Below are 57,671 nucleotides of genomic sequence, written 5' to 3'. Positions count from 1 at the left end.
ATTATTACAAGTGATCACGACGACAGGGTAGTTCCGGCGCATTCATTTAAATTTGGAGCAGAACTTCAGGAAAAACAAGCATGTAAAAATCCTGTATTATTAAGGATAGAAAAAAATGCAGGCCACGGAGCTGGTAGATCCACGGAACAGGTTATAGGTGAAAATGCAGATTTAATTTCTTTTGCTCTTTTTGAAATGGGGATTAAAAATATTAATTAATTATTAATATATATTTATTAAGACGGCTAATTTAAAAATTGGCCGTCTTTTTTATTATATGCATTATATTTTTGTTGTTTTGGTTATAATGTGATAATAGTTCACTATGAAGTATTTCTTATGTATTTCTTTATCTATAAGGATATTATTAAAATTATAAAACTAAAACATAAAAGCGGATATTTCATTGAAATGACTGATTTGATAAAAAATAGTCATTTTTTTTAATTGTTGTATGTTGGAAATTGTTACTTTTGTTGGTAACGTTTTTAATTTATTAATTTTAAATATGACATTATTGAATTTATGAAAAAGAAAATTTTACTCATTTGTGTATTGGCTGCTGGTTTTACTGGAGCTTATGCACAGAGATGGGAACCTGCTTCAAAGGTTTCCCCAACGAGAAAAGAGGTAGATGTTAAATATGCTTACAGAGTAGATTTAGCGTCACTTAGGAATCTTTTAAAAGATGCCGTAGAAACGGGGAATGGTGCGAAACCTGTAGTTATTTCTTTGCCAACCGTAGATGGTAAGATTGAAAAATTTGCGGTTTATAATAATCCCGTTATGGAAAAGTCTCTGGCAGACAGATACCAGTTGGGGTCTTATGTTGGGGTAGGAATTGATGATCCTTCAAAATATCTTAGATTTAGTACTTCTCCTACCGAGATGCAGTCTATGATCATTAAAGACGGGCAATATCAGTTTATAGAACCGGTAACTGCTGATAAGCAGACTTATGGTGTGTTCTATAAAACAAAGAGAACAAGTGGGGGACACGGTTTTGACTGTTCAACAGAGGAAAAAGATCTTAAAGATATACAGTCTTTATTGCAAAACGGAAAAAAAAATCTTTCTAGTGTAGGAATTACCAGCAGACCATCAAGTACAAAGTACAGAACCTATAAGTTAGCATTATCTGTTACAGGAGAATATACTCAGCATTTTGGTGGTACCGTGGCCGGTGCTGTAACGCAAATGAATGCAACAATGACCCGTGTAAACGGAGTATTTGAAAAAGATTTTGGAGTTAAATTAATAGTTCAGGACTTACCGGGAATTATTTATACAAATGCTGCTACGGATCCTTATTCTATTGCTGATGATATGGGAAATTGGAATTTAGAGTTACAAAATACTTTGACTGCCAATGTTGGGAACGCTGCTTATGATATTGGTCATTTGTTTGGAGCTACAGGAGGTGGCGGTAACGCAGGATGCATTGGATGTATCTGTGTGAATCCTACAGCTGCAGATCCTGAAGGAAAAGGATCCGGATATACTTCTCCTGCTGATGGAAATCCAAACGGTGATACTTTTGATATCGATTATGTAGCTCATGAAATGGGGCATCAGATAGGAGGTAATCACACCTATTCTATGAGTACTGAGAGTTCAGGGGTGAATATAGAACCCGGTGGAGGAACAACCATTATGGGATATGCAGGAATTACACAGGATAACGTACAGTTGAATTCTGATGCTTATTTCCATTATGCTTCAATTAATCAGATCCTAACTAATCTTGAGAGTAAACCAGCGGCTTGTGGGGTGTCTCAGGATATTACGACCAACACTCCGCCTGTAATTGCTCCTCTTACGGCATATAGCATTCCTAAAGGAACACCTTATTATCTTGATGCTACGGCGACAGATGCTCAGAGTGATCCTTTAAATTATACCTGGGAACAGTATGACAGTGTTGATAGCTTTGCTTCAATTTCTGGAGACAGCGGATGGGGATATAATACTAAGGGATCTTTAGCAAGATCTTTCTTTGGAACAGCAAGTGGAAGAAGATATTTCCCAAGTATGCCTTTAGTAATGAATGGAGTTCTTACTAATAAAGCTACATGGGAAACAGTTCCTTATGTACCTAGAACATTACATTATGCGGTAACAGTAAGAGATGAGAATAATGCAAGACCAATGTTGTCTTCTTCTGAAACTACTGTGACTGTTGGAAATGACGGACCATTTAAATTCAATGGCCTTACCGCTTCTTCGGTATTGTATAATAATGCAACAAATACCATTCAGTGGGAAGTAGCTAATACAAACGCAGCTCCATATAATGTTACGAATGTCAAAATAGACTATACAACAAACAACGGAACGACATGGACGGACTTGGTAGCTTCTGCTCCTAATACAGGTAGTTATTCTGCGCAAATGCCAAGTAGCTTGACAGGTACTGTTAAATTCAGGATATCTGCAGTTGGAAACATCTTCTATGCAGTATCTCCTCAGGTTACTATAGGAACAGCTCCAACATCAACAACGAATGCTCCAACAGGAGTTGCAACTATTGATACAGAAGTTTTCAAAACAACAGCAAGAGTAGATTGGAACAGTGTGCCTGGTGCTACTTATTCAGTCAATTACAGAAAAGCAGGGACTACAAACTGGTCCAATGCAACAAGTCCAGTAAATTCAGTAGTTCTTAATAACCTTGAAGATGAAACAAATTACGAAGTGCAGGTTGCTGCTGTAGTGAATTCTGTTCCGGGGACATTCTCCAGTAACTATACTTTCAAAACGAAAGGACTGAAGACTGGAGTTGACTACTGCTTAATGACGACAGGAGGAAATAATATGCTTAGTACATTTTATAGTGCACTTCTATCAATGTCTTTATCTAACTTGACGCATTCTGAGGGTGGTACGTTGCCAGATATCTCTAAGACTTATAAAGATTATAGTGAGGATCCTACTAAACTGATCAATTTAACAAAAGGGACTCAGTATACACTATCTTATTCAGATTATGCAAACAGAGCAGGTGGTCAATATAATGACTGGTTCCAGGTTTGGATCGATTATAACAGAAATGGTGTTTTTGAACCATCAGAATTGATAGGAGCAAAAAATGCTATTCCTAATGCTAATGCAAGACACACAGGAACAGTAGTATTTACAGTACCTGCAACGGCATATTCCGGAGATAAAACTTTAAGAATGAGAGTCGCAAGTACTTTCTTTAATGCAGTGAGCGATCCATGTGGTAGCCCATCTGTTCCAGCAGGAGGAGGTCAGTTTGTTTCAGCAGGTTCTTTCAGAGATTTCCCTGTGAAAATTACCGGAGCTTTAGCTGTAGATGAAGTAAAAGGAACAAACTCTGAAATCGAAATTTATCCAAATCCGGCTGATACTTTTGTAGAGGTTAAAAATCTGAAAGGAAAAGCTGATTACAAGATTTACAGTGCTGAAGGAAGACTGGTACAAAGTGGTAAACTGGATGGTCAGAGAATTAATGTTGCTTCATTAATAAAAGGAATGTATGTCATTACTATTACAAGTGAAAGCAAAACATATAATACGAAGTTAATTAAGAAATAAGGCTAAACTTATTATATTGTATTGATCAAGCCGGACAATTGTCCGGCTTTTTTCATGTATGTCTGAATTTCAGTAAATCCCTGGAAAAGCTTAAATTTTATAAATAATAGGATGGGTATTAGATTGTAATATAAATATAAATTTACCTGTTAATCTTTTAAAAAATAGAGTATTTTGATTAGTGGATAGGGTTTTTATAGTTAAAATTATTGTTTCTTAAGACTGTGATTTTGCTTCTTATGTGTATTTATTTCATTAATTTTAGAATTAATATTAAAAAAATTAATCACAAACGATAAAGTTATGCTGATTTGCTGTTTTAGCTGAATTTTTGCTATTTATTTATGTAATTCTTTTCATTAGTTTTTATTTTTGCTTAAATACTTAATGTTTTATTGAAATAAATGTAATTTATGAAAAAGAAAATTTTACTCATTGGTGTATTAGCTACTGGCTTTGTCAGTATTCATGCACAAAGATGGGAATCTGTTTCTCAAAGGTCTTCTCAAATAAGGAAAGACGTTGAGGTAAAAAGTGCTTATCGCGTAGATTTGGCAACTTTGAGAAATCTCTTAAAGGATGCTGTTGAAACAGGAAACAATGCAAAAGCTGTTGTGATATCCTTGCCTACTGTAGAGGGTAAAATAGAAAAATTTGCAGTCTACAGTAATCCTGTTATGGAGAAATCAATAACAGAAAAATACAAACTCGGCTCTTATGTAGGGGTAGGGATTGATGATCCGTCTAAGTATCTACGATTTAGTACATCTCCAACTGATATGGAGTCCATGATCATTAAAGACGGAGTATTCCAGTTTATTGAACCTATTACGACTGATAAACTGATTTATGGTGTATTCTATAAGACAAAAGGAGAAGGTGGAATACACGGCTTTGGATGTGGTACCGATGAGCATGATCTTAAAGATATTGATAAGCTGGTAGAAAATGGGAAAAAACAACTTTCCAGTATTGGGATAACCAACAGACCTACCAATACACGATATAGAACCTTCAGAATGGCAATGGCAGCGACTGGAGAGTATACCCAGTTTCATGGTGGGACACAAGCTGGAGCTCTTACGGCTATCAATAATACAATGACAAGAATCAATGGGGTTTTTGAAAAAGATTTTGGCGCTCATTTTATTGTTCAGGATATACCTGCAATAATTTATACAGATGCGGCAACAGATTTTTATACTCCGCCAGTAGCTCAGGGTGATCCATCACTTAATCTTCAGCTTCAACAAACATTAACAGCACAGGTTGGAAATGCCAATTACGATATCGGACATGTATTTCATCGTAATGTTGGTGGAAGCAGAAACGGAAATGCGGGAGGTATCGGAATTGTTTGTACAAACCCTGCTAATAACACTTCTACAGCTAAGGGTTCTGCTTTTTCGATGAGTCCAGATCCTACAGGAGAAGTTTTTGACCTTATGGCTGCTCATGAAATGGGGCATCAATTGGGGGCAAATCATACTTTTTCAATGAGGACTGAAGGTTCAGGGGCGAACGTTGAGCCTTGGGGAGGAACAACCATTATGGGATATCCGGGTATCACTCAGGATAATATCCAGAATAATATGGATGGGTACTTCCATTATAAATCGATTTCACAGGTGTTAAATAATCTGGAAAGCAAACCTGCATGTGGAACTTCAACAGCTATTGTGACCAACACTGCTCCGGTAATTACTCCGCTTACAGCATATAGCATTCCTAAAGGAACAGCCTATTATCTGGATGCAGTTGCCGTAGATGCTGAAAACAATCCTGTTAATTATACCTGGGAGCAGTATAATAGTGTAAGCGATAGAAACTCAATATCCGGAGACAGTGGTTGGGGATACAATGCAGAAGGTGCATTAGCAAGATCGCTCCCTGGAACTGCAAATAGCAGAAGGTATTTTCCTAAATTGGAGAGTGTTTTAAACGGGGTATTGACGGATAAACAAGGTTGGGAAACAGTTTCTTATATTCCGAGAGAATTGAATTATGCTGTTACCGTAAGAGATCAGGATGCTCAGAGGCCAATGACTTCTACTTCCGAGACAATAGTAACAGTAGGAAATGATGGACCATTTAAGTTCAATGGACTTACAGCTTCTTCGGTATTGTATAATAATGCTTCAAATACAATCCAGTGGGCGGTAGCTAATACAAATGCAGCTCCATATAATGTAGCTAGTGTAAAAATAGATTATACAACAAATAATGGAACGACATGGACAGATTTAGTAGCTTCTACTCCCAATACAGGTAGTTATTCTGCGCAAATGCCAAGTAACCTGACAGGTGCTGTTAAATTCAGGATATCTGCAGTTGGAAATGTGTTCTATGCAGTATCTCCTCAAGTTACTATAGGAACAGCTCCAACTTCAACCACTAATGCTCCAACTGGAGTTGCCACTATTAATACAGAGGTCTTCAAAACTATGGCAAGAGTAGCTTGGAACAGTGTACCTGGTGCTACGTATTCAATTAATTATAGAAAACCAGGAACTGCCAACTGGTCTAATGCAACAAGTCCAGTAAATTCAGTAGTTCTTAATAACCTTGAAGATGAAACAAGCTACGAAGTGCAGGTTGCCGCTGTGGTAAATTCTATTCCAGGGACATTTTCCAACAACTATACTTTCAAAACGAAAGGATTGAAAACAGGGGTTGACTATTGTTTAATGACGACAGGAGGAAATGGAGGCAGCTTTAATAGCGGCCTGATAAGACTGGTTTTATCTAATTTAACGTATGTTTTTTCCGGCATGGATGTTTATAAAACATATCTGGACTTTAGTGAAGATGCAACTAAAGTGGTTAACTTAACAAAAGGGACTCAGTACACGGCTACATTTAGAAACCTGGCCGGTGGAAACTATGATGACTGGCTTGAGATCTGGATAGATTATAACAGAAATGGTGTTTTTGAAGACTCAGAAAAAGTTGCTTCTAGTAGTGATACTCCTTTCTTTGCAGCGGCAGCTCAGGCATACCTTCGTGATGGAAGTGTGACATTTACAGTGCCTGCTACAGCCTATTCGGGAGATAAAACTTTGAGAATGAGAGTGGCCAGTACGTTCTTTAATGCAGCTAACAGTCCTTGTGGCAGCCCAACAGTTCCTACTACGGGAGGAGGAGTTGTTTCAAGTGGTTCATTCAGAGATTTTTCCGTGAAAATAGCAGATAATAATGCTCTTGCTGTGAAAGAAATTACAAATATTAAATCTGAAATAGAAATCTATCCAAACCCGGCTGATACTTTCGTTGAGGTTAAAAACTTAAAAGAAAAAGCTGATTATAAAATTTACAGTGCTGAAGGAAGATTAGTACAAAGCGGTAAATTAGATGGGCAGAGGATTAACGTTGCTTCATTAGTAAAAGGAATGTATATTATTACTATTACTACAGAAACTAAAACATTTAATACTAAACTGATTAAGAGATAATTAATAACTAATCTTGTTGGAAAGGCCGGGCAATTGCCCGGCCTTTTTATTTTGTCAATAATTGTATTGTCAGTGGATTAACTTCAGTTTCATGTTTCGTTCAAAAAAATTAACTTTACAGGGATAAAATTATTGAAATGCGAAAGACAATTTCTGTAAGAAAGTTGGATCTACATATATTACCTAAAGAAGGTGAAATTTATAATTTCGAAAAAGATGGACTGGAGTTAAAATCATCATATACCAATGATGATGTTAAAAATAAATCCCTCACAGAGACATCTCCCGGAATTTCACCCTATTTAAGAGGTCCATATTCTACGATGTATGTTCAAAAACCATGGACAGTCCGTCAGTATGCGGGATTCTCTACAGCGGAGGAATCCAATGCATTTTACAGAAGAAATTTAGCGGCAGGTCAAAAGGGACTTTCAGTAGCATTTGATCTTGCTACCCATAGAGGATATGATTCTAACCACGCAAGAGTGGTTGGTGATGTTGGAAAAGCTGGAGTTGCAATTGATTCAGTTGAAGACATGAAAATATTATTCAATGAAATTCCATTGGATCAGATTTCGGTTTCAATGACGATGAACGGTGCAGTTCTGCCAATCTTATCTTTTTATATTGTTGCCGCTGAAGAACAAGGGGTACAACAAGATCAGCTTTCAGGAACTATTCAGAATGATATCCTGAAAGAGTTCATGGTAAGAAATACCTATATTTATCCGCCAGCACCTTCCATGAAGATCATTGCAGATATTTTTGAATATACTTCTAAAAACATTCCTAAGTTTAACTCAATTTCTATCTCAGGATATCACATGCAGGAAGCGGGTGCAACACCGGTTTTAGAAATGGCTTATACCTTGGCTGATGGATTGGAGTATGTAAGAACAGGTATTAAAGCGGGAATGAATGTCGATGATTTTGCTCCAAGACTCTCTTTTTTCTGGGCGATCGGAATGAATCATTTTATGGAGATCGCTAAAATGCGTGCCGCAAGATATATCTGGGCTAATCTCTTGAAACAATTTAATCCCCAAAATCCAAAATCTTTAGCATTAAGAACTCATTCACAAACATCCGGTTGGTCTTTAACTGAGCAGGAACCTTTTAACAATATTACCAGAACAGCTATTGAAGCGCTATCTTCCGCCTTAGGTGGAACACAGTCTCTCCATACGAATGCATTAGATGAAGCCATTGCTTTACCTACAGATTATTCAGCAAAAATTGCCAGAAATACACAAATTATTTTACAGCAGGAAAGTGGAATCTGTGATGTTGTAGATCCGATGGGTGGAAGTAATTTGGTTGAAAGCCTTACTCAGCAAATGATTGATGAAGCCATGAAATATATTGATGAGGTTGAACAGGAAGGAGGAATGACGAAAGCTATTGAAGCAGGGATTCCTAAAATGAGAATTGAAGAAGCTGCAGCCAAAAAACAGGCAAAGATAGACAGTAGTGAAGAGTTTATTATTGGTGTAAATTCATTTAGATCTTCTTTAAAACAACAGCCAATAGAGATCTTGGATATTGATAATACGGAAGTTCGTAGAAAACAAATTGAAAGATTAGACTCAATAAAAAGTACGAGGAATTCTGAGGCTGTTGATCAGATCCTCAATGAGATCAGAGAAAGTGCAAAAACAGGCAAAGGAAATCTGTTAGCACTCTGTATCGAGGCTGCAAGGAGAAGAGTAACATTAGGTGAGATGAGTGATGCGATGGAAGAAAGCTTCGGTAGATATAAAGCAAATATTAGAACAATTTCAGGAGTATATGCCATGAATGCCGGAAAAAACGAATTTTTTGAAAAAGCCCTTCAATTAACTCAGAAATTTGAAGAAGAAGAAGGACGTCGTCCAAGATTAATGGTTGCCAAAATGGGACAGGATGGTCACGATAGAGGAGCAAAAGTAGTAGCGACGGCATTTGCTGATATGGGATTTGACGTAGATGTAGCACCTTTATTTCAGACTCCCGAAGAGGTCGCAAAACAAGCTGTAGAAAACGATATTCATATTTTAGGAGTATCTTCATTAGCGGCAGGACATAAGACTTTAGTTCCACAGGTGGTAGAAGAATTAAAAAAATTAGGAGCCGAAGATGTTACTATTGTGGTAGGTGGAGTAATCCCTCAGCAGGACTACGAATTCCTGTATGCCAACGGTGCCGATTTTATTTTCGGTCCGGGAACTAATCTTCCAAAATGTGCCGTAGAAATACTCAATATGTTTCTAAATAAAAGTTAGAAACATAGCATTAATTTCCATGTATGTTTTTATACTGTTTTTGATAAATTATTAAAAAAAATTAGCATTTTCAAAAAAATGTATATATTTGCACCTGAAAATAAAGTTTAACCCATTAAAAAACAACGAAGCAATGTTCAAATTTGATCATAATTCTCCAATCGGTTTGCCACTTATGGTGGTAAGGCTTCGTAGTTTGGTACATTCATAGAACAATAGTATATTGAAATATCAAAACCCGAAGTCGTAGAGATTTCGGGTTTTTTATTGCGCAATATTTCAAACTTCAGTTTCCCCGAAATCTTTTTATTGTCATTCTGAACAAAGTGAAAGAATCTTAAATGATTTTCTTCATATAATGTTCACTATTTAAACCCATCAACTATTTTTTTAGTTGATATGAGATCTGATGTGATATGTGGCCTCAAATATCTTGAGTCCTATATCAGAGATCTGTCTCTATGAATAATTAATGGAAAATAATAATCTTCTGTTTCATCGCTTGAGAAGCATCAAAAGCAGAAAAAGGATAATAAAAAAAGACGTAGAAAAACAGATAAGAAAAAAATATAAACGTAGTAAGGAATTATGGGAAATAAGAAGAAATATCCCTTTAGTGCCTCTTGAAAAACCTTATCAAAAAGGATTTGTAAGATCATTTGTTGTTAGAGACGACATAAAAACATCTAATGACGGAAATTTCTTTGAAGGAATTTTGAATAAGATTAATACGTATACCTATTCCGAAAATCGAAAATTTGTAAAAAAGAAAAGAAAATTCGGTCGGAGAATATATATACCAAGGGAGCAAAAGCTCGAGAGAATTTCTTCATTTAGCTGGGCTGATCCAAAGTTCACTCTTACGGAAAGAGAAAGACAATACTTTCTGAAGAAAGAAGAATACAATCCATTTAGAAAAAGATATGATACTTACTACGAATTCATCGAACCCTGGCGATTCACTTTAAGGATAAGACCTTATATGATCACGCATTACAAACCTTTAGACTCGGAATTAGAAAAAGAGTATGAAGCGCTGGAATCCTATTTAGATCAATATAGAATCCTAGGTATTATTTGTAATAAAATCCGCGGAAAATCGCGCAAATGGAGGTGTGAAGATGAAAAAATTAATCTTATCGAAAGTAAAAAATACTTTCACTACAAAATGTCAGCAACGGAGTTTGCAGACTATTTACAGGACTTATAGGTCCAAAAATGTTTAAACAAAAACAATGGGAAATTTAAAACTAAAAGGAAAAGATATATTAAAATTAGGCTATCCAAATAATCAAAGTATCAATATTGCTTTGGAAGTCATGAAAAGAAATTTTGCAACAAAGAATATTCATCATGTGAAAGGTCTTTTAAAAGAAATTCTGGTCAACCCAGAAGATTTTGAAAAAGATTTAACCTTTGGACAGATAGCGGAAGCTCTACTATCATCAAAGAAAACAGAGAAAAGAATGTTGAATACGAACCGTACTTCTTTCCATATTTTCGGAAACAACATTTCTGATGAAGCAAAGAACCAATTGTACACCGCGTTGAAACTTCCAATTTCAATACAGGGAGCTTTAATGCCTGATGCACATAGTGGTTATGGACTTCCAATCGGTGGAGTTCTCGCCGTAGACAATGCCGTAATTCCTTATGGAGTAGGAATGGATATCGGTTGCAGAATGAGTCTCAGTATTTTGGATACCCCAATTTCATATCTGGACGGTGCTAAAGATAAATATGAAAAAGCACTGTCCGAACACACCAAATTCGGAATGTATGAAACGCATAAATCTCATGTAGAACACGAGATTTTTGATAGGGACACATTCGATATGATTCCAATTTTGAGAAGATTAAAAGGGAAGGCTATCAAGCAAATGGGTTCTTCAGGTGGTGGAAATCACTTCGTGGAATTTGGTGAGGTTGAAATTACAGAAGAAGATCAACAGATTGGACTTCCAAAAGGAAAATACCTGGGTATTCTTTCACACAGTGGTTCGCGGGGATTGGGAGCTGAAATTGCTCAATATTATTCCAGAGTAGCAACAGAGCAATGTCCATTACCAAAAGAAGCTCAAAATTTCGCCTGGCTCGATTTGAATACGCATCTGGGATTGGAATATTGGACAGCAATGAATCTGGCGGGAGATTATGCCTCAGCTTGTCATGACGATATTCATAGAAGACTCGTGAAAGCAGTTGGAGGAAGGGTAAAAGCCAGAATTGAAAACCATCACAATTTCGCTTGGAAAGAAATCCATAACGGAAAAGAAGTGATCGTTCACCGAAAAGGTGCAACCCCTGCCAATGAAAATGAGCTGGGAATGATTCCTGGATCAATGACAGCAAAAGGATTTATCGTAAAAGGAAAAGGAAATCCTGATTCTTTAAATTCTGCGTCACATGGAGCAGGAAGAGCATATTCCAGAGGCGAATGCCGTAATCTTTTCACTCAAAATGACATCAAAAAAGAACTAAAACTGAAGAATGTGGTTTTAATGGGTGGGAACGCTGAAGAAGCACCGATGGCTTACAAAGACATCAATGAAGTGATGAACGCACAGAGTGAGCTGGTCGATATTCTAGGAACTTTCCAACCAAGGATTGTGAGAATGGATAAGTAGAATTAGGAGCTTAATCCTGCTTTCCATTGCAATCTTTTGCTTTTCCTTACGTCAAAGAAAAACAAAAGGATTTTCATTACAATCAGGGCTAAAAAAAAGCAGTCATTCGGAATGAAACAGAAGGGAATGAATAGTCTAAGTAATAAAGATTTTTAATGATACTTTGTTTCATTCGAATTGACAACATTTAAAAACAAAAGAAATGGGAGCACCACATAACATAAAAAGATACGGCGAGGTCTGGCCGGAATTTAGAATTCAATACGGACTTGAAATTTTAGAAAAATTAAAAAATAAAATCATTTTATCTGGAGGTTGGGCATGGCATTTTATGTCTGAAATAGAACATACAGAATATAAACATGCTCATGATCATAAGGATATTGATGTTTTTGTAGAAAAAGAAAACGTTGCTGAGGTTGTGATGATCCTCCAAAAGGAAGACTTTCAAAAGGTTTGGACCCGATATGATCATCTCCCAAGTGAGGAGAACTTTCGCAGGTATGAAAAAACAATCGAGTTAGAAAACAATAAGTTTCACAGGATCACCATCGACTTTTTTGAAAGAAACGACTTGGAAACAATAAAGGCCAATGGCTTTACGATAGTAAAACCAGAGTTGTTACTTTCTTTCTACAGAAATATTCATTCCAGCGATAAATGTTGGGCAGTAATTGCCGCAAAAGATCTGCTGCAAAAAGGAATTGATCCTGTCGGTCACCCCAGATTAAGTGAAATACCAAAGTAAAATGGATAAGATAATACAAATTACCTCGGGTAGAGGACCTTTAGAATGCCAATGGGTAGTCGCTAAAGTTCTGAAGATTCTTCTAGAGGAAATAAAACAAGAAAAAATAGAATATGAAATCATCCATCGTGAAAATGGGGATGAAAATCTGACCTTGAAATCTGTAACGCTGCTTTTAAAAGACAAGGAAACTTCAGGATTTTTAAAAAACTGGTTGGGGAGTATTCTGTGGATTGGGAAAAGTACATTCCGAAAACTGCATAAAAGAAGTAACTGGTTTATTGGCATTTTTGAAATTGAAGATGTAGAAAAAATAAGTTTTAATGAAAAAGATATTCAGTTTCAAACAACAAGAAGTCAGGGAAGCGGCGGACAAAATGTAAATAAAGTAAACACGGCTGTTCGGGCAACTTATTTACCGACCGGGCAAAGTGTTTTTGCACAGGATTCCCGTTCGCAATTGGAGAACAAAAAGCTTTCAATTATCAGATTAAAAGAAAAAGTAATGGAATTGCATATTCAACAACTGGAGAAAAGGATGCAGGAAACATGGAGTGACCATCTGCAGGTACAAAGAGGGAATCCAGTACGTACTTTTTCAGGAACAGATTTTAAAAATAATTACGAGGAGAAATCTTTCAAAAAAAAGAGAAATGTTCTAAAAAACGAACTTAAAAATTTAAAAAATGACCTTAACTAAAAATAAATATTACTTTGAGGCTCTGGATAATTATCCATACAGCCTTCCGGATTGCCTGGAAGCATTGAATTATGCGCTGTCCTATGATCCTGAAGATGCAGACAGTTTATGTTTAATGGGGAGAATATACAGCGAAATATTAATGGACTATGAAAAAGCAAAATTGTATTTTGACGAAGCAATGTATCATAATGTTTCAAATCTTAATACTCCTCAATATTATATTAAATGTCTCTTGGATAATGAAGATCTTCATGAGGCAGAAAAGCTCATTCAATTTGCTTTAAAGATCAAAGGAATAGATAAAGCTAGAATATTGATTCATCAATCCTTATTATGTGAAATTAAATTAGAGTATAAGAAAGCTTTAGAGCCATTAAAGGAAGCTAAAAAATACAGCTACAATAAATGCATGACCGATTTTTTAGATGATAGAGTGAAATTTGTAAATGCAAAATTACCTAATAAGTTAAAAAAAAACAAGAAAAAATCAAGATAATACCAAATGTGGTATTGTTTTGATTTTTTAACAAATTATTAAATGTTTTAATATTGATAAAGTATAAATTTAACATTTTTAAAACATATATTATGGGTAAAAGTTTATTTTTAATGCCAATTTCTATTGCTGTTATTTTTGCTTTTGGGAAAGTCAATGCACAAGATTCTAAAACATTAATTCAGGAGTATTATAAGAAAAATGAGCAATTAATTCAAAAGGACAACAATGCCAGTAAGTTTGGTATCATTATTTTAAATGAAGATGTTTCTAAAAGTCTTGGTGTAAATATTGTGAATGTACAGCAGACTTATGATGGACTTAGGATTTATAATGCTTTAGGAAAAGTAGTCATTAAAGAAGATAAGATCATCTCTGAAAAAAATGATTTTAAGAGAAATGTTGTGATTACTAATCAAGGAAGTGCTAAAGAAGAGTTTTCAATAGAAACTCTTAAACAGAAGCTGGAACTAAAAGAAATTTCCAAAGTTGATTACCTGCCTAATATATACTTTGAAATAAATGGAGTTTATATACTTGCGAAAGAATTTTTTGTTTCCGACAAAAATTCTTCAGATGTGTGGCATATTATTGCCAATGCGAATACAGGAGGAATACTTAAAAAAGATAACCTGACCGTTAGTTGTGATTTTGAACATGATTCAGATTTAAACACAAAACAAAATACTTCCACTCATCCATTGCATGTGGACGCTGATGAGACTTCTCTGAATAAATTTGTTGATAATACGATCACTGCATCATATAATGTTTTTGCACTACCTGTAGAAGCTCCTACGTTTGGAGCTCGATCAATCATTAATAACCCTTGGGATATTTTGGCTTCACCAGAAGGATGGCATTCAGACGGAACAAATAATTATACCAATACGCGAGGAAATAATGTTTATGCCTATTCAGATGAGACGAATACCAATAACCCTGGATATTCACCAAATGGAGGAAGTAGTCTGAACTTTAATTTTCCTTTTGGAGATGGAAGGTATGATGACCCTTTTACTCATAGAGATGCTGCTGTCACAAATTTATTTTATATGAATAATAAAGTTCATGATGTATTCTATAAATTTGGATTTACTGAGGCTGCCCGAAATTATCAGACAAATAATTTTGGAAAAGGAGGAATGCAGGGTGATGCTGTAAGAGCTGAAGCATTTGATGGCAGTGGGCTTAATAATGCCAATTTTAACCCAGGATATGAAGCGGTGATTTCCGGACAGACATATCTTGCTGCACCGAGAATGCAAATGTATCTTTATGATAGAGCACAAACAGCTACTGATCCTATTGTAAGATATCAATATAATTCTCCTGCATCAATTGTAAGCAGACCCAAAGTAATTACCGGAGGAGCAGGATTTGGTTCTCTTTTATTTGGAGGGCAAACCGTAACTGGTGATTTGGTTATTTCTGTGCCAGACGATGCCTGCACTGCTGTGGCTAGTATGACAGGGAAAATAGGTGTTGCAAAAAGAGGGGGATGTAGCTTTGCTCTTAAAGTGAAAAATATACAAGCTGCAGGTGCGGTTGGGGTTATTATTTATGATCCTGTAAATTTAGAACCCATTCCAATGGGGAAGGATGATGCTGTTTCTGGGGTTACTATTCCTTCTATTATGATGGGAAAAGATGAGGGAGAATATCTTACGAGTCAAATTACTGGGGGAACAATTATTAATACAACTTTCAATTTTGATTATAGTGGTTTTAAACATTCTAGTTTTGATAATGGTATTATTACTCATGAATATGGGCATGGTATTTCAAATAGATTAACGGGCCAGGGATATAGTTGCCTTTCAACACAAGATACCACTGAGCAGATGGGAGAAGGTTGGTCCGATTATTTTGCTTTAATGCTGACAACAAGACCTGGTGATACATCATCTTTGGCAAGAGGGATGGGGACTTATCCGATGGGACAACCTAATACAGGCGTGGGAATTAGACCGGCTAAATATTCTCCGGATTTTTCGGTAAACAACTATACATACACGAATACTAATACAGCTATAATTCCTCATGGGGTAGGGTTTATCTGGGCTACAATGTTATGGGACCTTACCTGGAAATATATTGAAACCTATGGTTATAATAGTGATGTACTAGCGAGCACAACCTCTGGGAATGCGAAAGCTTTACAAATAGTGGTTGATGGACTTAAACTACAACCTTGTAGTCCGACATTTATCGAGGGAAGGGATGCTATTCTTCAGGCTGATGTAATTGGAAACGGAGGAGTAGATAAATGTATGATCTGGAAAGCATTTGCTAAAAGAGGGTTGGGTGTGAATGCTTCTGCGGGAAATAAAACGATTGCTAATGATCAGGTGGAAGATTTTACAGTTCCTCAGGAATGTAATAATATTTTGGCGACTCAGGATACTAAACTTTCAGATAACAAATTTGTTATGTTTCCTAACCCTACTTATGATGAATTCTTTGTTGGAAATATAGGTCAATCACGTGATGAGGTGCAAATAAGAGTATTTGATATGTCGGGTAAACTTATGATCACGGATTCTAGAATGCCGGAATCTAAAAAGGCCATCTCTACAAAAGGTTTCCCTAAGGGAGTTTATATGGTTCATATCAAGCAAGGTACCAAAAGTCAAAGTGAAAAGTTGATTGTGAAGTAAAACTCAATTATAAATGTAAAAAGGAAACCTTGGGGTTTCCTTTTTTTGTAACTTTAGTATATGGTATTGCGCTATGAACTTAAACAACTTCAATTAAAAGAAACATTTTCAATTGCCTATGGGAATTATAATTCTCGGGATGCTTTACTTATAAAGTTATCCTACCAAAATCAAACAGGATATGGAGAATGTGTTGCCATAGATTATTACCAAATTAATCTAAGGGATTTTATTTTTAAATTAAAAGAGATTCAGTCAAAAATTGAAACTCACAAAATAATACCTCCAAAAGAATTTTATTTATTTTTATTGCGTTTTAATCTACATCCATTTTTACTTTCGGCTTTAGACTGCTCGTATTGGGATCTTTTCGGAAAGCTCGAAAAGAAAAATTTTATTGAACTCAATGACCTTCCTTCTAAAAATTTAATTGAAAGCTCCATTACCATATCAATCGGCGATATTAATGACCAGATTAAGAAAATTCAGGCAAGCGAATGGAGTAGATTCAAAGTGAAGTGTAAGGGTTTAAATAAGCCTGATGTTGAAAAGCTTTTGCAGTTGAATGAGAATATTGCTTTAGATTCGAATGCGAGTTTTACTGATAATGACTGTATTTGGTTCCAGGAAAATGTGGACGTTCAAAAATTTTCATACCTCGAACAGCCAAGACCAATCGATCATTATCAAATTTTGAAAAAGGAAAGCCTTGCCAATTGGATGGCTGATGAAGACTGTCAGAATTTGGAATCTTTGGATGAATTACGACCTTACTATAAAAGTGTCAATATCAAACTAATGAAATGTGGTGGATTAACCCCAGCTCTTGAAATGATTCTAAAAGCCAAAGAACTGAATTATAAAGTCATGATCGGTTGCATGACAGAATCTACCATTGGTATTTCCGCAGGTTGTGTACTTACCGGCCTTGTTGATTATACCGACCTTGATGGTGCAAATCTTATTTCCAATGACTATGCTACTGGAAATTTTGTGGAAAACGGCAAAATAAAACTATCCGAAAAACCAGGTCTAGGGATTGAATTAAAAAAATAAGCTTTCATTTGAAAGCTTATTTTTTATTTACAGAAATGAGATAGTCATAGACCATTTGATGCTGGTCATCATTTAATTTAGCTTTTGGAGCCATTCTGCTTAAGGTCTTTATCCATCCTTGATCATCATGTTTTGCAGGGTCAGGTAATTGGTGACATTTGTTACATGAGTTTTCAAAGACAGTTTTTCCTTGAGCCAGCTGTTCAGATGAAGTGTACTTAGGTCCTGTTACAGCTACACTTTTAGGTCCGCAAGAAACCATAAAAGCTGAACCTGCAATGATACTTAAAACTAACTTTTTCATTGTAATATTTTTTATATGATTTACTTTTTTACAGAAACAATATAATCGTAAACCCATTGATGTTGCTCGTCAGTCAATTTTGCTTTTGGAGCCATAGCATTCATGATTCCTACCCATTGAACAGAATTATGTGCGGTAGGATCAGGTAATTTATGACATCTTGTACAAGAGCTTTCAAAAATTGTTTTACCCTGAGCAATTTGTTCAGCAGTGGATACTGCGGGTCCTATAGCAGAAGTTGCTGTTGAAGATTTTGGTGTACATGAAGCTACCAAAACAGCAGTAAAAGATGCTATAGTGATTATTTTTTTCATTGTTTCTTTTATTTGATTAATAACAAATGTAGCAAATTCCCTATCTCATTGATAAAATCAACCGTAGTTTTAATTTAGAAGAAATAAAATTAAAGGGTATTTATGCTGAGTTTTGGCACTTATTTTTATATTTTTGAATTAATGAAATTTTCTACCGACGAGTTAATAGAGGGAATACGATCAGGGAATAAGCGCCTGATCGCAAAAGCTATTACTTTAGTTGAAAGTAAAAAAGCTGAACATCGCCTTCAGGCCGAGGAATTGCTGAAAGCAATAATGCCCTTTACTGGAAATTCAATAAGAGTTGGGATTACTGGAGTTCCGGGAGCTGGAAAATCTACATTTATTGAGAATTTTGGAAGATTAGCGATTGCTAATAATAAGAAAGTAGCGGTTCTTGCTATTGATCCAAGTTCAGCAATCAATAAGGGAAGTATTCTGGGTGATAAAACGCGAATGGAGGAATTGGCGAAAGAAGAAAATGCATTTATCCGACCTTCTCCAAGTTCTGGATTCTTAGGAGGTGTTGCCAATACAACTTTCGAAACCATGATGATTTGTGAGGCTTCGGGTTTTGATTTCATTCTTATAGAAACTGTAGGAGTAGGACAATCAGAAGTCTTGGTAGCTGATATAACAGACGTCTTTTTATTTCTAAAAATCATAGGCGGGGGAGATGAGCTTCAAGGAATTAAAAGAGGTATAATGGAAATGGTAGATATTATTTTCATTAATAAAGTTGAAGAAAGTAATTTGCAGAAAGCAAAAAATACCAAGCTTGAATTAAAAAGAGCTCTTGATTTTATTCCACCAAAAGAAAAAGGATGGAAAGTCCCTGTTTTATTAGGCTCAGCGCTTAATAATGAAGGATTAGAAGATGTTTACAATACTATAGATGAATTTATAGCTGTAAAAAAGAAGGCGGGAAGCTTTGATGGGATTAGGACTCATCAGGCAGAAAAGCGTTTTGAATACTGGGTTCAGGAATACATTCTCGCAATGATGAAGAAAAGTAATTCAATGGAAGAAGCCTATCAACAGCATAAAAAAAATGCTTCGGCAATGATTTCTAATCCAAGTACCGAAGCTAAATTATTTGTAGAAAAATTCTTATCTAATGAAAGAGATGCAGACTAAGGAGTCGGTTCATTCTTAGAGATAAACCCATCATAAGTTATAGGTTGCCTGTCATTACTTCTTACAGAAGTAAAAGCCTTTCCATTTTTATAAACTTCAATGATGATTTGATCAACGTTATTTACATCGTTAGGCTTGATTTTTACAATCCAGTTTCCTTTTTTATTTTGAGATTTATCTATCGTAAAATCCTTTGAGGTAAATCGGTAACTATTGTTGCTGGTATTGCCATAAGTTGGATTAAATAATCTTCCAAAATAGGGCAAAACAACTTCCAAAATATTATTTTTTACTTCAACTGTATAGTTGCCATTAAGTTGTAAGATCCTCGTCGAAGGTGAATTAGGCATTGAATTCATAACATTGATAACGTCATAATTAGTCGGATTTGCTCTTTCTGCATGAAAAGTAAATTCCTGAGAATTCACGAGTGCATCCACCATTTTAGGATCGCCAGTATTTTGAGAAGCGCAGCTTTGGAAAAAGAAGACAAGTCCCAAAATAAATATAAGTGAAATATATTTTTTCATAACCATAATAATTGTTAATTTTAAGTAGCAAAATGTATGCAAATATATAGTTTGCAAAACTTTTTGGAATAATAATTGTTAAAGTTGAATTATTAACACTCTAAACTATGAAAATAACTTATCTATTAGGAGTAGGAGCAATGGCTTTATCAGTTGCAGCTTGTACCACAAACCCCATTACGGGTAGATCTTCTTTGCAGATTGCAAATAATTCAGAAATATTGACGATGTCCTCACAGGAATATAAAACAACATTATCCAAATCTAAAATAATTTCAGGTACTACAGACGCGAAAAGAGTGGTAAGTGTAGGTAGCAGAATAAAAAGTGCCGCTGAAAGGTATTATCAGAGTATAGGCAGATCAGCAGATCTAGCTAATTACAGCTGGGAGTTTAATCTTCTTCAGAGTAATGAGTTAAACGCCTGGTGTATGCCTGGCGGAAAAGTGGCAGTATATACAGGAATATTACCTGTAACTAAAAATGATAATGGCCTTGCTGTTGTTTTAGGACACGAGGTTTCTCATGCTTTAGCAGGCCATGGAAATGAAAGGATTTCTCAGGCCATGGTTGCTCAGTATGGTGGATCGATCTTGGGAGGAACAATTTCTAATTCACAGTGGGCTGGTATATTCCAGAAGGTATATCCGATAGGCTCGCAAGTGGCATTGCTAAAATATGGAAGAAATCAGGAATCTGAAGCAGATCAGATGGGATTGCAATTAATGTCTATGGCAGGATATGACCCAAGAGAAGCAATTCCTTTCTGGAACAGAATGGAGGCCTCTTCCTCAGGAAGCAGACAACCCGAATTCTTATCTACTCACCCAAATCCTGAGTCTAGAATTTCAGATATTCAGAAAAATTTACCAAAAGCTTTAGAATACTATAAAGCTGCCGGAGGAAAAATATAATCAGAATTTTACATAGTCTTATTCAATTTTTCACTAAATTGAGTAAGACTTTAAATCTCCAAAACACAATATTATGAAAAGTATATCAATTGCAGGACTTATACTGTTAGCAATCTCAGCGTTGCTTTTTTATTTAACTACTGATTTTGCTGTTGAGCAGATCAAACTGTCTCACGTTATAGGAATAATGGCTGGGATTGGTATTGGTCTCATAATCGGTGGTATGATAGGGTATCTAAGTAAAGGAACTGCTATTAAAGAAGAGCAGAAAAGGAAAGAATTTAAGCAGTTACAAAAAGATAAAGAAGAATTGGAAAAGCAAGCTGCCGAAATTGCAAAACGACAGGTTGAATTGGAAAATCAAAATAAAAATCCTCAAATATAATTTGAGGATTTTTTAATGGTTGTTATTTTCGTTCGATTAAAATTTATATCCTAAACCTACCATAAATAAATTTGGGCGGTTATCATATCTGATCTCTTCACCAGATACTCTGTTTACGAAATTTCTTTGATCCTTACTAAATGCACCTTCATATCTTGCATTGATAAGTAGCTTTTTAATTTCAACCTGTGCGCCGAACTGATACCCAACAGTAAAATTGTCTCTTGCATTTTCTTTGAAATCATTAAAGGTATCTTCTTTGCTTAAGTTGTAACTTGCAACAGGTCCAATAAATACACCAAGCATATCTCCTAATACCTTATGCCCTACAAGAACTGGTAAGTCAATACGGTTGTTTTTAATATTGAAAGTCGTATTAGAAACAGGATCTGTAAATTCATTCTTAAATGTTGTGTAATACAATTCTGGCATTAGGAAAAAGGCCATAGGAAGATTGGCTTTTAAGGAAAGCCCAACATTAAATCCTACATTGTTTTTACCTGTGTTGTCTATTGCTGCACTAGCTGTATTAGTGATGTTTTTCCAAGAAGGTGATCCTGTTGGAAAAATTAAGTTTGCCTTAGCAGCAAGTGAAAGCTGTGCAGAAGCAAAAACTGATAAGCCTAATAGTGCGATACTAAATATTTGTTTCATTTTCGTCTAGTTTTGTGATCGTATTTTCAATAGTTTTATTATTCTCGAGTAAATACACTCTCAATTCTTTAAATAGCTCTGAGGAATAAACGAAATCAATAAGATTTTTATTGCCTGCAGTAATCAGGATATCTTTATTTCCCTCCCATTCTTTGATTCCTAACCTTAGATAAACAATCTTTTCACCTATTGTCATTACGGAGTTCATATCATGGGTATTAATGATCGTTGTTGTGTTGTATTCTTTAGTGATTTCAAGCAATAGATCATCAATTACATTCGATGTATATGGATCTAATCCTGAATTAGGCTCATCACAGAATAAATATTTTGGATAGTTCACGATGGCTCTTGCAATAGCCACACGCTTCTGCATACCACCAGAGATCTCGGATGGAAACTTTCTGTTTGCTTTGTCTAAATGTACACGGCCAATAACCTCAAAAACTCTTTTTTTCTTTTCCCTGAAGGTTAAATTCGTAAACATATCCAACGGAAACATGATATTTTCCTCTACCGTTAGTGAGTCAAACAATGCACTTCCCTGAAATAGTGTTCCAATTTCTGATCGTAAATGTTGTTTTTCATCCCTCGACATCGTATTGATGTCCTTACCATCAAAAAGAATTTCTCCCGAAGTCGGCAGATAAACATTTAATAGGCTTTTAAGAAAAACTGTTTTTCCAGATCCACTCTGGCCGATAATTAGATTTACTTTTCCTTTATCAAAAGAAGTTGAAATTCCTTTTAGTACTTCAACATCATCAAAACTTTTTTTAAGATTCTTTACCTCAATCATTAGCTTAATATCAATTGTGTTAATATTAATTCGGAAATAATGATAAATACCATAGTCCAAACCACTGCTTGTGTACTTGCTCTACCTACTTCTAATGAACCCCCCTTTACAAAATAACCGAAATATGAAGGAACTGTTGCAATCACAAAAGCAAAAACAGTTGTTTTTATAAATGCATAGTAAACAAATAAATTCGGCATATACATTTGTATCCCTGTTATATAGTCAGATTCAGTCCAGTTTCCAGTTAACATTCCTGCAATATAACCACCACCAATACCAAATACAATACTAATGGCAATAAGTAGAGGATTGAAAATAACGCAAGCGATTATTTTGGGTAGTATCAGAAAATTAGGAGAATTAACTCCCATAATGTCCAAAGCATCAATTTGCTCTGATACCCTCATTGTTCCAATACTGGAAGCAATATATGAGCCAACTTTACCTGCCAGAATAAGACTGATAATAGTAGGTGAAAACTCTAATACCAATACTGCTTTTGTTGCATATCCCACAAAAGAAGTGGGAATGGGAAAAGAAGAAGCATCAAAATTATTAAACATTTGGATGGCAACTACAGCTCCAACAAATATAGATGTGAATATAACCAACCCGAATGAGTTGACCCCTAAATCATTTATTTCTCTCATGAACAGCTTCCAAAAAACCCTCATTTTCTGAGGTTTTTGCATGGATTTACCAAGAAGGATCATATATTCTCCTACTGCTGTAAAAAACTTTTTTAACATTCTGCTAAATTAGACTTTTTTTATTAAGGATTCTTTATTTTGCGTTTTTATCTCCCCCTAAAACCAACAAAATGGTTTTCAAAATAATGATCAGATCCAATGCAAAGCTCCAGTTTCTAACATAGAAGGCATCAGCAAGAACCCGTTTCTTCATTTCAACCTTTACGTCTCCCGAATCTCCTCTTAATCCATTTACTTGTGCCAGGCCAGTAATCCCTGGATTGACCATGCTTCTAAGACTATACCTTCCAATTTTTGGTTTATAATAATTATCTACTGCAAGCATATGTGGACGTGGACCGACAACAGACATTTCTCCTCTCAATACATTAATGAACTGTGGCATCTCATCCAGACTGGTCTTCCTAAGGAATTTTCCGATTTTTGTAATTCTTGAATCATTCTTTGATGTGGTTTTCGTTGTTGATTCATCATTCACTAACATTGTTCGGAACTTTAGACAACTAAATACCTCCTCATGAAATCCATATCTTTTCTGTATGAAAAAAACAGGCCCTTTTGATGATAATTTGATGAAAATTGCAATTATTGGAAATAACCATGAACAGATGCATACAATTATCAGAAGAGAGAAGATAATATCAAATAGTCTTTTTACAAGATAATTTGAGTAATAATCTAAAGGGTATTTTATTTGATTTAAAACAGGTTGTGTCTCAATATATGCCAAATCATAAGAGAATAGATCAGTTTGCGATATATTTGGGATCAGTGAAATGTGTACTTTATTTGCTTCTGCTAATCTAAAAATCTCATCTTCTGTTTTAAAATCAAATGAATTCTCCAGAGGTAAAAATAATGTATGAATACCATTGTCTTTCCAGAAAAACTGAAGTTCATTTTGTTGAATTTTTTCAGTATGATAATCAAAAATTTTGTATCCGTAATCTTTCCTTTCCTTTAATATATTTTTGAGTATTTTAGTGGAGCTATTTTCACTGAGAAACATCACATTTCTGTTGTTGATACCTAAGGATCTAAGATATTTTATTGCAAAATAAATAAAAGATTTTGTAATAAATATAAAAGAAAACAGATACAGCGAAAGCCATGACAATTCTGAACTGAAAAATTTATTGTTGCTCACCTTTCTTATTAATAACAAACCAATCACAAATAAAAGGAAATGGGTGACAATACGTTCTACAAAAATAATGTAGGTGAGATTCCTTCGGATATTATAAATTTTAGTCCTACCACTCAATAAAATCCAAAAAGATATAAGTAAAAGCAAAGGAAAAGAATTCTCATACCAAATTTCCCTATCATGTATCAGATCCAGATTTCTGCTCAGAAAAAAGAATATAAAGACAAATGCAATAACCAGAAGGTCAAGCAAAAGGATAATCGATTTTAAATACCTAGAGTATCGAATTCTCTGCATCTATCACAGTATAAGGGAAATGCTAAAATACATAATTTTATGGGATATTAAGATATTTATGGGTCTGAACTGACGCCTGCCACTCAGGATGTGCCAAAATAAAATCCGTAATTTTAGGATACATTTCGTCACGTTTACTCCACTCACTCTGAAGATAAAGCCTGCAGTCTTTTGAAACTTTTGCAGCTTGTTCTTCCGCAAATGCAAAATCGTGATTATTGAAAATAATTACTTTCAGTTCGTTGGCTTTTTCATAAACATCTTCTTTTGGAAGCCCTGTTTTTTTAGGAGAAAGTGTGATCCAATCCAATTGACCACTTGTTGGGTATGCACCTGAAGTTTCAATGTGAATAGTACATCCTAATTCTTTTAACCTAGAGGTTAAAATATCTAAATTCCACATCAGAGGTTCCCCACCTGTTAATACAATAGTTTTAGAATGTTTTGCTGCAGTTTCTGCTATTTCTTCTGCATTCATTAATGGATGAAGATCTGGATTCCAGCTTTCTTTTACATCGCACCAATGACATCCCACATCACAACCTCCTAGTCTTATAAAATAGGCTGCTTTTCCTGTGTGTGCTCCTTCTCCCTGTAAAGTGTAAAAATGCTCCATCACAGGGAGCATTTTACCTTCATTTAATAAAATATCTTCTTCTTTGTTCATTTTAATTAGTCATTATAGACCGAAGTTTTATAAGCTATGATGGTATTTTTCATCAACATAGCTCTGGTCATTGGCCCAACTCCCCCAGGTACAGGTGTAATCCAGCTTGCTTTTGCAGCACAACTGTCAAAATCTACATCACCTGCAAGGTAATATCCCTTTGGAGAGTCGTCATCTACTCTTGTAATTCCTACATCTACGATTACTGCTCCATCTTTAATCATGTCTCCTTTTAAAAAATGAGGATCTCCTAAAGCTGTAATTACGATATCTGCACTTTTAGTATATTCTTCAATATCTTTTGTGTAAGAGTGTGTAAGCGTAACAGTAGAATTTCCAGGGAAATCTTTTCTTCCCATTAAGATACTCATAGGTCTTCCTACGATTTTACTTCTTCCGATGATTACACAGTCTTTTCCTTTTGTTTCGATATTATACCTCTCTAATAATGTTAAAATTCCAAAAGGAGTTGCTGGAAGGAATGTATCCATTTCCAAAGCCATTTTTCCAAAATTTTCAGGATGGAAACCATCAACATCTTTTCTTGGATCAATTGCCATAATGATTTTTTCCTGATCGATCTGGTCTGGCAAAGGCAATTGTACGATAAACCCATCAACAGCTTTAGATTTGTTTAATTCGTCAATTTTCTCCAATAATTCGGATTCTGAGACCGTACTCGGAAATTTTATGAGAGTAGAACGGAAACCCACTTCTTCACAATCCTTTACCTTACTATTTACGTATGCCTTACTAGCGCCATTATTTCCTACAAGAATAGCAACCAAATGTGGTGCTCTTTTCTTACTTTCAAGGATCTTTTCAACTTCAACCTTGATTTCAGCCTTTATTTCTTTGGATACTTTAAGTCCGTCAAGAATTTCTGCCATTTTACTTTTTTATTAGATATTTCAAATTTACTTATTACCCTTATAATAATTGATCAACCCATTGGTAGAACTATCATGAGAATGTATTTCTTCATTGTTTTCAAGCTCAGGTAAAATCTTATTAGCTAAGACTTTTCCTAACTCTACACCAAACTGGTCGAAGCTGAAAATATTCCATATTACTCCTTGTACAAATATTTTGTGCTCGTACATTGCAATTAGTTGGCCTAGTGAAAAAGGAGTTAATTCCTTGAATAGCATTGAGTTAGTTGGAGTATTTCCATGGAAGACCTTGAAGTTTAATAATCTATCAATTTCTTCTTCAGACTTTCCTGCGGTTTGTAATTCTTCTTCCACCTCTTCTTCATTTTTACCAAATGCCAATGCTTCTGTCTGTGCGAAAAAGTTAGCAAGCAGCTTGTCTTGATGATCAGAAACTTTATTACTGCTTTTTGCATAAGCAATAAAGTCAGCAGGAATTAATTCCGTACCCTGATGAATCAATTGATAGAAAGCATGCTGTCCATTTGTTCCGGGTTCACCCCAAATAATTGGGCCTGTTTCATATTCAACAAACTCTCCACTTCTGTCAACACATTTTCCGTTGCTTTCCATATCTCCCTGCTGTAGATAAGCTGCAAATCGGTCAAGATACTGAGAATAAGGCAATATGGCATAACTTGTTGCTGCATAAAAGTTACGGTACCAAATACCCAGTAACCCCATTAAAACAGGAACGTTTTCAGAAAAATCTGTATTTTGAAAATGTTGGTCAGTATCAAAGGCTCCTTTTAATAACTCTTCGAAATTTTCATAACCAACAGCCAGAACAATACTTAATCCAATAGCACTCCAAAGAGAATATCTTCCGCCTACCCAATCCCAGAATTCAAATATATTTTCTTCTGCAATCCCGAAGTCTTTAACAGCTTGAACATTAGTTGATAAAGCTACAAAATGCTTAGCTACATCTTCCTGCTTTCCTGCTTTTAAAAACCAATCCTTTGCAGAATTAGCATTCGTCATAGTTTCTTGAGTCGTGAAAGTTTTAGAAGCAATAATGAATAAAGTCGTTTCTGGATTTAAGTTTTTAACAACTTCTGCTATATGATTTCCATCCACATTAGATACAAAGTGAACATCTAATCTGGTTTTAAAATGCTTTAAAGCTGAAACAACCATCACTGGTCCCAAATCAGAACCTCCTATTCCGATATTTACTATATCTGTAATTTCTTTTCCACTAAAACCTTTATGTTCTCCTGAAATAATACTTTCAGAAAAAGATTTCATATGGTTAAGTACTCTTTTGATCTGAGGTTTTATATTCTCGCCATCAATTAAAATTTCACGGTCAGAAAAGTCCCTGAGAGCTGTATGGAGAACCGCTCTACCTTCTGTTTCATTGATTTTATCTCCAGAAAACATCTTGGAAATAGCATCTTTTAACTGACATTCTTCAGCTAAATTTAATAACAACTGCTTAGTCCTTGTATCAATAAGGTTTTTTGAATAATCAAAAAGAAAGTTTTCTCCTTTCAGAGAAAATTCATTAAAACGATTTTTATTGTACTGGAAAAGAGACCTTAAATCAAAGTCATTTCCTGCAAAGTGTTCGTCCAGTGCTTTCCAGCTGTTAGTTTGTATAGGATTTATTTTTGATAGCATATTTTAGAGTTTAAAGCTCAAGTTTAAAAAAAATAATTTTTAAAGAATCTTGAAATTAAAATGCAAATTTAAGGAAAAATAAAACCTCCGAGAAAAAATTGGATGCTGTAAAATTTAAAATTATGATGATAACGTAAATGTTAGGGTAGTTTAGACATTATTTTAATTTGATATGGATGAGATTATTAATGGAAATGAAATGCTGCTTAGGAAGGTAGCTAGTAAGTCTTATACTCATTTTAGATATTAATACCAATTGGTTTTTAGATAATTAAAAACTTTGTACATTTAGGTGATGTTAAGAAATTTGATAAATGCTTTCTCCTGCATACATTAACAAACCGTTACAAGGTATACCATCACAAAATATACACCGATTAAATTGAATATATAATGAAAAAACTGATTCAAACCACATTGCTGTTGCTTGTATATAGTTTGGGCTTTTCTCAAACCAACTATTATGTCGATAAAGCTTCTGGAAACAATGCAAATAATGGAAGTATTACCGCACCCTGGAAAACAATACAAAAAGCAGCTAGTAGTGCCACCCCAAACAGTATTGTAAATATAAAAGCAGGCACCTATTTTGAGAATATTGTAATAAATGTAAGTGGAACAATTGGAAATTATATCACTTTTAAAAACTATTTAAATGATAATGTTATCATTGATGGGACAGGAACAGCAGGGACTACTTTACTAACGATTACAAATAAAAATTATTTGAAATTTGAAAATTTAACAATTCAGAATAGGACAGTGAATGATGCGCAAGGTCTGCTTGTGCAAACGACAGGCACTAGCTCATCAACTGATCTGACTTTTAAAAATATCACTATTAAGAATATCAATTGGACCCCAATTAAGAGCACACCAGCTACTTCCAACGATAATGCTCAAGGTTTTATTGTTTATGGTAGAAATGGTGGAATTACTAACCTTACCATAGATGGGTGCAAAGTATTTGATAATATTTTGGGTTATAGTGAAGCATTAGCGGTAAATGGAAATGTAGATGGATTTACAGTAAAAAACTGTGTAGTACATGATAATACAAATATCGGGATTGATATATTAGGACATGAGGGGACGGCATCAAATGCATCTTTAGACGAAGCCAGAAATGGAGTGGTCGTTAATAATACATGTTATAATAATGTTTCGGAATATGCGACTTCAGCTGGAATCTATGTAGATGGCGCAAAGAATATCACAGTCGAGAAAAACAAAAGTTATCAAAATGGATGGGGTATTGAAGTAGGCGCAGAGCTTAATGGGATCGTTCAGCAAATTACCGTGAAAAATAATTTGATATACAAAAATAAACAGGCGGGTCTCTCTATTGGAGGGTATGATGTTGGAACTACTGGTCAGGTAATAAACTGTATTATCAGAAACAATACATTTTTACAAAATAATACTTTAAATGATGGAACGGGGGAGATTGCTATGACCAAGGCTTCAAATTGCATATTTGAAAACAACATCTTCTATACCAGTTCTGAAAATGTATTAATGAGTATTGATAACATTAATCCACAAACTAATAATACTTTTAATTATAATTGTTGGTATACTCCAAATAACAATCAAAATGATATAACAGTAAATTGGAGAAACTCAAATTATAGTTCATTCTCAGCATATAAAGCTGCAACCAACCAGGATGCAAATTCTATTTATGCCAATCCAAGTTTGATGTCCATCTCAAATGCAATACCGGATATCCATTTAAATTTAGGAAGTCCATGTGTAAATAAAGGGAAACCAACCACCATAATTTCTTCCGGAGAATTGGATTTTTATGGATATAGTAGAATTTCGAATACGATCATTGATATAGGAGCAAGCGAATATGGATCTACATTAAATACAAAAGAAGTCAATAATTTGAATTATGGGACTATTTCTCCTAATCCGTCAAATGGTATTTTTAATTTTGATTTAGATGCAGGTAAAAAATCACATCTCGTTATCATATATAATACAAATGGACAGGAATTAAAAAAATATAATTTTTTAACCAGTCGGTTTTCGATTGATCTATCAGAATTGACTGAAGGGACTTACCTGGTTAAGATAGATAGTGGAAATTTGAAAGTAGCTAAGAAAATTATCATTAAAAAGTAAAGGAATTGCAGTAAAAATACAACCCCCTAAGAAAACAGGAGGTTGTAAAATCTAAAATTATGATGATAACCGAAAGGTTAGGATAGCGGTATGTTATTCAGAGATATGATGAGTAGGTTTGTGAAATGATTTTCGTCTTCTGATAAAATAAATAATCATTATTGCAATTAACAGAACCGGCCAGATCGTGATCAATCCCAGTATAATTTTTTGAATTAAATAAAACCCTTCTACAAAAGCATTTTTAGCATCATAGATAAAGTTGAACTTATACTTATTATCGATATTCTTAGTATTTGTAATTGCAATTTCAGCAATATGGGCCTTGGGTTCTTTAATGTAAATGTTAATTGTACTGTATTTCAGATTATCTGTGACATCTAAATTCGCAAGTTGCTGCAGGTTTTCTTCAGACATATTAGCATCACTCATATTCACTTTGTCTTTATTTGTTTTGAGTAGAGAAATGTTTTCTCCTGTTTTTTTAATTCTTTTTCCCTCAAGCTCTGCATATTTTATATTAGAGGTTACGTCTTCTGCATTAATAGATCTTGAATTTAGAAAAAGTTTTTTGTCATTGATTGAAGTTAAAAGTTCACCTAGTTTTATTGTAGGAACACGTACCTGCATGGTGTTTTCAGTTTGATATTTTTTGACAAGCATGGCATCTTCTCCGGATGTATTATAGGTGTTTTCTGAAACCACATTACTCTGTAAATTACTATGCGTAACAAATCCACCCAGATCCTGAACAGATTTTTCAATCGAAATTGTAGCCTCATAAACATCTTTCACCTCCATATTTACATCTGCCGTTTTTATGAATTGTTTATCTTCTACTTTCATAGTTGCAACAGAAGAAATACTATCTGAAGTCATAATGGCGGCGGAATCGGCAGCCGCTGAAGTTTCATATTCGGTTGCTGTTGCTTCCCCTTTTTTACAAGAATAAATTCCTAATAGAGTAAGGGCACAAAGTGATAATTTAATGTAAGTAGTTTTCATAAGATTGATTTTTAATGTTTTTGCTTACCTCAAAGTTCAGATGGAATCATTTGTAATGTTTGAAAATTGAAGGTAAAAATTTTGTAAACATAAAAATGAGTTTAACTATTTGTTAGTTAGTGTTTTGTAAAACATGTCTTAGGTGATGATGTAGATTTCGGAGTGATTTTTGTATGTCTTTTACAAATCAAAATCACAACTATAACTATGTCTAATACTTTTTCTAAAATCAGAAACGCGATAGAATTATTCAGATCAATAGACTTTGATCAATTAAGTGCAATATCTCAAAAGGTAGATCTTCCAAAGTTGATGCAGAATTTTTCAAAACTGGATGATAAACAAATGGGAGGGTTAATGAAAATGCTTGATCCAAATAAAAAGAAAAAAGAACTGCCGCCTATAGATGGAGACTTTTATGATATCTATCATACATTAACACCTGAACAGAGAGAAATTCAGCTGAAGGTAAGAGCTTTTATGGAAAAAGAAGTGAAACCTCTGGTAAATCATTATTGGCTAAGAGATGAATTTCCATTTGAATTAATCCCGAAGTTTCAAAAACTGGGTATTTGTGGAGTAACTTATGAAGGGTACGGATGTCCTGGAATGCCATTTTTAATGGAAGGCGTTATTGCAATGGAAATGGCAAGGATAGATGCTTCTATTGCTACATTTTTTGGGGTACAATCAGGACTGGCAATGGGCTCTATTTATATTTGCGGTTCCGAGGAGCAAAAGCAGAAATGGCTTCCACAAATGCAGAAATTTGAAAAAATTGGAGCATTCGGATTAACGGAACCTGAAGTTGGTTCAGGAGCGGCTGGCGGATTAACAGCCACTTGCAAAAAGACTCCCGAAGGCTGGATATTAAATGGTGAAAAAAAATGGATCGGAAATGCTACGTTCGCAGATCTTGTTATTATCTGGGCACGGGATGTAGATAGCGGTGAAGTAAAAGGATTCATTGTGGAAAAAGATAACCCCGGATTTTCAGTAGAGAAGATAAAAGGGAAAATGGCTTTAAGGATTGTACAGAATGGGTTGATAACTTTAAAAGACTGTTTAATAACAGAAGAGAATAGATTACAAAATGCCAATTCATTCAAAGATACCGGTAAAGTTTTAAGAATGACAAGAGCTGGTGTGGCTTGGATGGCAACAGGTTGTGCCAGAGGTGCTTATGAAAGTGCTTTAGATTACACGAGAAAAAGAGAACAGTTTGGAAAGCCTATAGCAGCATTTCAAATGATTCAGGGGCATTTGGTAGAAATGTTATCCAATCTTACCGCAATGCAGACATTGGTTTTTAGATTGTCTGAAATGCAGGATGAAGGAATTTTAAAAGATGAACATGCATCTTTGGCAAAAGTATTCTGTACAATGCGAACAAGAGATGTCGTATCCAGAGCACGAGAGGTTATGGGTGGGAACGGGATTTTACTTGAATATGATGTGGCAAGATTTGTAGCGGATGCTGAAGCGATCTACTCTTATGAAGGAACCAAGGAAATTAACTCGTTGATTGTCGGAAGGTCTATTACCGGCTTTAGTGCATTTGTATAAATAAAAAAGGACTACAATTTTGCAGTCCTTTTTTAGCTTACTAAAGCTTTGTATTTTTTACTATTATCCGCAATGATCCAGATATTAATTAGAAATAGAACAAGTGAGATGGCAATTCCTGTTGTGGAAGGGTCTCTGTATGCATTGTGCAGGACAATTCCTACCATTACCGGTAAGATAACAATGGCTCCAAGAGCTCGTGTTTTAGGGAAAATAAATAATAATCCACCAACAATTTCCACAGTACCTACTAAAGGAAACAGCCAGCCAATTTCACCAAAAGCGGTGTATAATTTTATCTGTACTTCAGTAAGTTTTGGCATGGGCATGTAATGTAAGAACTTATCTAATCCTGCATTAAGAAACATAAGTCCAAAGAGTAAACAAATGATAAATTTTATTGCTTTCATAATTGAAGAATTTTTATCAAATTTAAAACAAAAATATAATTAATGAATATATTTCAATTAAAATGTAAGTATTCGATGTTTTTTTTTGATAAATGATTTCATTCCTGTTATTTGAATTTATATATTTGTTAGGCAAATTAAATAAATAATATTATGTTAAAAAATCTTCAGAAACTAAATCGTAGTGATCTAAAAGAAATTATTGGTGGAGTGGGTATTGGTCCTTGTGACATAGGCCCTATCGGTTGTCCATGTAAAATTCCCCCTGGTGATCCATGTCTTGGAGGTGGTGGTCCTGGCGACCCGGGTCCTGGAACAGACATTGGATATTGTCCGGATAGCCATACTTACATCCCTTGTAACCAATCTTGCCCTAATGGAATGAGCCCACTTTGTGCAATAGGATAAAAATTAAAGCCCTCTGAATATAGAGGGCTTTTTTTTAATAACCTTAATCCATTTCCTTTAAAGTTATATTCTTAGAAATCTTATAGCTCTTTTTCTTTTTGTGGGGTCGGTCTTCTTCGCCTAGTAGTTTGCCCCAAGGTTTCAGTCCATCTACTCTTTCAAAAATTATCTTAATAATTGCTATAGCGGGAATACAAAGGAACATTCCTGAAATTCCCCAAAGATGTTCTCCAACAATAATTCCTATAAAGGAAAATAATGCATTGATTTTAACTTTTGAACCCACCACAAAAGGAAGTATTATATTTCCATCTACTACATGTACAGCTATATAACCGATAATTACGTAAATACATGTGGAAGGAGTGGCGGTTGCAAAGGCAATAAAGCATGAGATCAAAAGAGAGATACATATTCCTAAATATGGAATAACATTCAGTAAGCCTGTTAAAACACCTAAAAGGATAGCATATTTTACGCCTAAGATAGTGAGAACGATTGAGGTAAGGCTGGAAACAATAATCACCTGAATGCAAAGGCCGATGATATATTTTTTTGTCATAAGACGAACTTCGGATACCACCTCCTGCACACTGGCTTTATGTTTTTCACTAAAAACATTTACAATAAAATTGTTTAAAATTCTTCTGTAGTTTAAAATAAAAATGAAAAACAGAATAAAGAATAACAAAAAGCCTAACCCTGTGGAAAATATTCCAAATGTAAATCCTAATATAACACCAGAAGATGAAAGGAGTTTATTTAAAGCCTGATCAATATAATCCAATTGCTCATGTATTTTAACATGAAATGTATGGGATACCCAGTTTTGGAGACCATTGAAAACAGTGTCGAACTGCATCCTCAAATGAGGAATATCTTTGCTGAAGCTTGATAATTGAGATCCAAAGAAAAATATTAGTCCAGCTAATATAACCAACATCGCCGTTACAGATATCATCGTAGAAACTGAACGTGGAAATCTTAATTTTTTTTCTAAAAAGTTAGAAAAAGGTAAAAATAACATGGCCATTAAAAAAGCCAGAAAAAAGGGAGCTAAAATACTTTGTCCTACCTCTAATAGATACCCGAGGCCTATGATAGACATGATAACAAGGGTAAGTTTTAAAAGAAAAGGAAGCTTAAAAAAATTCATAATTCAAAATCTGTAGTATAAAAATAATAAAACCCTTTCAATTGAAGGGCTTTTATTATTTAATTAACTTGAATTCTTTACATTTTTCATTTCATACACCAGATATAGCCTTTAATAAAAAACACGTCTCCACTTTGAAATGTATTTTTTACAGACTTTAGAAGTTGTTACTTTTCAATAGCGATCTCAACAACGTCTTCCATTCTGTTAACATAGTGGACATTCAGATCTTTTAGATAATCTTTCTTGATTTCTTCTACATCTTTTCTGTTGGCCTCACAAAGAATAACATCTTTAATTCCGGCTCTTGTTGCAGCAAGAAGTTTTTCTTTAATTCCGCCAACAGGAAGTACCTTTCCTCTTAGGGTAATTTCGCCTGTCATGGCTAAATGAGGTTTTACTTTCTTATTTTTAAATGAAGAAACCATAGATGTCAGCATAGCAATACCTGCAGACGGTCCATCCTTGGGTGTAGCACCTTCCGGAACGTGAACGTGAATGTTTTTCTTTTCGATATCTTCCTGATCAATTCCCAGCTCTTTATGTCTGGCTTTGATATATTCTAAAGCAATTGTTGCAGACTCTTTCATTACGGTTCCCAAGTTACCAGTCATCGTAAGAGTGCCTTTTCCATTACTTAGAATGCTTTCTATAAATAAAATATCTCCTCCTACGCTTGTCCACGCCAAACCTGTTACTACTCCCGGAACTCCTGTTATTTCAGATAGACTTTTAGGTCTTGGAACTCCAAGTATTTCATCTACCTTTTCAAGAGATATTTTAGAGTCGTATTCCTTAAGTAAGGCTGTTTGTAATGCCACCCATCTTGCAATAGATGCAATTCTTTTTTCTAATGTTCTAACTCCACTTTCTGAAGTATGAGCTTCAATAATATGTTTAAGCTCTGCATTCCCAAGTTTGAAAGATTTGGAATTCAATCCATTTTCTTCCTGCTGTTTTTTGATGAGGTGTCTTTTAGCGATCTCAGTTTTTTCTTCCATCGTATAACCAGCGATCTGGATGATCTCCATTCTGTCAAGAAGGGGAGTTTGTATAGTTGAAAGTGAATTCGCTGTGGCAATAAACATTACTTTAGACAAGTCATAGCCCATTTCCAAGAAATTGTCATAGAATGCTTTATTCTGTTCAGGGTCCAGGACTTCTAATAGTGCGGAACTTGGATCACCATGAATGCCTTGTCCCACCTTATCAATCTCATCAAGTACGATAACTGGATTCGATGTTCCGGATTTTTTGATAGATTGAAGGATTCTTCCGGCCATAGCTCCGATATACGTTTTTCTGTGACCACGGATCTCACTTTCATCATGAAGACCTCCTAATGATAATCTTACATATTTTCTTCCTAAAGCATCAGCAACAGATTTTCCTAAAGAAGTTTTACCAACTCCCGGAGGACCTACCAATAATAAAATTGGAGATTTCATATTATTTTTCAATTTCAAAACAGCCATGTGTTCCAAAATTCTTTTCTTGATATCTTCTAAACCAAAATGAGCTTTATCTAAAACTTTTTCTGCCTTTGCAATATCAAAAATGTCTTTTGTAAAGGTCTCCCAAGGTAAATCTGTGAAGAAATCAAGATAATTTCTCTGAACGTTATAATCTGGTGAGTTTGGATTTTGTCTTTGTAGTCTGTTGATTTCTTTTAGGAAATGTTCTTCAACTTCATCGCTCCATTTTTTTGCTTTCGCTTTATTGATCAAATCTTCAACATCACTTTCAGATCCGCCACCCAACTCTTCCTGAATAGTTCTGATCTGTTGATTTAGAAAGTATTCCCTTTGCTGCTTGTCAAGATCTTTTGAGGTTTTCTGATGGATCTGATTTCTCAGTTCCAGCTTTCTATAATCCTCGTGCATCTTTTCATAGCAGCTGTTGGCTCTTTCCATAAGGCTCTTTTCCTCAAGCAGCTTTTGCTTTTCTACTGAAGGAAAATTAGCATTGGTGCAGATAAAATTTAATAAATCATCATTATTGTTGATGTTTTTTATTGCAAAATTAGCAGCATTAGGAATATTTGGATCTAGTTCAATGATCTTTAAAGCTAAATCTTTAATGTTATCTAATAAAGCATCATATTCGTCTTGCTTCTTTGCTTTCGTATCCTTTAATTTATTGATTTCAGCCTTAAAGTAAGGTTGCGTTTCAATAAATTTTTTAACTTTAAATCTGTGGAAACCTTTAGTAATAGCCGTAATATTTCCTTCAGGAAGTTTTATGACCTTGATAATCTTTGCTAAAGTTCCTGTGTGATATAAATCTTTTTCAGTGGGCTGCTCTAGTTCTGAATTTTTCTGGCTTACAATTCCGATAAAATCTCCGTTTTTCTGAGCTTCTTCGAGAAGTTGTATAGATGCCTTTCTTCCAGCCGTAATAGGAATTACAACGTTGGGAAACATAACCATGTTTCTTACAGGAAGAATAGGAAATATCTTTTGTTCGGAATTTTTATCAGTTTCCGAAAAGTCGGAAAGATTAATCTCTTCTGCAACAATATCAAATCCATCGCTAATCATTTCCTCCAAACTAATATCTTCAAATTCTGTCATAGTAAATCAAATGACAAATTGTCATTATCGTTTTAAATCGTTAAAGTGATTATGCACAATATGCTTAGAAAACACTTAGAATATTATGTGAATGTAAAATGCACAATACCTATGCCATTTGTTTTTCATTAAAAAATATGGTCAAAATTTCCTTTTTTGCAAAATTTAAATTTTAAAAATTAAAAAAAGGGCTGGGATTTCTGTAATTTCTTAAAAATGTGTATTTTCGCAACCTGATAAAAAACTATAATTTATAAAATGGCAATTTTAGGACAGATTAGGAATAGACCTTGGCTTTTGATGGGAGTAATTGCACTGGCGCTTTTAGCGTTTTTAGTAAATCCTGATAGCATTGATAAGGTTTTTGGAAAAAATCCTGATGTTTTAGGAAAAGTAAATGGTGAAAAAATTACCCGCGAAGAGTTTAACGATCAACTTTTCGTGCTACAACAACAAGCAGACCAACAAGGTCAACCAAAAAATGGTCTTGAAGAACAGGCTTGGCAGTTGTTGGTGCAATCAAAGCTTATCAAGCAGCAGTTTGATAAAATGGGTTTTGAAATGACAGACGATTATTTCTGGAATCAGATCCAGTATGATCAAATGTTTGCTCAAAACAAACAATTCTTTGATGAAAAAGGTAATTTTAAAACTCAGGAGCTAAAAAAACAAATCGAAGAGTTAAAAACTTCTAGTGCGGAAGGTTACAACCAATGGTTGAAAACCAGAAAATCTGTTGAGTATAGAATTATGGCAAGACAGGTTTTTGCTAATATTTCGACAGGGATCACTACAGGTAAGAAAGAAGCTGAAGAGTTGATGAGACAGAGAGATCAGATGGCTGATATTGATTTTGTGAAAGTAGACTATACTTCATATCTTCAAAAAAATAATATCAAAGTTAAAACTGAAGATTTAGCTAACTATATTAAGCAGCACCCAGTGATGTTTAAGGCTGAACCAAGCAGAAATATTGGTGTTGTTTTCTTTCCTTCTAAACCAAGTGCAGCTGATGACGCAGCTGCTCAAAAAGAGATTACAAAAATATTCTCAGGAGGTACAGATGCTAGTGGTGGAAAAGAAAACTTCCAAAATACGACTAACGACTCTATGTTTGTAATGGCAAACTCTGATATGCCTTTCAATAATCAGTATTTGAAACCAAATCAATTGCCACAAACACTTCAGTCGCAAATTGCTACTGCAGCAGTTGGACAGACTTTTGGACCATATAAAGAACAGAACTTCTATGTTGTTTCTAAACTTTTGGGTAAAAAGACTTCAGATTCTACATTATCGAGACATATACTTATTGCATTCAAAGGAAGTCCTGCGGGAGAAGGTGTTACAAGATCTAAAGAAGATGCTAAGAAGTTAGCAGACTCTGTTGGAGCCGTTGTAAAAGCAAATCCTGCTAAATTTACAGAATTCCTTAAGCTTTCTAACGATCCTAGTTCAGCTGCTCAAGGTGGTAGCTTAGGATGGACTACTCCGGAAACTCCTTTTGTTCCTGAATTCTTAACATATTTGGCGAATAACCCTAAAGGAGCTACAGGTGTTGTAGAAACTCAGTTTGGATATCATATTATCAATATTGAAGATAAAAAGCCGGGAGCATTAGGATACAAGGTAGCTAATGTTGTTAAAGCAATTAAGCCTTCAGATGCTACAGAAGCAGATGTTGATAAAAAAGCTAGAAGATTCATTCAGCAGGTTCAAGGGAAGTCATTTAATGATTTTGTTAATATTGCTAAAAAAGGAAACTATCAGTTCTCAAACCCTAAATCGGCAAAAAGATTTGATGGTCAATTACAGGGATTAGGAACAGAGAAAGATGGTGAGATCCTTGCTTGGGCTTTTGATAAGAAAAGAACTAAAGGAGATACAGAATTCTTTACAGTAGATGGGACAGGGGATAAAATCGTTGTATACCTGAATGGTAAACAAGAAAAAGGCCTGGCTGATCCTGAATCTGTAAGAGATCAAATCGAGGTTGTCGTTAAAAATAAATTAGCAGCAAAACAAATTGCTGATAAAATTACAGCGGCTAAAGCTTCTAATTTAGATCAGATCGCTAAATTATTTGCAACTACAAAACAATCAGCTCAGGTGAACTTATTAAATCCATCAGTAGCTGGATCAATGGAGCCTAAAGTGGCAGGTGCTGCTTTTGGTGTTGATAAATCTAAACTTTCTAAGCCTGTTGAAGGTGGAACTGGTGTTTATGTTTTAATTAAAAAGAGTGAAACAGTAAATAAGCAGCCAGGTGATCTAAAACAGTTTACAGAGTCAGTTTCTCAGAGAAGTGCTGGAATGTTTGGTCAGGCTTGGTTAAAGAGCTTGCAGGATAATGCAGAGATCGATGATTATAGAATTGAGATCTGGAATAAACTGGGAAATCAGCAACAATAAAAAAATAATCTTATAGATACTAAAAGCGGCATAGAATATGCCGCTTTTTTTGTATTTAACGCAGAGCAATAAACAGGAACATTAATTTAAAATGTGCTATATTTGCTCATTAGAAAAAATTTAGCAAGTGAAGTTCAGTAAAGAATTAAAAGCTGGTGTAATTGCACTTTTAGCTATTGTAGGCTTTGTGTTATTATTTCAGTTTATGAAAGGCAGAAGTCTTTTTACTACCGATAATATATTTTACGCAAAATATGATAACGTTGAAGGATTATCTCAATCTTCACCGGTTTCCATCAATGGTTTGAAAGTAGGGCAGGTTGATAAAATCATCCCTCAGACAAATAAAGAAGGCAAGATCAATTTTGTGGTTAAAATTACAGTTGATAACAAATTTGAGTTTTCAAAGAATTCCACCTTGGAAATTTTTGAACCGGGATTGATGTCTGGCAAGGAAATGAGGGTAAACCTTATGTATGGCGGAGCAACTGCAAAAGACGGCGATACATTACAGGGAGGGTTCAAATTGGGAACATTGGGAAGTCTGTCTTCTCAGGTAGGCCCCGTTAAAGATCAATTGCAATCTGTTCTTCATCGTGTTGATTCTCTAATGGCTAATGCAAATCTAATTGTTGATGGGCAGAATAGAGCTGAAATTAAAGCTTTACTTTCTAACCTTAACAAAACAGTTGGAGCATTGCAAACAACGGCCGGAAGTGTAAACAACTTAGTTGGGCACAATGACCCTAAGCTTCAAAAAGTATTGGATGATGCCAGTTTAACTATGCAAAGTGGAAAAGTTACCTTAGATAAATACGGAAACTTAGCAGAAAGTATTGATACTAAAAAGCTAAATTCTACCATTGCTAATTTAGATGCAACAGTGGGTAAGCTGAATCAGGTTATTGGAGGTATAGATAATGGACAGGGTAGTTTAGGTAAACTGATGAAAGATGAGCAGCTGTATAATAATTTGAATTCTGCATCTACCAATCTTAATTCATTAATTGAAGACATGAAAGCTAATCCTAAGAGATATATCAACTTCTCTGTTTTCGGAAAGAACAATAAAGACTAATAGTACACCTTATGCAGTATATCGATAATGTTATTTTTCTGATCTTATTAGTTGCTGGGTTTGGGTTGTTTGCTAAAAGCCTGTTGAAAATTTACAGAAATATTCAATTGGGTAAGGAAATCAATCGAAGTGATAAAAAGTCAGAACGCTGGGAGACCATGGCACGTGTTGCAATGGGACAAAGTAAAATGGTAAAACGTCCTGTAGCGGGAATTCTACACCTTTTTGTTTACGTAGGTTTTATTATTATTAATATAGAACTTATTGAGATCATTGTTGATGGTATATTCGGTACACACCGATTCCTGTCCTCGATCTTCGGACACGCTTTTTATAGTTTTTTCACAGCAACATTGGAAGTTTTAGCCTTACTGGTAATCATTGGGGTTGTTGTTTTCTTTATCCGTAGAAATTTTTATGGAGTTAAGAGATTAACAATGAAAGAACTCTTTGGCTGGCCAAAACATGATGCTAACTGGATTCTTATCATTGAATTTGCTTTAATGATAGCTTTTCTTAAGATGAACACAGCAGATTGGGCTCTACAACAAAGAGGATTACTTCCTGAACATGGAAGTTTTCCAATCAGCTCAACACTTCTAGGTCCGATATTCAGCAACTTCAGTGATGGTTTCTTATTCTTTACAGAAAAAGCTGCATGGTGGTTTCACTTTGTAGGTATTTTATTCTTTATGAATTACCTTTATTATTCGAAGCATTTGCATATCATTTTAGCATTTCCAAGTACTTGGTTTGCGAACTTGGACAAAAAAGGTAAATTCAATAATTTAGAATCTGTTACTAAAGAGATAAAACTAATGATGGATCCTAATGCCGATCCATATGCTGCACCTGCAGAAGGAGCAGAGTCTGATGTACCTTCTAAATTTGGTGCCGAAGATATTTTTGATTTAAATCAGGTTCAGTTACTTAATGCCTATTCATGTACAGAATGTGGTAGATGTACCTCGGTATGTCCTGCAAATATTACTGGTAAGAAACTTTCTCCAAGATTAATCCTTATGAAAACCAGAGATCGTCTGGAAGAAGTAGGAAAGAATATTGATAAAAACGGGAAATTCGTAGATGATGGCAAAAAGCTATTGAATGATTATATAACAAAAGAAGAACTTTGGGCGTGTACTACTTGTAATGCTTGTACTGAAGCTTGTCCTATATTGTTAGATCCTCTTTCTATTATTTTTGAAATGAGAAGATTCCTGGTGATGGAACAGTCTGCTGCACCACAGGAATTAAATTTAATGATGACGAATGTAGAAAACAATGCTGCTCCTTGGCAGTATAACCAGGCAGATCGTTTAAACTGGGCAAACGATTAATATCTATAGTATAGAATCTTCAAGTGGTATTTAGATGTATAAGCTTAAAAATTTTAAATACTTTACATTAATAAAAAATACATTTTACAACTAAATGGATTTCAATATAAAAACAATGGCAGAATATGCTGCCGAAGGAAAAGCACCAGAAGTTTTATTCTGGGTTGGCTGTGCGGGAAGCTTTGATGACCGCGCGAAAAAGATTACGAAAGCATTTTGCAAGATATTAAATAAAATAGGTGTTGAATTTGGAGTATTAGGTCAGGAAGAAAGCTGTACCGGAGATCCTGCTAAACGTGCTGGAAACGAGTTTGTTTTCCAAATGATGGCATTAACAAATATTGAAGTACTTAATGCATATGAAGTAAAGAAAATTGTGACGGCTTGTCCTCACTGTTTTAATACTCTTAAAAATGAATACCCTAGTTTAGGAGGACACTTTGAAGTTGTACACCATACACAATTCCTTAAAACATTAATGGAAGAAGGAAGGTTGAAGATTGAAGGTGGTGCTTTTAAAGGAAAAAAAATAACGTTCCATGATCCTTGTTATTTAGGAAGAGCAAACAATGAGTATGAGGCACCAAGAATACTTTTGGAAAAGCTTGATGCTGAACTTGTAGAAATGAAACGTTGTAAAACAAATGGGCTTTGTTGCGGAGCTGGAGGAGCACAAATGTTTAAAGAACCTGAAAAGGGAAATAAAGACATCAATATCGAAAGAACAGAAGAAGCTTTATCTTTTGAACCAAAAGTTATTGCCACAGGATGTCCTTTCTGTAATACAATGATGACTGATGGCGTGAAACACTTCAATAAGAATGAAGAGGTTGCTGTAAAAGATATTGTAGAGCTTCTTGCTGAGGCAGACGATTTATAGATAATAAATTGGAAAATAAATTATTAAAACTCAGGAATATTCTTGAGTTTTGTTCTTTACAAAATAAAGTCAATTATAATTCTTAATTTTATACTTTAAATTTACAAAAATGAAGATTGAAGAATCCAACATAGTAGAAACGAGCGATTATAGAGTTATCATATATCCTGCTTCAAGACCTTTTACTACAAAAGAGGCCAAGGTGATCACTGAAAAGTTATATGATTTTTTAGCAGGTTGGGCAGCGCATGGAAAACCACTTTCATCATCATTTAAAATTGAAAAGAATCAATTTATTGTAGTTTGTGTGGATGAAGAGAAAGAAATGGCTTCAGGATGTAGTATTGATGCTCTGGGGAAGATCATGAGAGATATAGATGGAGAATACCAATTGGGATTGTTTGACCGAATGAAAGCCAGTTTTGTTGAAGAAGGAGAGGTTAAAACATTAAAGCTTATCGACTTTAAAACAAAATTAAGAAATGCAGAATTATCAAGAGATATCCAGGTGTTTGATTTTTCAAAAAATACCTATCTTGATTTTTTAAGTCATTTCCTTTTACCATTAGACAAAAGCTGGGCGGCTTCTATAAAATAAGTTTATTGATAACTAAGAGAAAAAGAAAAGTGGATTGTTTCCACTTTTTTCTTTTTAAAGTATATTTGTACAATATCAGGTAGTTTTAATTATTAAACAAAATATACTTCTGCCTGAATATCATTTCAGAAAAGCCATGCCTAAAATACTTTTTCTAACAACTGCACACAAATACAACGATGACAGGATCTTTTATCATCAGGCAAAAGAACTTAAAGGCATTGGGTATGATGTGAAAATTTGCAGTTTAAGTTCAGATTATCGTGGCATTATTGATGGTATTGAGATTGAATCCTATTCTATTTTAGATCAAAGTACCACTAAGAAGATCAAAGTGTTTGAAAGAATTTGTGACAATTTTCAACCGGATTGTATCATAGGCTCTGAGCCGCTTGCTATTATTGCTTCAAAAAAAATAAAAGAAGAGAGAAATATTAGTGTAATATATGATATTACAGAATGGTATCCTTCAAAAAGGATGGTAGAAAAATTTCCATTTTTTTTAAAAGGAATTCATGCTACTAAGTTCTTTCTGATCCAATTGTATGTTGGATGGATAAGTACTCATTTTATTTTTGGGGAGAACACTAAAAAATTTCCATTAGCTTATGTCTTTCCTTGGAAAAAAAGAATTATTCTGCCATATTTTCCAAATGATATTTATATTCATAAGAATATCAAGCAACTAGAGCCTAATAAAATAACTTTATGTTATACAGGGCAAATTTCAAAGGAAAAAGGGATTGAGAATTTTTTTAAAGCAAGTGATAGATTAAGGAAAATGAGACCGGACTTAGAAATCTTAATTTTGATAATTGGATCTTCTAGAAAAGAAAACGATGAAAAATATTTTACTTATTTATTATCAAAATATAAATGGGAACATATTAAAATAGAAAAGCCCGCTTCCTTTGAAACATTTACTCAGGCCTATTCTGATGCTGATATTTGTTTTGATCTAAGGGAAATGAGTTATGAAAATCATCACTGTTTACCCATTAAAATATTTTATTATGCCGCTTCTGGTAAGCCAGTTTTTTATACTGATCTAAAAGCAACCCGAGAACATGTAGATGTCTCTAAATTTGGTTTTTTGGTAGATCCGGAAGATTCTTATTCCATTGCCAATGCAATTGTAAATTATATAGATAATCCACAATTGTATAGTCAGCATGCACAAAATGCCCGAAGAGAATATGAGAAAAAATATAACTGGAACATGATAAAGGACCTCTTTACGAACTTCATCAAACAATCACTACATTAAAAAGATGAAGCAAAATACTATTGTAAAGACTTTTATTTCTCGTTTTTTAATATTGATATTAAATTTCGGACTTGTTGTATACACTACAAACATGTGGGGTAGCGAGGGAAAAGGAGTTGTTTCAATAGTTATAGCAGACTTAACGATTATAGGTTTTTTCTGTAATATTTTTGTCGGAAGCAGTGTTACTTATTTTGCATCGAAGTATAAAACAGAACAGATATTATTGTATGCATATATTTGGTCTATCCTTATTGGAATATCCGTTCCACTGATCTTTAGTTTAACTCATAGTTTGGAATACCCATATTATCTCATGGGCTTATCAGTATTATCTTCCCTTCTTGCGGCCAACGTTAATTTATTCGTTGGACAGCAAAATATTCGGATGTTCAATCTCTATACGATTTTACAACAGATAGTTCATATTTTGTTTATTGTACTGATTGTATATATTATTAATATAACTTCTGTGGTATCCTATTTTATTGCTCAAATAAGCTGCTTTGCATTTTTATTTATTATCAGCAGTTTTCAGATCATAAAGGATTGTAAAATAGCAAATATTTCATTTTCTAAAGAGATTCGAAATAGATTATTTGACTATGGTTGGAAGACACAGCTAAGTGCATTTCTTCAGTTTTTGAACAACAGACTTTCATTTTACTTTTTAGAGTTTTTTAAAGGGATTACGAGTGTGGGTATATTTTCAATTGGGATTGCATTTTCTGAGGCCATCTGGACAGTAAGTAGAAGCCTTTCAATAATTCTTTATGCAGATGTTGTTAATAATACTGATCATAATGATGCTATTGAAAAAACCAAAATATCTTTAAAAATCAGTTTTTTGATCACCTTATTATTTATCATTGGGATTTTATTACTTCCAGCGCAGTTTTATGTAATGATATTTGGTAAAGATTTTCATGAGACAAAAAAGATCACTATATTTTTGACGCCGGGAATTTTGGCTATAGCGGTGAGCAATATAATTGGATACTATTTTGCGGGTATTAATAAACTTAGAATTTTAAATATTAAATCTGTTGTAGGACTTATCTTTACGATTATATCATCTATTTTTATTATTCCGCGTTGGGGAATTATCGGAGCATGTATTATTACTTCGGCTTCATATTGTATATCATCAGCACTACTTTTTTGGAAATTTTATGAATTAACACCATTTCGTATCCGGGATTATATGATATCCCGATCTGAAATTAATGTATTGCTGAGTAAAGTATTAAGAAAAAATAATTAAAATATTTATCTTTGTTTGAAATGAGAAATGTAGTATTTGGAGTTCTAATTGTTTTATTTGCGCTTTTAAGTTGTAAGAGTGATGATGAAGATGTGCAAAGAATCGATCAGATTTTTAATCTGTATATGAAAAACAGTGCTGGACAGGATTTGCTTAATGCGAAAAAAGCAGGCTCTTATTCATCAATAGCGATGAATGATATAAATGGGGTGTCAGATATTGCACCCGTAAGTTTTGCATTAAAAGCAACAGCAGACTCTACTCTTTATATTGAATATATTGATGGAGCAAGAAGGCCGAAATTTGACTCTATCAGTCCGGCAGATAGAACCTATGAATCCCGAATAACATTAACACTTACAAAAAAGCTTACTGAAACTACTAATGAAGTAACTAATGATATATTGAGAATACAGTATCACTGGACACCTTCTGTATTTGAAGTCTCCAAAGTATTTTATAATGACGAGCTGAAGTTTACGAAGAAGCCCGGTTTACCAAATGTTGTTACGATCGTAAAATAATTTTAAATTTGCAAAACTGTTAACCTGGATGATCTAGTGTTTAACATTCTAATAAACTAACATCTAAATAAAATGTTACAAGTCAATTTTTTACGCGAAAACAAAGAACGCGTTTTAGAAGGTCTGAAAAAAAGACAATTCAAAAATCTTGAGTTGGTAGACGATGCTATTGCTACCGATGATGACAGGAAAAAAATCCAGTTTGAATTAGATTCTCAACTTTCGGAAATCAATAAAATATCCAAGGAAATTGGACTTTTAATGAAGGAAGGAAAAAAAGATGAAGCAGAATCGGCAAAATCTAAAACAGCACAGTATAAAGAATCGAGTAAAGAATTACAATCACAGTTGGATGTGAAGGAAAAAACTTTATTAGATATTCTATATCAGCTTCCTAATATTCCTAATGAAATTGTAAAAAGTGGAATTTCTGCAGAAGATAATGAGATCATCTATCAGTCACATGACGTTGAAGGTCTTGGAGAAGGTGCAATTCCACATTGGGAACTGGCTAAAAAATATAACCTTATTGATTTTGAATTAGGTGTAAAAATCGCCGGTGCAGGTTTTCCTGTGTATTTAGGTAAAGGAGCAAGAATGCAAAGAGCATTGGTTCAGTATTTCCTTGATAAGAATGTGGATGCTGGATATATGGAGGTCAATCCACCTCACGTGGTGAATGAAGCTTCAGGATATGGAACAGGACAATTACCTGATAAAGAGGGGCAGATGTACTACATTGCTGCAGATGATCTATATTTAATTCCTACAGCAGAAGTTCCTGTAACGAATTTGTACCGTGATGTTTTATTGGATGAAAAAGATCTTCCAATTAAAAATACTGCTTTTTCTCAATGTTACAGAAGAGAGGCAGGAAGCTATGGTGCACATGTAAGAGGATTGAACCGACTTCATCAGTTTGAAAAAGTGGAAATTGTAAGAATTGAGAAGCCTGAAAATTCTTATGCTGTTCTGGAAGAAATGGTAGAACATATCAAAGAAATACTTACAGACCTTGAGCTTCCTTACAGGGTATTAAGACTTTGTGGTGGAGATACAGGATTTGCGGCAGCAATGACGTATGATTTTGAAGTATGGAGTGCAGCACAGGAAAAGTGGTTGGAGGTGAGTTCAGTTTCTAACTTTGAAACATTTCAGGCAAACCGTTTGAAGTGTCGTTATAAGACAGAAGGGAAATCCCAGTTGGTTCATACCTTAAATGGATCTGCAATGGCTCTACCAAGAATTATGGCTGCATTGCTTGAAAACAATCAGACAGAAGAGGGTATTAAACTTCCCAAGAAAGTTGCTGAATATGCAAAATTTGAGTTAATCAGCTAATTTATAAAGTAAACCACCGAAATTTCGGTGGTTTTTATTTTTATTCTGTTGTTATAATTACTTTTTTATCAGAATGTTTAAGTTTAGAATCCTTATCATACAAGGCCTTGATATCGTATTCCAATCGTACGGAATGATCATCGATCTGTTTCAGCCAGTCATGTTTTCCTGTGATTGATTTTATTTTATTTTCAAATTTTAAGGTTGTTCCAATCTGTTTAAAAAGCATTGGAACTATTCCTTCTGTAGATAGTGCTTCTTCTTTTGAAGTTTTAGAGCGAAGCGCATCCTCAATGTTTTTAAGATTGAAATCGTCTGTATTTATGGTTAGCGTTTTACCATCCCAATTATTGTATATATTTTGATCAATGGGAAGTTTTTCTCCCTTTGTTAAGCCATCTAATGAATTAAGATCTGATTTTGTGAAGTGATCTAATTTTAAAGAAAACCCGGAATATTCATTATTTTCCTTATTAGATTTCATGAAAATCTTCTTCATAACTTTTATAGAATCTGGATCTTTGGTTTTTAATGTGCCTTCTTTCTTATCAAGGTCATACATACTTGTCCAGGTAGTTGGCATTTTATCCATTTCACCAAATTCCTTTTTATTTAATGAATCTGGGGTCATTGCTTTCATCTCTGCCATAAATTCTTTTACATCGATATCCATAATCGTTGACGAAGCAGCATCTTTATGATATATTATTTCAGAATTGATTGTACAAGACTGTAGCGTCAGAAGGCTTAAAATTAATAAGAAGAATATTTTTTTCATGGTATAGTTTATTAGTGGCAATTGACTGAACTGTGATTATGAGTGCTATGATCCCCTGGCAAATGGCAATCGCCTTGATTATCTTTAGAAATAGTCATTGCCTCTGATCTTGGAGAAATGTAAGGAATCCCTAACTCCAAACCTCTTATAATAAACAAACCTCCTAAAATAATCATGATAACAGGAATAGCTTTCAATACTTTTACTCTGAAAGCCTGATTCATTAGATTCCCGACAAGAACCACAGCAAACATGAATGGAAGTGTTCCAAGACCAAATAAGGCCATATATGAAGCTCCCTGCCATATTCCTCCGCTTGCCAGGCTCGCGGTAAGGGCCATATAGACCATCCCACATGGTAAAAAACCATTAAGAATACCTGTTGTAAACCTTGATCGGTAATCTGCTTTTTGAAGAAGTCTTCCTAAATTTGATTTTACAGAATACAGAAATTTTGAAAAGAAAGGAATTCTTGAAGCAAAATCTTTTCCTCCAAAAGAAAACACTGCCATTATAATTAACAAAACTCCCACTGCAATCGTTAAGTACTGTTGAAAGCCTGCCATTTCAAAGCCTTGCCCAATGATACCTAAAATCCCACCTAAAAGAGAATAAGTAAAAATCCTTCCAAACTGATAAGTAAGATTTTGAAGGTAGAAATTTGTAGCTTGTTTTTTTGTTAATCCCATCGATAATGCAATAGGACCACACATTCCGATACAGTGAAAACCGGAAGCAAAGCCTAAACCAATTGCCGATAAAATAAGTGCTATTTCCATATCACATCATAATCCATTCTGTAGTTGATTTTGTCCTTAGTCCACATCAATCGTAAAGTGTAACCTCCGGTTTTCAATACCTTTGATGGTACTAAAAATGATTGATTTGCATCCAGCTGTTCAGATCTTTTAATATCTAAATTCTGGTCGTCAGTTCTATTTAAAACAAACTTTACAGTTGTATTCGAATTGTTATAATCTTTTGGGAATACTATTTTTATTCCATTTGTATCCTGGCTGTATACAGGTTTTTCCTGTAGCCCATCTGCTCTTTTTTTAGCATCTATTACATCCTGGTATTGTAGTTCTTCTTCGTAATAATTATCAGTTACCATTTCTGAGTTCTTTTGTCCGTTTGGAAAAAGAAACAACATTGATAAAATGAAAATGATAAATGCCGCTAATGCAATTACAACACCATGTCCCCAACTAAAGTTTTTCATTTTTTCCGGATTTTTTTGTCTTTATATAAGTTATCGGGAACCTTTAGGATTTTGAACAGGTTCCTGAAATTTAAAATTGTAATTTAAATGGACCTTCGAAATAAGTTTTGTAAGAATCTACCAACTTTCCTTTCATATCGTAGACTCCTATCGTAATATTTTGTTTCGATAATTTCATGGCATCTTCAGGAAAACTGATGTTGATTGTTCCTTTTGAGATCTTATCTCTCTCAACAGTAATTTTGCTCGATGCACTATAGATGATTTCTCCTTTAGCAGGTTCAATCACTTTAATGGTTACGATTTTCTTGTCGTTTGTCTTATTTAAGAAGGTGTAATTATAGGTATTGGTGATCTTACCATCTCTTACAAAGAATGTACTTCCTGCGGGTTTAATGAATTTTGCTTCCATTTCACCACGATTATAAAGAAGGTATCCTAAGAAACCAACCAATAAAGCAAGAACAACAGCGAAGCCTTTCATTCTTCCTGTAAACTTGAATTCTGTTTGGTTTTCAATTTCATTTTCTGAAGCATAACGGACCAAGCCTTTTGGAAGGCCTACTTTTTCCATTACTTCATCGCAGGCATCAATACATGCAGTACAGTTTATACATTCCAATTGCTGTCCGTCTCTGATATCAATTCCTGTAGGACAAACAACAACGCATTGATGGCAGTCGATACAGTCTCCTTTTCCCGCCGCTTTTCTATCTTCACCCTTTCTCCATTTTGAACGGTTTTCACCACGATTGAAATCGTAGAATACGTTGATTGTATCTTTATCGATTAAAACCCCCTGTAGTCTTCCATATGGACATACCAACGTACATACCTGCTCTCTAAACCATGCAAATACAAAGTAGAATGCGCCTGTTAAAAGGATCATTACTATAAAGTTGGTTGGATGGGTAAATGGTCCTTCAGAAACAATTTTAAATACCTCTTTATAGCCCACAATATACATGAACATAAAATGAGTGATGATCAAAGAAATAACGATATAAACAGACCATTTTAAACTCCTTTTCCAGATTTTCTCAGTATTCCAAGGTTGCCTATCCAACTTCATTTGTCTATTTCTGTCACCTTCAATTATAAATTCTATTTTACGAAATATCGATTCCATAAAAATTGTCTGAGGACATATCCACCCGCAGAAAATTCTTCCGAATGCAATCGTAAAAATAATAATGAATATCAAAGATGCTATAGCACCCAGAGTCAGGATAAAAAAGTCTTGTGGATAGAAGGGTTGTCCAAAGATGAAAAACTCTCTATCAATAACGTTGAATAAAAAGAAAGGATTACCATTGATTTTTAAAAAAGGAACGGCAAAATAGATCAGTAATAAAGTATAACTTACAATGTTTCTATAGTTTGTGTATTTACCTTTCGGCTTTCTTGGGAACACCCATCTTCTCTTTCCGGATTGCTCCATAGTCCCTATAGAATCTCTGTAAGTCTCAGGGTCCAGAACCTGTCCCTGTCCGCCGCGTACTTCTATTTCTTCTATGTCTGACATTTTGTAATATATTTAAAAAAAGAAAAGCATAATTAGTTACTATTTTTTTTCTAATAACAAATTATGCTTTTCATATGTTTTAATTTTTTTTGAAATTATTCTTTTTCCCAATGAGCTTCTGTCCCTTGAGGAGCAGCTCCACCTTGAGCAGTTGTAATTGGAGGTTGTTCCTGATTGATGTGATATACAAAAGCTGCAATCTTTTCAATCTCTGCACCGGAAACTTCTCCGTTCTTACCAAATGGTCTCATTGCAGGGTTAGTAGGAGAACCATTCCAGTCCATATGGAAAACATTCTTAAATAAAGTTTTCTCCGGCTGGTTGATCCAGTAATTATCCGTTAAGTTCGGACCAATACCTCCTCTTCCGTCTTCACCGTGGCAAGATGCACAGTTTGTTTTGAAAAGCTCCTTACCTTCTGCAATATTATCAGCTGAATATTTTGCTGTTTCTATAGTTACAGGAGGTTGACTTTTTTCATATTCTGCAATACTCGCAATCTGCTCTTTATATTCTTTCTCATACTCGCTTAAAGGATGAGCGAAATCTGTGAAAGAGTATGCACATATATAAACAATACAAAAAGCAGTCCCAAAATAAAACAAACCTACCCACCATTTTGGTAACTGGTTATCCAATTCCATAATACCATCGAAACCGTGGTCGATAAGGATATCTTTTTCTTCAGTAACAGATTGCTTTTTGAATGCGCTGTCATACATTCTTCTTAAGAAAGGAATCTTTTTCTCATTTAAATACACAGCTTTTTCTTCTGGAGATAATTTCTTGAACTTATTGTTCTCAATTAAATCTCCAATAGAGCTATGAATATAAGCTAAGATAGCACTTATCACAACAGTTCCCCAGAAGTATGGTGAAGCTAAAAACGAATAGCTTTGTACAAATAAATAATAAAAAACTATTAAAAGTCCAATTATTATTAAAATGTTTACAACAACCGGTGTTCTTTGTTTCATAATAAATATTTAATTTTTTAAATTAAAGTCGTCTTCATCATCCTGCAGAGGAGCCTCTTCTTCTTCTTTGTAATATTTTTTAGGCCTGCTAAAAACATAAATTACCAAAGCTACGAAGAACAGCATAAAGAAAATCAGAGCCAGCGTCTGGTAAAAACCAGCGTTTTCTGTATTGGATAATATATCTTTAAAGTTCTGAGGAATCATTGAGCCTTAATGTTTTTAGTTATTACTTGCTGTTTTTATTTCTGTTGTTTTGATATCAGTACCTAATCTTTGTAAGTAAGAGATAAGAGCTACAACCTCTTTTTTCTCCAATTCACCTTTAGGTCTCTTAGCATAAGCCACTTTTAAGTCATTCGCTTCAGAGAAGATATCTTTTACGATTTTCGCAGCCTGGTTGTCTGCCCATTTATTTGCAGAGTCTATCTGAGGCTTTGTATATGGCACATCGAAAGTATTTTTCATCAGTAACATTTTATCAACCATTTTAGATCTGTCTAAATTTGTAGCAATTAACCAAGGGTAACGAGGCATAATAGAACCTGCAGATGTTGATCTTGGGTTATACATATGCTTATAGTGCCAAGAACTTGGGTTTTTACCTCCTTCTCTATGTAAATCCGGTCCTGTTCTTTTTGATCCCCATAAGAATGGTCTGTCATAGATGAACTCTCCCGCTTTTGAGTATTGTCCGTTTTTACCGTTGAATCTTACGATCTCGTCTCTGAATGGTCTTACCATCTGAGAGTGACAAGCGTTACATCCTTCACGGATATAAATATCTCTACCTTCTAATTCTAATGGTGAATAAGGTTTCACTGCTGAAATAGTCGGTACACTTTTCTTAAGAGATAGTGTTGGGATAATTTCAACTGAACTACCAATAGAAATCGTTAAGAAAGATAAAATACCTAATAATATTGGAGTTCTTTCCAGCCATAGGTGAGTTCCTTCTCCTTCTTTTCTGTTTTTGCTGATATTAGCTAAAGCAGGTGCTTCTGCCGGAACCTCTTTTTGGAAAGATCCTTTTCTTACCGTTGCAACAACGTTTACAATCATTAAGATTGCTCCTGAGATATAGAATAATCCTCCTACAAATCTCATTTTAAAGTAAGGAATAATTGCAGTTACAGTATCCAACCAGTTTTTCCACAATAGTGTTCCATCCGGGTTGAATTGTTTCCACATCAATCCTTGAGTAAATCCTGAAATATACATTGGTACTGCATAGAAGATAATTCCTAAAGTACCTAACCAGAAATGCCAGTTAGCTAATTTTACAGACCATATTTTTGTTCTCCACAAAATCGGTACTAAATAATAGATTACCCCGAATGCCATGAAGCCATTCCATCCAAGTGCACCTAAATGTACGTGACCAATAACCCAGTCAGTAAAGTGTCCAATTTTGTTAATGTTTTTAGTCGCTAAAAGTGGTCCTTCAAAAGTGGCCATACCATAACATGTAACAGCGACTACGAAGAACTTAAGAATAGGATTTTCTCTTACTTTATCCCATGCCCCTCTTAACGTAAGAAGACCATTTAGCATACCTCCCCAAGATGGAGCGATAAGCATGATAGAGAAACCTGTTCCCACTGCCTGAGCCCATGCAGGAAGTGCAGTATACTGAAGGTGGTGAGGACCAGCCCAGATATATACGAAAATTAATGACCAGAAGTGAATAATAGACAGTTTATATGAAAAAACTGGTCTGTCTGCAGCTTTTGGTAAGAAGTAATACATCAAACCTAAAACCGGAGTTGTCAATACGAATGCAACCGCATTGTGGCCATACCACCATTGTACGATAGCATCTTTTACCCCAGCATATGCTGAATATGATTTCCATCCTGTGAAAGATAATGGAACTTCTAAGTTGTTAAAAATGTGAAGCATTGCTACTGCGATCCAAGTACCAATATAGAACCAGATAGCTACATAAAGGTGTCTTACCCTTCTCTTAGCAATAGTTAAGAACATGTTGGCACCGAAAATGATCCACGAGAAAGCAATTAAAATATCGATTGGCCATTCATGTTCAGCGTATTCTTTTGAGGTATTAATACCCATAAAGAATGTGATGAACGTAGCAACAATCATAAATTGCCAAGTCCAGAAATGTATCCAAGATAACGTATCACTGTACATTCTTGCTTTCAATAATCTCTGTAGAGAGTAATAAATACCGGTATAAACGATATTACATACGAACGCCCAGATTACAGTGTTGGTGTGCAGCATTCTGATTCTACCAAAACCAAATGCACCATGAGTATTAATTAGCCCTTGAATATTACCACTCTTTAAACTCTGAATGGTAGTATCATCAGTACCAAATAAAAATTCAGGAAGCTCTGGGTAGAAAAGCATTAAGGCTGCGGTAAGCCCGAACGTAAACCCTATAAGCCCAAAAACTATGGTCGCATAAAGAAATGCCCGAACAATACTGTTGTCATAACTAAACTTTTGTGTCTCCATATCAACTATTCACTTTTTTCTTCAATTTTATTATTTTCTCCTTTTTCTTTCTCGTCTGTTTTGTTGCCGTCTTCCTTTTTCTCCTTTATTTCACCAGAGTCATAAAGAATTCGCACAGCAGGGGACTCATCATCCTCAAACTGTCCTTTTCGGGCGTTTACTATAAAAACGACCAAGAAAATTGCAGCCAAAGAAACACTGCATAGGATCATTAAATATAGAATATCCATTTGACAACAAAATTAACCTATTTTCGGGGTTCAAATTTAGTGAAAAATAATGACATTCATCACGAAATACCGATTCTTGCTAATTTAAAATCAGTCTAAATAAGGGCTTCTACGCCTCTTTGGTAAAGTATTTTCGTCCCAGGATCCAGGTTGAAATTGTAGTGAATGCAACTACGGTAATAGAACTTATTGGCATGATTATCGCTGCAAAGAGCGGATGCATATGGCCTGTAACTGCGTAACTTAAACCTACGATATTATACAGGAAACTGATTATGAATGTCATTTTCACAATGGTAATAGAGCCTTTGCAAACATTGAGATATCTGTCAAGGGTTACGACTTTGTCGCCATTCATGATCACATCTGATGATGGAGTAAATGTATTCGTATCATCAGCAATTGCAATTCCCACGTTGCTTTGTTTTAATGCTCCTGCGTCATTTAAGCCGTCTCCAAGCATTGCAACTTTATGGTTTTTGTCCTGCAGTTCTTTAATATAATTAAGTTTGTCTTCGGGGCTCTGGTTGAAAGCCATCGCTTGGCAAGTAGGAATGATTTCTTTTAATTGGCTTTCCTCAGAAGAATTATCTCCGCTTAATATGAAGATCTTGTAGTTGGTAAGGATTTTAAACAGATTTTTAAGCTGCCCTCTGTATTCATTCTTGAAAATGAATTTACCAAGGAATTCATCGTTTTTGCTTATATAAACCGCTGTTTCAAGATTTTTAGATTCTTGATTATTATATCTGGCAGACCCTATTTTATAGCTGCTTCCTCTTACGTTGGCTTTGTAGCCTTTTCCAGAAATCTCCTCGAATTGGTCAACCGGGAAATAATCATCATTAACATCAATGTATTCGTATAATGATTTAGAAAGAGGGTGGTTTGAATTTTTCAACAAAGTTTTGATATTCAATAGGTCAAAATCTGAAATTTCTAAACCATCATATTTGATATTGGTCTTTTTTCTGTGTGTAATTGTTCCTGTTTTGTCAAATACAAGGGTGTCAATTTTTGCAATTTTCTCTATTGTTAAAGTATCTTTTACATAAAACTTGTTTCGACCTAAAATCCGCATGATGTGTCCAAAAGTAAATGGTGCCGAAAGAGCAAGCGCACAAGGGCAGGCAATAATTAAAATAGCAGAAACAACCTGGAACATTTTTTCCAGATCAATGAAGGACCAATAGATTCCTGAAGCTAAAGCAATGCCCAATATGATGAAAGTGAAGTATTTGCTTATGTTGTTGGTAAGGGTGTCCAGTCCGGTTTCGTATTTTTTGAATGCTTCTTTATTCCAAAGTTGTGTCAGGTAACTTTGATCCACATTTTTTATCACTTCAAGTTCAAGAGAAGAGCCGATTTGTTTTCCGCCTGCAAAAATTTTATCTCCAGGCTGCTTGCTTATGCTTTCACTTTCTCCTGTAATAAAGCTGTTGTCGATATTGCCTTCGCCATTAATTAAAATAGCATCTACCGGAATGATTTCCTGATTTCTAACTAAAATTCTATCACCCACTTTGACTTCAGAAAGTAAGATATTATCTTGTTTTCCATTAAAATCAACTTTAGTAACAGCAATAGGATAAAATGATTTATAGTCGCGATCGTAGGAAAGAGCACTGTAGGTTCTTTTTTGGAAGGTTTTCCCTAAAAGCATGAAGAATAGCAGTCCACATAAAGTGTCGAAATAGCCAGGCCCATAATTCGTTGTCACTTCGTAGACGCTTCTTCCGAAAAGAACGAAAATACCTAAGACAATTGGAACATCAATATTAACGATTTTGTTTTTCAGTCCATACCAGGCAGATTTGTAATAATCTGAAGCTGAGTAAAAGACCACCGGAATAGCAAGTAAAAACATTAAAGTTCTGAAAAGACCCTTATAGTGCTGCATCCAGAAATCTTCGCCGCCAATATATTCAGGGAAGGCCAAGAACATTCCGTTACCAAATGCAAAACCAGCAATAGCCAATTTAACTAGAAGTGATTTGTCAAGATGATCAACATTCTTCTCTGCTGTTTCAAGGCTGATGACTGGTTTATATCCAAGATTAGTTAGGAATTTAGCTAATTCGCTTAATTTTAAATCATTATGATTAAATGAAACCTGTAAGGTTTTTCTTGTAAAATTAACCTGAGAATATTTAATGCCGTCATTTAGCGTATGGAGACTTTCTAAAAGCCAGATACAAGAAGAACAATGTATCACCGGAACTTTGAATGTTACCAGACTTGTACTCCCTTCCGAAAAGTCAGTTACCTTTTCAAAAATTTCAGGAGTATCTAAATAATCGAATTGAGAAGAATTTTCATCACTGGGACGAATTCCTGCTCTTTTATTCAATTCGTAAAAATTACTTAGATTGTTGGTATTCAGAATTTCGTAGACCGATCTGCAACCATTGCAACAAAAAGTTTGTTCATCAAAAAGAATTCTTTCTTTTTCTATGCCTTGACCACAATGAAAACAGTTCTCGCTCACCTCCATAAATTATTGAGGTACAAAATTATAAC

General features: G+C 34.6%; 49 protein-coding genes (1 of these 49 only partly in view). 26 read left to right on the top strand and 23 right to left on the bottom strand.

Annotation, left to right across the window (positions count from 1 at the left end; all coding sequences use genetic code 11):
* The 11 genes from AC3WRL_RS06445 to AC3WRL_RS06395 all read left to right on the top strand — a co-directional run.
* A protein-coding gene (locus tag AC3WRL_RS06445) for a prolyl oligopeptidase family serine peptidase (RefSeq protein ID WP_492329966.1) crosses the window boundary here: on the top strand, positions 1–219 show its 3' portion. It extends 1,890 nt beyond the left edge of the window; the window shows 219 of its 2,109 coding nt (coding positions 1,891–2,109); its start codon lies off the left edge, out of view; its stop codon occupies positions 217–219.
* 306 nt (positions 220–525) lie between these two features.
* Positions 526–3,558 (top strand): reprolysin-like metallopeptidase, encoded by a 3,033-nt coding sequence (locus tag AC3WRL_RS06440; RefSeq protein ID WP_492329965.1) that lies wholly within the window; start codon positions 526–528, stop codon positions 3,556–3,558.
* 413 nt (positions 3,559–3,971) lie between these two features.
* Entirely contained in the window at positions 3,972–7,010 is a 3,039-nt protein-coding gene (locus tag AC3WRL_RS06435; RefSeq protein ID WP_492329964.1) for a reprolysin-like metallopeptidase, read from the top strand.
* 137 nt (positions 7,011–7,147) lie between these two features.
* Positions 7,148–9,271 carry a methylmalonyl-CoA mutase gene (gene scpA / locus AC3WRL_RS06430; protein WP_492329963.1) on the top strand — a complete coding sequence of 708 codons (2,124 nt, stop codon included), beginning with the start codon at positions 7,148–7,150 and terminating at the stop codon, positions 9,269–9,271.
* A gap of 472 nt (positions 9,272–9,743) precedes the next feature.
* Positions 9,744–10,481 (top strand): hypothetical protein, encoded by a 738-nt coding sequence (locus tag AC3WRL_RS06425; protein WP_492329962.1) that lies wholly within the window; start codon positions 9,744–9,746, stop codon positions 10,479–10,481.
* Positions 10,482–10,506: 25 nt separating this feature from the next.
* The gene (locus tag AC3WRL_RS06420) at positions 10,507–11,898 is read left to right on the top strand and encodes an RtcB family protein (RefSeq protein WP_492329961.1); all 1,392 of its coding nucleotides are present in this window, start codon (positions 10,507–10,509) and stop codon (positions 11,896–11,898) included.
* A 202-nt stretch (positions 11,899–12,100) separates the two neighbouring features.
* Positions 12,101–12,646, top strand: a complete 546-nt coding sequence (locus AC3WRL_RS06415; protein WP_492329960.1) for a hypothetical protein — start codon at positions 12,101–12,103, stop codon at positions 12,644–12,646.
* Between the two features lies 1 nt (position 12,647).
* On the top strand, positions 12,648–13,346 hold the full coding sequence (prfH, locus tag AC3WRL_RS06410; RefSeq protein ID WP_492329959.1) for a peptide chain release factor H: 699 nt from the start codon (positions 12,648–12,650) through the stop codon (positions 13,344–13,346).
* Positions 13,333–13,845, top strand: coding sequence for a tetratricopeptide repeat protein (locus tag AC3WRL_RS06405; RefSeq protein WP_492329958.1), 513 nt, complete (start codon positions 13,333–13,335; stop codon positions 13,843–13,845). The genes prfH and AC3WRL_RS06405 overlap by 14 nt, the downstream gene beginning before the upstream one ends.
* A gap of 92 nt (positions 13,846–13,937) precedes the next feature.
* Positions 13,938–16,505 (top strand): T9SS-dependent M36 family metallopeptidase, encoded by a 2,568-nt coding sequence (locus AC3WRL_RS06400; RefSeq protein ID WP_492329957.1) that lies wholly within the window; start codon positions 13,938–13,940, stop codon positions 16,503–16,505.
* 60 nt (positions 16,506–16,565) lie between these two features.
* Positions 16,566–17,561, top strand: coding sequence for an enolase C-terminal domain-like protein (locus AC3WRL_RS06395; RefSeq protein WP_492329956.1), 996 nt, complete (start codon positions 16,566–16,568; stop codon positions 17,559–17,561).
* A gap of 16 nt (positions 17,562–17,577) precedes the next feature.
* On the opposite strand, the gene AC3WRL_RS06390 is transcribed toward AC3WRL_RS06395, so the two are convergent.
* Together AC3WRL_RS06390 and AC3WRL_RS06385 are read right to left on the bottom strand one after the other, a co-directional pair.
* Positions 17,578–17,865: a cytochrome C gene (locus AC3WRL_RS06390; RefSeq protein ID WP_261510322.1), complete on the bottom strand. Its 288-nt coding sequence runs from the start codon at positions 17,863–17,865 to the stop codon at positions 17,578–17,580.
* Positions 17,866–17,885: 20 nt separating this feature from the next.
* Positions 17,886–18,179, bottom strand: coding sequence for a c-type cytochrome (locus tag AC3WRL_RS06385; RefSeq protein WP_261510321.1), 294 nt, complete (start codon positions 18,177–18,179; stop codon positions 17,886–17,888).
* A 141-nt stretch (positions 18,180–18,320) separates the two neighbouring features.
* Here AC3WRL_RS06385 and meaB point away from each other — a divergent pair, with 141 nt between their 5' ends.
* A complete protein-coding gene (gene meaB, locus AC3WRL_RS06380) occupies positions 18,321–19,316 on the top strand; it encodes a methylmalonyl Co-A mutase-associated GTPase MeaB (protein WP_492329955.1) in 996 nt (331 codons plus the stop codon).
* Here the strand turns inward: meaB and AC3WRL_RS06375 are convergent.
* Positions 19,313–19,846: a DUF4251 domain-containing protein gene (locus AC3WRL_RS06375; protein WP_492329954.1), complete on the bottom strand. Its 534-nt coding sequence runs from the start codon at positions 19,844–19,846 to the stop codon at positions 19,313–19,315. The two genes, meaB and AC3WRL_RS06375, sit on opposite strands and share 4 nt — an antisense overlap.
* 107 nt (positions 19,847–19,953) lie before the next feature.
* Here AC3WRL_RS06375 and AC3WRL_RS06370 point away from each other — a divergent pair, with 107 nt between their 5' ends.
* Positions 19,954–20,760 carry a M48 family metallopeptidase gene (locus AC3WRL_RS06370; protein WP_261510316.1) on the top strand — a complete coding sequence of 269 codons (807 nt, stop codon included), beginning with the start codon at positions 19,954–19,956 and terminating at the stop codon, positions 20,758–20,760.
* A gap of 73 nt (positions 20,761–20,833) precedes the next feature.
* The gene (locus tag AC3WRL_RS06365; protein ID WP_261510314.1) at positions 20,834–21,145 is read left to right on the top strand and encodes a hypothetical protein; all 312 of its coding nucleotides are present in this window, start codon (positions 20,834–20,836) and stop codon (positions 21,143–21,145) included.
* Between the two features lie 36 nt (positions 21,146–21,181).
* Here the strand turns inward: AC3WRL_RS06365 and AC3WRL_RS06360 are convergent, their stop codons facing one another.
* From AC3WRL_RS06360 to pgi, 7 genes are read right to left on the bottom strand one after another with little or no spacing between them, the layout of a single operon-like run.
* On the bottom strand, positions 21,182–21,799 hold the full coding sequence (locus tag AC3WRL_RS06360) for a PorT family protein (RefSeq protein ID WP_261510312.1): 618 nt from the start codon (positions 21,797–21,799) through the stop codon (positions 21,182–21,184).
* Positions 21,783–22,598 carry an ABC transporter ATP-binding protein gene (locus tag AC3WRL_RS06355; RefSeq protein WP_261510311.1) on the bottom strand — a complete coding sequence of 272 codons (816 nt, stop codon included), beginning with the start codon at positions 22,596–22,598 and terminating at the stop codon, positions 21,783–21,785. Before AC3WRL_RS06355 ends, AC3WRL_RS06360 begins: the two co-directional genes overlap by 17 nt.
* Entirely contained in the window at positions 22,598–23,350 is a 753-nt protein-coding gene (locus tag AC3WRL_RS06350) for an MlaE family ABC transporter permease (protein WP_261510310.1), read from the bottom strand. Before AC3WRL_RS06350 ends, AC3WRL_RS06355 begins: the two co-directional genes overlap by 1 nt.
* 34 nt (positions 23,351–23,384) lie before the next feature.
* Positions 23,385–24,755 carry an exopolysaccharide biosynthesis polyprenyl glycosylphosphotransferase gene (locus AC3WRL_RS06345; RefSeq protein ID WP_492329953.1) on the bottom strand — a complete coding sequence of 457 codons (1,371 nt, stop codon included), beginning with the start codon at positions 24,753–24,755 and terminating at the stop codon, positions 23,385–23,387.
* Between the two features lie 37 nt (positions 24,756–24,792).
* Positions 24,793–25,422, bottom strand: a complete 630-nt coding sequence (locus AC3WRL_RS06340; protein ID WP_492329952.1) for a 7-carboxy-7-deazaguanine synthase QueE — start codon at positions 25,420–25,422, stop codon at positions 24,793–24,795.
* Between the two features lie 5 nt (positions 25,423–25,427).
* Entirely contained in the window at positions 25,428–26,312 is an 885-nt protein-coding gene (locus tag AC3WRL_RS06335; RefSeq protein ID WP_492329951.1) for a bifunctional 5,10-methylenetetrahydrofolate dehydrogenase/5,10-methenyltetrahydrofolate cyclohydrolase, read from the bottom strand.
* Positions 26,313–26,339: 27 nt separating this feature from the next.
* Positions 26,340–27,980 carry a glucose-6-phosphate isomerase gene (gene pgi, locus AC3WRL_RS06330; RefSeq protein ID WP_261510304.1) on the bottom strand — a complete coding sequence of 547 codons (1,641 nt, stop codon included), beginning with the start codon at positions 27,978–27,980 and terminating at the stop codon, positions 26,340–26,342.
* Positions 27,981–28,373: 393 nt separating this feature from the next.
* On the opposite strand from pgi, the gene AC3WRL_RS06325 reads away from it, so the two are divergent.
* Positions 28,374–30,113: a T9SS type A sorting domain-containing protein gene (locus AC3WRL_RS06325; protein ID WP_492329950.1), complete on the top strand. Its 1,740-nt coding sequence runs from the start codon at positions 28,374–28,376 to the stop codon at positions 30,111–30,113.
* Positions 30,114–30,206: 93 nt separating this feature from the next.
* On the opposite strand, the gene AC3WRL_RS06320 is transcribed toward AC3WRL_RS06325, so the two are convergent.
* Positions 30,207–31,118, bottom strand: a complete 912-nt coding sequence (locus AC3WRL_RS06320; protein WP_492329949.1) for a DUF4349 domain-containing protein — start codon at positions 31,116–31,118, stop codon at positions 30,207–30,209.
* Between the two features lie 207 nt (positions 31,119–31,325).
* On the opposite strand from AC3WRL_RS06320, the gene AC3WRL_RS06315 reads away from it, so the two are divergent.
* On the top strand, positions 31,326–32,684 hold the full coding sequence (locus tag AC3WRL_RS06315; protein ID WP_261510301.1) for an acyl-CoA dehydrogenase family protein: 1,359 nt from the start codon (positions 31,326–31,328) through the stop codon (positions 32,682–32,684).
* Between the two features lie 32 nt (positions 32,685–32,716).
* On the opposite strand, the gene AC3WRL_RS06310 is transcribed toward AC3WRL_RS06315, so the two are convergent.
* Positions 32,717–33,094, bottom strand: a complete 378-nt coding sequence (locus AC3WRL_RS06310; RefSeq protein ID WP_261510300.1) for a MauE/DoxX family redox-associated membrane protein — start codon at positions 33,092–33,094, stop codon at positions 32,717–32,719.
* 153 nt (positions 33,095–33,247) lie between these two features.
* Here AC3WRL_RS06310 and AC3WRL_RS06305 point away from each other — a divergent pair, with 153 nt between their 5' ends.
* A complete protein-coding gene (locus tag AC3WRL_RS06305; RefSeq protein ID WP_261510298.1) occupies positions 33,248–33,502 on the top strand; it encodes a hypothetical protein in 255 nt (84 codons plus the stop codon).
* Between the two features lie 43 nt (positions 33,503–33,545).
* Here AC3WRL_RS06305 and AC3WRL_RS06300 read toward each other — a convergent pair whose 3' ends face one another.
* Entirely contained in the window at positions 33,546–34,658 is a 1,113-nt protein-coding gene (locus tag AC3WRL_RS06300) for an AI-2E family transporter (protein ID WP_261510297.1), read from the bottom strand.
* A gap of 167 nt (positions 34,659–34,825) precedes the next feature.
* A complete protein-coding gene (gene lon / locus AC3WRL_RS06295; RefSeq protein WP_261510295.1) occupies positions 34,826–37,231 on the bottom strand; it encodes an endopeptidase La in 2,406 nt (801 codons plus the stop codon).
* Between the two features lie 258 nt (positions 37,232–37,489).
* Here lon and AC3WRL_RS06290 point away from each other — a divergent pair, with 258 nt between their 5' ends.
* The 9 genes from AC3WRL_RS06290 to serS all read left to right on the top strand — a co-directional run bounded on the left by AC3WRL_RS06290 (position 37,490) and on the right by serS (position 47,935).
* Positions 37,490–39,643 carry a peptidylprolyl isomerase gene (locus tag AC3WRL_RS06290; RefSeq protein WP_261510293.1) on the top strand — a complete coding sequence of 718 codons (2,154 nt, stop codon included), beginning with the start codon at positions 37,490–37,492 and terminating at the stop codon, positions 39,641–39,643.
* Between the two features lie 127 nt (positions 39,644–39,770).
* Entirely contained in the window at positions 39,771–40,721 is a 951-nt protein-coding gene (locus AC3WRL_RS06285; RefSeq protein WP_261510291.1) for an MlaD family protein, read from the top strand.
* A gap of 11 nt (positions 40,722–40,732) precedes the next feature.
* Complete coding sequence (locus tag AC3WRL_RS06280) at positions 40,733–42,061, top strand: 4Fe-4S dicluster domain-containing protein (RefSeq protein WP_261510290.1); 1,329 nt, start codon at positions 40,733–40,735, stop codon at positions 42,059–42,061.
* A gap of 94 nt (positions 42,062–42,155) precedes the next feature.
* Positions 42,156–42,941, top strand: a complete 786-nt coding sequence (locus tag AC3WRL_RS06275) for a (Fe-S)-binding protein (protein WP_261510289.1) — start codon at positions 42,156–42,158, stop codon at positions 42,939–42,941.
* 109 nt (positions 42,942–43,050) lie between these two features.
* Positions 43,051–43,539 carry a hypothetical protein gene (locus tag AC3WRL_RS06270; protein WP_261510288.1) on the top strand — a complete coding sequence of 163 codons (489 nt, stop codon included), beginning with the start codon at positions 43,051–43,053 and terminating at the stop codon, positions 43,537–43,539.
* A 136-nt stretch (positions 43,540–43,675) separates the two neighbouring features.
* Positions 43,676–44,806, top strand: a complete 1,131-nt coding sequence (locus tag AC3WRL_RS06265) for a glycosyltransferase (RefSeq protein ID WP_492329948.1) — start codon at positions 43,676–43,678, stop codon at positions 44,804–44,806.
* Between the two features lie 4 nt (positions 44,807–44,810).
* On the top strand, positions 44,811–46,070 hold the full coding sequence (locus AC3WRL_RS06260) for an MATE family efflux transporter (RefSeq protein WP_261510285.1): 1,260 nt from the start codon (positions 44,811–44,813) through the stop codon (positions 46,068–46,070).
* Positions 46,071–46,090: 20 nt separating this feature from the next.
* Positions 46,091–46,594 (top strand): hypothetical protein, encoded by a 504-nt coding sequence (locus AC3WRL_RS06255; protein ID WP_261510284.1) that lies wholly within the window; start codon positions 46,091–46,093, stop codon positions 46,592–46,594.
* A 72-nt stretch (positions 46,595–46,666) separates the two neighbouring features.
* Positions 46,667–47,935, top strand: a complete 1,269-nt coding sequence (gene serS / locus AC3WRL_RS06250) for a serine--tRNA ligase (protein ID WP_261510283.1) — start codon at positions 46,667–46,669, stop codon at positions 47,933–47,935.
* A gap of 40 nt (positions 47,936–47,975) precedes the next feature.
* Here serS and AC3WRL_RS06245 read toward each other — a convergent pair whose 3' ends face one another.
* The 9 genes from AC3WRL_RS06245 to AC3WRL_RS06205 all read right to left on the bottom strand — a co-directional run bounded on the left by AC3WRL_RS06245 (position 47,976) and on the right by AC3WRL_RS06205 (position 57,639).
* Positions 47,976–48,713 carry a hypothetical protein gene (locus AC3WRL_RS06245; protein ID WP_492329947.1) on the bottom strand — a complete coding sequence of 246 codons (738 nt, stop codon included), beginning with the start codon at positions 48,711–48,713 and terminating at the stop codon, positions 47,976–47,978.
* Between the two features lie 11 nt (positions 48,714–48,724).
* Entirely contained in the window at positions 48,725–49,492 is a 768-nt protein-coding gene (locus tag AC3WRL_RS06240) for a sulfite exporter TauE/SafE family protein (RefSeq protein WP_261510280.1), read from the bottom strand.
* Positions 49,483–49,935, bottom strand: a complete 453-nt coding sequence (locus AC3WRL_RS06235; RefSeq protein ID WP_492329946.1) for a FixH family protein — start codon at positions 49,933–49,935, stop codon at positions 49,483–49,485. Before AC3WRL_RS06235 ends, AC3WRL_RS06240 begins: the two co-directional genes overlap by 10 nt.
* A gap of 70 nt (positions 49,936–50,005) precedes the next feature.
* On the bottom strand, positions 50,006–51,460 hold the full coding sequence (gene ccoG, locus AC3WRL_RS06230) for a cytochrome c oxidase accessory protein CcoG (RefSeq protein WP_492329945.1): 1,455 nt from the start codon (positions 51,458–51,460) through the stop codon (positions 50,006–50,008).
* 95 nt (positions 51,461–51,555) lie between these two features.
* A complete protein-coding gene (locus AC3WRL_RS06225; RefSeq protein WP_261510276.1) occupies positions 51,556–52,437 on the bottom strand; it encodes a cbb3-type cytochrome c oxidase N-terminal domain-containing protein in 882 nt (293 codons plus the stop codon).
* 9 nt (positions 52,438–52,446) lie between these two features.
* On the bottom strand, positions 52,447–52,644 hold the full coding sequence (locus AC3WRL_RS06220) for a cbb3-type cytochrome oxidase subunit 3 (RefSeq protein WP_089028120.1): 198 nt from the start codon (positions 52,642–52,644) through the stop codon (positions 52,447–52,449).
* Positions 52,645–52,659: 15 nt separating this feature from the next.
* Positions 52,660–54,921 carry a cytochrome-c oxidase, cbb3-type subunit I gene (gene ccoN, locus AC3WRL_RS06215; RefSeq protein ID WP_261510274.1) on the bottom strand — a complete coding sequence of 754 codons (2,262 nt, stop codon included), beginning with the start codon at positions 54,919–54,921 and terminating at the stop codon, positions 52,660–52,662.
* Positions 54,922–54,926: 5 nt separating this feature from the next.
* Positions 54,927–55,151 (bottom strand): cbb3-type cytochrome oxidase assembly protein CcoS, encoded by a 225-nt coding sequence (gene ccoS, locus AC3WRL_RS06210; protein WP_261510272.1) that lies wholly within the window; start codon positions 55,149–55,151, stop codon positions 54,927–54,929.
* A 109-nt stretch (positions 55,152–55,260) separates the two neighbouring features.
* Positions 55,261–57,639: a heavy metal translocating P-type ATPase gene (locus tag AC3WRL_RS06205; protein WP_492329944.1), complete on the bottom strand. Its 2,379-nt coding sequence runs from the start codon at positions 57,637–57,639 to the stop codon at positions 55,261–55,263.
* Positions 57,640–57,671 lie beyond the last annotated feature (32 nt).

The organism is Chryseobacterium sp. FW101-FHT12H09 (genome assembly GCF_058790395.1).
The sequence above is the reverse complement of the archived record's forward strand: the minus strand, read 5'-3'. Positions and strand labels throughout refer to the sequence as shown.

What these genes read in the sequence shown, in the direction of transcription:
- AC3WRL_RS06440 (WP_492329965.1), top strand. Translation starts at nt 526, where the DNA reads ATGAAAAAGAAAATTTTACTCATTTGTGTATTGGCTGCTGGTTTTACT.
- AC3WRL_RS06435 (WP_492329964.1), top strand. Translation starts at nt 3,972, where the DNA reads ATGAAAAAGAAAATTTTACTCATTGGTGTATTAGCTACTGGCTTTGTC.
- scpA (WP_492329963.1), top strand. Translation starts at nt 7,148, where the DNA reads ATGCGAAAGACAATTTCTGTAAGAAAGTTGGATCTACATATATTACCT.
- AC3WRL_RS06425 (WP_492329962.1), top strand. Translation starts at nt 9,744, where the DNA reads ATGGAAAATAATAATCTTCTGTTTCATCGCTTGAGAAGCATCAAAAGC.
- AC3WRL_RS06420 (WP_492329961.1), top strand. Translation starts at nt 10,507, where the DNA reads ATGGGAAATTTAAAACTAAAAGGAAAAGATATATTAAAATTAGGCTAT.
- AC3WRL_RS06415 (WP_492329960.1), top strand. Translation starts at nt 12,101, where the DNA reads ATGGGAGCACCACATAACATAAAAAGATACGGCGAGGTCTGGCCGGAA.
- prfH (WP_492329959.1), top strand. Translation starts at nt 12,648, where the DNA reads ATGGATAAGATAATACAAATTACCTCGGGTAGAGGACCTTTAGAATGC.
- AC3WRL_RS06405 (WP_492329958.1), top strand. Translation starts at nt 13,333, where the DNA reads ATGACCTTAACTAAAAATAAATATTACTTTGAGGCTCTGGATAATTAT.
- AC3WRL_RS06400 (WP_492329957.1), top strand. Translation starts at nt 13,938, where the DNA reads ATGGGTAAAAGTTTATTTTTAATGCCAATTTCTATTGCTGTTATTTTT.
- AC3WRL_RS06395 (WP_492329956.1), top strand. Translation starts at nt 16,566, where the DNA reads ATGGTATTGCGCTATGAACTTAAACAACTTCAATTAAAAGAAACATTT.
- AC3WRL_RS06390 (WP_261510322.1), bottom strand. Translation starts at nt 17,865, where the DNA reads ATGAAAAAGTTAGTTTTAAGTATCATTGCAGGTTCAGCTTTTATGGTT.
- AC3WRL_RS06385 (WP_261510321.1), bottom strand. Translation starts at nt 18,179, where the DNA reads ATGAAAAAAATAATCACTATAGCATCTTTTACTGCTGTTTTGGTAGCT.
- meaB (WP_492329955.1), top strand. Translation starts at nt 18,321, where the DNA reads ATGAAATTTTCTACCGACGAGTTAATAGAGGGAATACGATCAGGGAAT.
- AC3WRL_RS06375 (WP_492329954.1), bottom strand. Translation starts at nt 19,846, where the DNA reads ATGAAAAAATATATTTCACTTATATTTATTTTGGGACTTGTCTTCTTT.
- AC3WRL_RS06370 (WP_261510316.1), top strand. Translation starts at nt 19,954, where the DNA reads ATGAAAATAACTTATCTATTAGGAGTAGGAGCAATGGCTTTATCAGTT.
- AC3WRL_RS06365 (WP_261510314.1), top strand. Translation starts at nt 20,834, where the DNA reads ATGAAAAGTATATCAATTGCAGGACTTATACTGTTAGCAATCTCAGCG.
- AC3WRL_RS06360 (WP_261510312.1), bottom strand. Translation starts at nt 21,799, where the DNA reads ATGAAACAAATATTTAGTATCGCACTATTAGGCTTATCAGTTTTTGCT.
- AC3WRL_RS06355 (WP_261510311.1), bottom strand. Translation starts at nt 22,598, where the DNA reads ATGATTGAGGTAAAGAATCTTAAAAAAAGTTTTGATGATGTTGAAGTA.
- AC3WRL_RS06350 (WP_261510310.1), bottom strand. Translation starts at nt 23,350, where the DNA reads ATGTTAAAAAAGTTTTTTACAGCAGTAGGAGAATATATGATCCTTCTT.
- AC3WRL_RS06345 (WP_492329953.1), bottom strand. Translation starts at nt 24,755, where the DNA reads ATGCAGAGAATTCGATACTCTAGGTATTTAAAATCGATTATCCTTTTG.
- AC3WRL_RS06340 (WP_492329952.1), bottom strand. Translation starts at nt 25,422, where the DNA reads ATGAACAAAGAAGAAGATATTTTATTAAATGAAGGTAAAATGCTCCCT.
- AC3WRL_RS06335 (WP_492329951.1), bottom strand. Translation starts at nt 26,312, where the DNA reads ATGGCAGAAATTCTTGACGGACTTAAAGTATCCAAAGAAATAAAGGCT.
- pgi (WP_261510304.1), bottom strand. Translation starts at nt 27,980, where the DNA reads ATGCTATCAAAAATAAATCCTATACAAACTAACAGCTGGAAAGCACTG.
- AC3WRL_RS06325 (WP_492329950.1), top strand. Translation starts at nt 28,374, where the DNA reads ATGAAAAAACTGATTCAAACCACATTGCTGTTGCTTGTATATAGTTTG.
- AC3WRL_RS06320 (WP_492329949.1), bottom strand. Translation starts at nt 31,118, where the DNA reads ATGAAAACTACTTACATTAAATTATCACTTTGTGCCCTTACTCTATTA.
- AC3WRL_RS06315 (WP_261510301.1), top strand. Translation starts at nt 31,326, where the DNA reads ATGTCTAATACTTTTTCTAAAATCAGAAACGCGATAGAATTATTCAGA.
- AC3WRL_RS06310 (WP_261510300.1), bottom strand. Translation starts at nt 33,094, where the DNA reads ATGAAAGCAATAAAATTTATCATTTGTTTACTCTTTGGACTTATGTTT.
- AC3WRL_RS06305 (WP_261510298.1), top strand. Translation starts at nt 33,248, where the DNA reads ATGTTAAAAAATCTTCAGAAACTAAATCGTAGTGATCTAAAAGAAATT.
- AC3WRL_RS06300 (WP_261510297.1), bottom strand. Translation starts at nt 34,658, where the DNA reads ATGAATTTTTTTAAGCTTCCTTTTCTTTTAAAACTTACCCTTGTTATC.
- lon (WP_261510295.1), bottom strand. Translation starts at nt 37,231, where the DNA reads ATGACAGAATTTGAAGATATTAGTTTGGAGGAAATGATTAGCGATGGA.
- AC3WRL_RS06290 (WP_261510293.1), top strand. Translation starts at nt 37,490, where the DNA reads ATGGCAATTTTAGGACAGATTAGGAATAGACCTTGGCTTTTGATGGGA.
- AC3WRL_RS06280 (WP_261510290.1), top strand. Translation starts at nt 40,733, where the DNA reads ATGCAGTATATCGATAATGTTATTTTTCTGATCTTATTAGTTGCTGGG.
- AC3WRL_RS06275 (WP_261510289.1), top strand. Translation starts at nt 42,156, where the DNA reads ATGGATTTCAATATAAAAACAATGGCAGAATATGCTGCCGAAGGAAAA.
- AC3WRL_RS06270 (WP_261510288.1), top strand. Translation starts at nt 43,051, where the DNA reads ATGAAGATTGAAGAATCCAACATAGTAGAAACGAGCGATTATAGAGTT.
- AC3WRL_RS06265 (WP_492329948.1), top strand. Translation starts at nt 43,676, where the DNA reads ATGCCTAAAATACTTTTTCTAACAACTGCACACAAATACAACGATGAC.
- AC3WRL_RS06260 (WP_261510285.1), top strand. Translation starts at nt 44,811, where the DNA reads ATGAAGCAAAATACTATTGTAAAGACTTTTATTTCTCGTTTTTTAATA.
- AC3WRL_RS06255 (WP_261510284.1), top strand. Translation starts at nt 46,091, where the DNA reads ATGAGAAATGTAGTATTTGGAGTTCTAATTGTTTTATTTGCGCTTTTA.
- serS (WP_261510283.1), top strand. Translation starts at nt 46,667, where the DNA reads ATGTTACAAGTCAATTTTTTACGCGAAAACAAAGAACGCGTTTTAGAA.
- AC3WRL_RS06245 (WP_492329947.1), bottom strand. Translation starts at nt 48,713, where the DNA reads ATGAAAAAAATATTCTTCTTATTAATTTTAAGCCTTCTGACGCTACAG.
- AC3WRL_RS06240 (WP_261510280.1), bottom strand. Translation starts at nt 49,492, where the DNA reads ATGGAAATAGCACTTATTTTATCGGCAATTGGTTTAGGCTTTGCTTCC.
- AC3WRL_RS06235 (WP_492329946.1), bottom strand. Translation starts at nt 49,935, where the DNA reads ATGAAAAACTTTAGTTGGGGACATGGTGTTGTAATTGCATTAGCGGCA.
- ccoG (WP_492329945.1), bottom strand. Translation starts at nt 51,460, where the DNA reads ATGTCAGACATAGAAGAAATAGAAGTACGCGGCGGACAGGGACAGGTT.
- AC3WRL_RS06225 (WP_261510276.1), bottom strand. Translation starts at nt 52,437, where the DNA reads ATGAAACAAAGAACACCGGTTGTTGTAAACATTTTAATAATAATTGGA.
- AC3WRL_RS06220 (WP_089028120.1), bottom strand. Translation starts at nt 52,644, where the DNA reads ATGATTCCTCAGAACTTTAAAGATATATTATCCAATACAGAAAACGCT.
- ccoN (WP_261510274.1), bottom strand. Translation starts at nt 54,921, where the DNA reads ATGGAGACACAAAAGTTTAGTTATGACAACAGTATTGTTCGGGCATTT.
- ccoS (WP_261510272.1), bottom strand. Translation starts at nt 55,151, where the DNA reads ATGGATATTCTATATTTAATGATCCTATGCAGTGTTTCTTTGGCTGCA.